The organism is Vibrio glycogenivorans (assembly GCF_051660965.1).
GTDB lineage: Bacteria > Pseudomonadota > Gammaproteobacteria > Enterobacterales > Vibrionaceae > Vibrio.
Genome location: NZ_JBPVIS010000011.1, coordinates 1 through 54,393 on the forward strand (window position 1 = coordinate 1; position 54,393 = coordinate 54,393).

General features: G+C 50.3%; 60 protein-coding genes and 12 tRNA genes (1 of these 72 only partly in view). 21 read left to right on the forward strand and 51 right to left on the reverse strand.

Translation table 11 applies throughout. From position 1 onward, the window contains the following. The 3 genes from ACSTTG_RS18780 to ACSTTG_RS18790 form a co-directional block, all read right to left on the reverse strand. Positions 1-419 (reverse strand): ZrgA family zinc uptake protein (locus tag ACSTTG_RS18780; RefSeq protein ID WP_438475818.1); only part of this gene is annotated, 419 nt, incomplete at its 3' end. A 34-nt stretch (positions 420-453) separates the two neighbouring features. Continuing rightward, the gene (locus tag ACSTTG_RS18785) at positions 454-882 is read right to left on the reverse strand and encodes a hypothetical protein (protein ID WP_438475819.1); all 429 of its coding nucleotides are present in this window, start codon (positions 880-882) and stop codon (positions 454-456) included. A gap of 111 nt (positions 883-993) precedes the next feature. After that, positions 994-1,551 (reverse strand): YtfJ family protein, encoded by a 558-nt coding sequence (locus ACSTTG_RS18790; protein ID WP_438460506.1) that lies wholly within the window; start codon positions 1,549-1,551, stop codon positions 994-996. Between the two features lie 236 nt (positions 1,552-1,787). On the opposite strand from ACSTTG_RS18790, the gene ACSTTG_RS18795 reads away from it, so the two are divergent. Beyond that, positions 1,788-1,982: a DUF1107 domain-containing protein gene (locus ACSTTG_RS18795; protein WP_438460505.1), complete on the forward strand. Its 195-nt coding sequence runs from the start codon at positions 1,788-1,790 to the stop codon at positions 1,980-1,982. Positions 1,983-2,000: 18 nt separating this feature from the next. Here ACSTTG_RS18795 and msrA read toward each other — a convergent pair whose 3' ends face one another. Then, a complete protein-coding gene (msrA, locus tag ACSTTG_RS18800) occupies positions 2,001-2,639 on the reverse strand; it encodes a peptide-methionine (S)-S-oxide reductase MsrA (protein WP_438460504.1) in 639 nt (212 codons plus the stop codon). Between the two features lie 229 nt (positions 2,640-2,868). Here msrA and tamA point away from each other — a divergent pair, with 229 nt between their 5' ends. The 3 genes from tamA to ACSTTG_RS18815 all read left to right on the forward strand — a co-directional run bounded on the left by tamA (position 2,869) and on the right by ACSTTG_RS18815 (position 8,787). Beyond that, positions 2,869-4,584, forward strand: a complete 1,716-nt coding sequence (gene tamA / locus ACSTTG_RS18805) for an autotransporter assembly complex protein TamA (protein WP_438460503.1) — start codon at positions 2,869-2,871, stop codon at positions 4,582-4,584. Further along, a complete protein-coding gene (tamB, locus tag ACSTTG_RS18810) occupies positions 4,581-8,345 on the forward strand; it encodes an autotransporter assembly complex protein TamB (protein ID WP_438475820.1) in 3,765 nt (1,254 codons plus the stop codon). The genes tamA and tamB overlap by 4 nt, the downstream gene beginning before the upstream one ends. A gap of 94 nt (positions 8,346-8,439) precedes the next feature. Continuing rightward, entirely contained in the window at positions 8,440-8,787 is a 348-nt protein-coding gene (locus ACSTTG_RS18815) for a gamma-glutamylcyclotransferase family protein (protein WP_438460501.1), read from the forward strand. A 21-nt stretch (positions 8,788-8,808) separates the two neighbouring features. Here ACSTTG_RS18815 and ppa read toward each other — a convergent pair whose 3' ends face one another. Together ppa and fbp are read right to left on the reverse strand one after the other, a co-directional pair. After that, positions 8,809-9,339, reverse strand: a complete 531-nt coding sequence (ppa, locus tag ACSTTG_RS18820) for an inorganic diphosphatase (protein WP_438475821.1) — start codon at positions 9,337-9,339, stop codon at positions 8,809-8,811. A gap of 161 nt (positions 9,340-9,500) precedes the next feature. Continuing rightward, a complete protein-coding gene (gene fbp, locus ACSTTG_RS18825; RefSeq protein ID WP_438460499.1) occupies positions 9,501-10,514 on the reverse strand; it encodes a class 1 fructose-bisphosphatase in 1,014 nt (337 codons plus the stop codon). A gap of 307 nt (positions 10,515-10,821) precedes the next feature. Here fbp and mpl point away from each other — a divergent pair, with 307 nt between their 5' ends. Next, entirely contained in the window at positions 10,822-12,180 is a 1,359-nt protein-coding gene (gene mpl / locus ACSTTG_RS18830; RefSeq protein ID WP_438475822.1) for a UDP-N-acetylmuramate:L-alanyl-gamma-D-glutamyl-meso-diaminopimelate ligase, read from the forward strand. Positions 12,181-12,183: 3 nt separating this feature from the next. After that, the gene (locus ACSTTG_RS18835; RefSeq protein WP_438460497.1) at positions 12,184-12,819 is read left to right on the forward strand and encodes a flavin prenyltransferase UbiX; all 636 of its coding nucleotides are present in this window, start codon (positions 12,184-12,186) and stop codon (positions 12,817-12,819) included. 207 nt (positions 12,820-13,026) lie between these two features. On the opposite strand, the gene yjgA is transcribed toward ACSTTG_RS18835, so the two are convergent. Further along, on the reverse strand, positions 13,027-13,554 hold the full coding sequence (yjgA, locus tag ACSTTG_RS18840) for a ribosome biogenesis factor YjgA (RefSeq protein ID WP_438460496.1): 528 nt from the start codon (positions 13,552-13,554) through the stop codon (positions 13,027-13,029). A 107-nt stretch (positions 13,555-13,661) separates the two neighbouring features. On the opposite strand from yjgA, the gene pmbA reads away from it, so the two are divergent. After that, a complete protein-coding gene (pmbA, locus tag ACSTTG_RS18845; protein ID WP_438475823.1) occupies positions 13,662-15,005 on the forward strand; it encodes a metalloprotease PmbA in 1,344 nt (447 codons plus the stop codon). A 79-nt stretch (positions 15,006-15,084) separates the two neighbouring features. On the opposite strand, the gene mgtE is transcribed toward pmbA, so the two are convergent. The 12 genes from mgtE to ACSTTG_RS18905 form a co-directional block, all read right to left on the reverse strand. Further along, positions 15,085-16,440, reverse strand: coding sequence for a magnesium transporter (gene mgtE / locus ACSTTG_RS18850; protein WP_438460494.1), 1,356 nt, complete (start codon positions 16,438-16,440; stop codon positions 15,085-15,087). A gap of 61 nt (positions 16,441-16,501) precedes the next feature. Beyond that, positions 16,502-16,777 carry an HPr family phosphocarrier protein gene (locus tag ACSTTG_RS18855; protein ID WP_438460493.1) on the reverse strand — a complete coding sequence of 92 codons (276 nt, stop codon included), beginning with the start codon at positions 16,775-16,777 and terminating at the stop codon, positions 16,502-16,504. Positions 16,778-16,780: 3 nt separating this feature from the next. Then, positions 16,781-17,641, reverse strand: a complete 861-nt coding sequence (gene rapZ, locus ACSTTG_RS18860) for an RNase adapter RapZ (protein WP_438460492.1) — start codon at positions 17,639-17,641, stop codon at positions 16,781-16,783. Positions 17,642-17,650: 9 nt separating this feature from the next. Then, positions 17,651-18,097, reverse strand: coding sequence for a PTS IIA-like nitrogen regulatory protein PtsN (gene ptsN, locus ACSTTG_RS18865; protein WP_438460491.1), 447 nt, complete (start codon positions 18,095-18,097; stop codon positions 17,651-17,653). 2 nt (positions 18,098-18,099) lie between these two features. Next, positions 18,100-18,387, reverse strand: a complete 288-nt coding sequence (gene hpf, locus ACSTTG_RS18870; protein ID WP_438460490.1) for a ribosome hibernation promoting factor — start codon at positions 18,385-18,387, stop codon at positions 18,100-18,102. Positions 18,388-18,410: 23 nt separating this feature from the next. Further along, positions 18,411-19,904, reverse strand: coding sequence for an RNA polymerase factor sigma-54 (locus ACSTTG_RS18875; protein WP_438475824.1), 1,494 nt, complete (start codon positions 19,902-19,904; stop codon positions 18,411-18,413). A gap of 46 nt (positions 19,905-19,950) precedes the next feature. Beyond that, the gene (gene lptB, locus ACSTTG_RS18880; protein ID WP_438460489.1) at positions 19,951-20,676 is read right to left on the reverse strand and encodes an LPS export ABC transporter ATP-binding protein; all 726 of its coding nucleotides are present in this window, start codon (positions 20,674-20,676) and stop codon (positions 19,951-19,953) included. Between the two features lie 3 nt (positions 20,677-20,679). Next, positions 20,680-21,189: a lipopolysaccharide transport periplasmic protein LptA gene (gene lptA / locus ACSTTG_RS18885; RefSeq protein ID WP_438460488.1), complete on the reverse strand. Its 510-nt coding sequence runs from the start codon at positions 21,187-21,189 to the stop codon at positions 20,680-20,682. After that, positions 21,170-21,733 (reverse strand): LPS export ABC transporter periplasmic protein LptC, encoded by a 564-nt coding sequence (gene lptC / locus ACSTTG_RS18890; RefSeq protein ID WP_438460487.1) that lies wholly within the window; start codon positions 21,731-21,733, stop codon positions 21,170-21,172. The genes lptA and lptC overlap by 20 nt, the downstream gene beginning before the upstream one ends. Beyond that, entirely contained in the window at positions 21,730-22,287 is a 558-nt protein-coding gene (gene kdsC, locus ACSTTG_RS18895; protein ID WP_438460486.1) for a 3-deoxy-manno-octulosonate-8-phosphatase KdsC, read from the reverse strand. The genes lptC and kdsC overlap by 4 nt, the downstream gene beginning before the upstream one ends. Continuing rightward, complete coding sequence (kdsD, locus tag ACSTTG_RS18900) at positions 22,287-23,258, reverse strand: arabinose-5-phosphate isomerase KdsD (RefSeq protein WP_438460485.1); 972 nt, start codon at positions 23,256-23,258, stop codon at positions 22,287-22,289. Before kdsD ends, kdsC begins: the two co-directional genes overlap by 1 nt. 16 nt (positions 23,259-23,274) lie before the next feature. Then, positions 23,275-24,240, reverse strand: a complete 966-nt coding sequence (locus tag ACSTTG_RS18905; RefSeq protein ID WP_438460484.1) for a calcium/sodium antiporter — start codon at positions 24,238-24,240, stop codon at positions 23,275-23,277. Between the two features lie 189 nt (positions 24,241-24,429). On the opposite strand from ACSTTG_RS18905, the gene ACSTTG_RS18910 reads away from it, so the two are divergent. The 8 genes from ACSTTG_RS18910 to ACSTTG_RS18945 all read left to right on the forward strand — a co-directional run bounded on the left by ACSTTG_RS18910 (position 24,430) and on the right by ACSTTG_RS18945 (position 29,796). Continuing rightward, the gene (locus tag ACSTTG_RS18910; RefSeq protein ID WP_438460619.1) at positions 24,430-25,230 is read left to right on the forward strand and encodes an ATP-binding cassette domain-containing protein; all 801 of its coding nucleotides are present in this window, start codon (positions 24,430-24,432) and stop codon (positions 25,228-25,230) included. After that, positions 25,223-26,014, forward strand: coding sequence for a lipid asymmetry maintenance ABC transporter permease subunit MlaE (mlaE, locus tag ACSTTG_RS18915; RefSeq protein WP_438475825.1), 792 nt, complete (start codon positions 25,223-25,225; stop codon positions 26,012-26,014). Before ACSTTG_RS18910 ends, mlaE begins: the two co-directional genes overlap by 8 nt. Positions 26,015-26,018: 4 nt before the next feature. Further along, positions 26,019-26,492 carry an outer membrane lipid asymmetry maintenance protein MlaD gene (mlaD, locus tag ACSTTG_RS18920; RefSeq protein WP_438460482.1) on the forward strand — a complete coding sequence of 158 codons (474 nt, stop codon included), beginning with the start codon at positions 26,019-26,021 and terminating at the stop codon, positions 26,490-26,492. A 12-nt stretch (positions 26,493-26,504) separates the two neighbouring features. Next, positions 26,505-27,137 carry an ABC transporter substrate-binding protein gene (locus tag ACSTTG_RS18925; RefSeq protein ID WP_438460481.1) on the forward strand — a complete coding sequence of 211 codons (633 nt, stop codon included), beginning with the start codon at positions 26,505-26,507 and terminating at the stop codon, positions 27,135-27,137. Next, a complete protein-coding gene (locus tag ACSTTG_RS18930; protein ID WP_438475826.1) occupies positions 27,137-27,436 on the forward strand; it encodes an STAS domain-containing protein in 300 nt (99 codons plus the stop codon). Before ACSTTG_RS18925 ends, ACSTTG_RS18930 begins: the two co-directional genes overlap by 1 nt. Positions 27,437-27,452: 16 nt before the next feature. Continuing rightward, positions 27,453-27,707 carry a BolA family iron metabolism protein IbaG gene (ibaG, locus tag ACSTTG_RS18935; RefSeq protein WP_438460479.1) on the forward strand — a complete coding sequence of 85 codons (255 nt, stop codon included), beginning with the start codon at positions 27,453-27,455 and terminating at the stop codon, positions 27,705-27,707. 8 nt (positions 27,708-27,715) lie between these two features. Beyond that, positions 27,716-28,987, forward strand: coding sequence for a UDP-N-acetylglucosamine 1-carboxyvinyltransferase (murA, locus tag ACSTTG_RS18940; RefSeq protein WP_438460478.1), 1,272 nt, complete (start codon positions 27,716-27,718; stop codon positions 28,985-28,987). A gap of 62 nt (positions 28,988-29,049) precedes the next feature. Then, a complete protein-coding gene (locus ACSTTG_RS18945; RefSeq protein ID WP_438460477.1) occupies positions 29,050-29,796 on the forward strand; it encodes a 1-acylglycerol-3-phosphate O-acyltransferase in 747 nt (248 codons plus the stop codon). A gap of 270 nt (positions 29,797-30,066) precedes the next feature. On the opposite strand, the gene ACSTTG_RS18950 is transcribed toward ACSTTG_RS18945, so the two are convergent. The 15 genes from ACSTTG_RS18950 to mutY all read right to left on the reverse strand — a co-directional run bounded on the left by ACSTTG_RS18950 (position 30,067) and on the right by mutY (position 34,652). After that, positions 30,067-30,142 (reverse strand) — tRNA-Asn (locus tag ACSTTG_RS18950). Between the two features lie 5 nt (positions 30,143-30,147). After that, a tRNA-Thr gene (locus ACSTTG_RS18955) sits at positions 30,148-30,223 on the reverse strand. A gap of 194 nt (positions 30,224-30,417) precedes the next feature. Next, a tRNA-Asn gene (locus tag ACSTTG_RS18960) sits at positions 30,418-30,493 on the reverse strand. A gap of 8 nt (positions 30,494-30,501) precedes the next feature. Then, a tRNA-Thr gene (locus ACSTTG_RS18965) sits at positions 30,502-30,577 on the reverse strand. 54 nt (positions 30,578-30,631) lie between these two features. Continuing rightward, positions 30,632-30,707 (reverse strand) — tRNA-Phe (locus ACSTTG_RS18970). 515 nt (positions 30,708-31,222) lie between these two features. Then, positions 31,223-31,298, reverse strand: a tRNA-Asn gene (locus tag ACSTTG_RS18975). A 54-nt stretch (positions 31,299-31,352) separates the two neighbouring features. After that, a tRNA-Phe gene (locus tag ACSTTG_RS18980) sits at positions 31,353-31,428 on the reverse strand. Positions 31,429-31,436: 8 nt separating this feature from the next. Further along, positions 31,437-31,512: transfer RNA gene (locus tag ACSTTG_RS18985), tRNA-Thr, on the reverse strand. 72 nt (positions 31,513-31,584) lie between these two features. Further along, positions 31,585-31,660, reverse strand: a tRNA-Asn gene (locus ACSTTG_RS18990). 54 nt (positions 31,661-31,714) lie between these two features. Next, positions 31,715-31,790 (reverse strand) — tRNA-Phe (locus ACSTTG_RS18995). Between the two features lie 7 nt (positions 31,791-31,797). Beyond that, positions 31,798-31,873, reverse strand: a tRNA-Thr gene (locus tag ACSTTG_RS19000). A 56-nt stretch (positions 31,874-31,929) separates the two neighbouring features. Then, a tRNA-Phe gene (locus tag ACSTTG_RS19005) sits at positions 31,930-32,005 on the reverse strand. Positions 32,006-32,106: 101 nt separating this feature from the next. Continuing rightward, entirely contained in the window at positions 32,107-33,246 is a 1,140-nt protein-coding gene (mltC, locus tag ACSTTG_RS19010) for a membrane-bound lytic murein transglycosylase MltC (protein WP_438475827.1), read from the reverse strand. Positions 33,247-33,315: 69 nt separating this feature from the next. Then, positions 33,316-33,588, reverse strand: a complete 273-nt coding sequence (locus ACSTTG_RS19015; RefSeq protein WP_438460475.1) for an oxidative damage protection protein — start codon at positions 33,586-33,588, stop codon at positions 33,316-33,318. Next, a complete protein-coding gene (gene mutY, locus ACSTTG_RS19020) occupies positions 33,585-34,652 on the reverse strand; it encodes an A/G-specific adenine glycosylase (protein WP_438460474.1) in 1,068 nt (355 codons plus the stop codon). The genes ACSTTG_RS19015 and mutY overlap by 4 nt, the downstream gene beginning before the upstream one ends. A gap of 196 nt (positions 34,653-34,848) precedes the next feature. Between mutY and trmB the strand changes: the two genes are divergently transcribed. From trmB to glsB, 3 genes are all read left to right on the forward strand, one after another. Continuing rightward, a complete protein-coding gene (gene trmB, locus ACSTTG_RS19025; RefSeq protein ID WP_438475828.1) occupies positions 34,849-35,568 on the forward strand; it encodes a tRNA (guanosine(46)-N7)-methyltransferase TrmB in 720 nt (239 codons plus the stop codon). An 11-nt stretch (positions 35,569-35,579) separates the two neighbouring features. Beyond that, a complete protein-coding gene (locus ACSTTG_RS19030) occupies positions 35,580-36,608 on the forward strand; it encodes a TRM11 family SAM-dependent methyltransferase (protein WP_438475829.1) in 1,029 nt (342 codons plus the stop codon). A gap of 67 nt (positions 36,609-36,675) precedes the next feature. Next, complete coding sequence (gene glsB / locus ACSTTG_RS19035; protein WP_438475830.1) at positions 36,676-37,593, forward strand: glutaminase B; 918 nt, start codon at positions 36,676-36,678, stop codon at positions 37,591-37,593. 226 nt (positions 37,594-37,819) lie between these two features. On the opposite strand, the gene hemW is transcribed toward glsB, so the two are convergent. The 7 genes from hemW to ACSTTG_RS19070 form a co-directional block, all read right to left on the reverse strand. Further along, entirely contained in the window at positions 37,820-38,995 is a 1,176-nt protein-coding gene (gene hemW, locus ACSTTG_RS19040; protein ID WP_438475831.1) for a radical SAM family heme chaperone HemW, read from the reverse strand. Between the two features lie 6 nt (positions 38,996-39,001). Continuing rightward, a complete protein-coding gene (locus ACSTTG_RS19045; RefSeq protein ID WP_438460469.1) occupies positions 39,002-39,592 on the reverse strand; it encodes an XTP/dITP diphosphatase in 591 nt (196 codons plus the stop codon). Positions 39,593-39,610: 18 nt separating this feature from the next. Next, positions 39,611-40,042 (reverse strand): DUF4426 domain-containing protein, encoded by a 432-nt coding sequence (locus tag ACSTTG_RS19050; protein ID WP_438475832.1) that lies wholly within the window; start codon positions 40,040-40,042, stop codon positions 39,611-39,613. A gap of 165 nt (positions 40,043-40,207) precedes the next feature. After that, positions 40,208-40,498, reverse strand: a complete 291-nt coding sequence (gene yggU, locus ACSTTG_RS19055; RefSeq protein ID WP_438475833.1) for a DUF167 family protein YggU — start codon at positions 40,496-40,498, stop codon at positions 40,208-40,210. Continuing rightward, positions 40,498-41,055, reverse strand: a complete 558-nt coding sequence (locus tag ACSTTG_RS19060; RefSeq protein WP_438475834.1) for a YggT family protein — start codon at positions 41,053-41,055, stop codon at positions 40,498-40,500. Before ACSTTG_RS19060 ends, yggU begins: the two co-directional genes overlap by 1 nt. Before the next feature lie 20 nt (positions 41,056-41,075). Then, the gene (gene proC / locus ACSTTG_RS19065) at positions 41,076-41,894 is read right to left on the reverse strand and encodes a pyrroline-5-carboxylate reductase (protein WP_438475835.1); all 819 of its coding nucleotides are present in this window, start codon (positions 41,892-41,894) and stop codon (positions 41,076-41,078) included. A gap of 8 nt (positions 41,895-41,902) precedes the next feature. Then, complete coding sequence (locus ACSTTG_RS19070; protein ID WP_438475836.1) at positions 41,903-42,613, reverse strand: YggS family pyridoxal phosphate-dependent enzyme; 711 nt, start codon at positions 42,611-42,613, stop codon at positions 41,903-41,905. A gap of 24 nt (positions 42,614-42,637) precedes the next feature. Between ACSTTG_RS19070 and ACSTTG_RS19075 the strand changes: the two genes are divergently transcribed. Beyond that, positions 42,638-43,684: a type IV pilus twitching motility protein PilT gene (locus tag ACSTTG_RS19075; RefSeq protein WP_438475837.1), complete on the forward strand. Its 1,047-nt coding sequence runs from the start codon at positions 42,638-42,640 to the stop codon at positions 43,682-43,684. Here the strand turns inward: ACSTTG_RS19075 and ruvX are convergent. The 7 genes from ruvX to metK form a co-directional block, all read right to left on the reverse strand. Continuing rightward, a complete protein-coding gene (gene ruvX / locus ACSTTG_RS19080) occupies positions 43,681-44,103 on the reverse strand; it encodes a Holliday junction resolvase RuvX (protein WP_438460462.1) in 423 nt (140 codons plus the stop codon). The genes ACSTTG_RS19075 and ruvX overlap by 4 nt on opposite strands. 61 nt (positions 44,104-44,164) lie before the next feature. Continuing rightward, complete coding sequence (locus ACSTTG_RS19085; protein ID WP_438475838.1) at positions 44,165-44,728, reverse strand: YqgE/AlgH family protein; 564 nt, start codon at positions 44,726-44,728, stop codon at positions 44,165-44,167. A gap of 114 nt (positions 44,729-44,842) precedes the next feature. Further along, complete coding sequence (gshB, locus tag ACSTTG_RS19090; protein WP_438460460.1) at positions 44,843-45,793, reverse strand: glutathione synthase; 951 nt, start codon at positions 45,791-45,793, stop codon at positions 44,843-44,845. Between the two features lie 12 nt (positions 45,794-45,805). After that, the gene (gene rsmE / locus ACSTTG_RS19095) at positions 45,806-46,537 is read right to left on the reverse strand and encodes a 16S rRNA (uracil(1498)-N(3))-methyltransferase (RefSeq protein WP_438475839.1); all 732 of its coding nucleotides are present in this window, start codon (positions 46,535-46,537) and stop codon (positions 45,806-45,808) included. Positions 46,538-46,629: 92 nt separating this feature from the next. Then, complete coding sequence (locus ACSTTG_RS19100; protein ID WP_438475840.1) at positions 46,630-47,130, reverse strand: SprT family zinc-dependent metalloprotease; 501 nt, start codon at positions 47,128-47,130, stop codon at positions 46,630-46,632. A gap of 63 nt (positions 47,131-47,193) precedes the next feature. Further along, positions 47,194-47,988 (reverse strand): DUF2189 domain-containing protein, encoded by a 795-nt coding sequence (locus ACSTTG_RS19105; protein WP_438460457.1) that lies wholly within the window; start codon positions 47,986-47,988, stop codon positions 47,194-47,196. A gap of 521 nt (positions 47,989-48,509) precedes the next feature. Then, entirely contained in the window at positions 48,510-49,664 is a 1,155-nt protein-coding gene (metK, locus tag ACSTTG_RS19110; protein ID WP_438460456.1) for a methionine adenosyltransferase, read from the reverse strand. Positions 49,665-49,990: 326 nt separating this feature from the next. Between metK and tkt the strand changes: the two genes are divergently transcribed. Further along, positions 49,991-51,985 (forward strand): transketolase, encoded by a 1,995-nt coding sequence (gene tkt, locus ACSTTG_RS19115; RefSeq protein ID WP_438460455.1) that lies wholly within the window; start codon positions 49,991-49,993, stop codon positions 51,983-51,985. Between the two features lie 245 nt (positions 51,986-52,230). Then, entirely contained in the window at positions 52,231-53,010 is a 780-nt protein-coding gene (locus ACSTTG_RS19120; RefSeq protein WP_438475841.1) for a glycosyl hydrolase 2 galactose-binding domain-containing protein, read from the forward strand. Between the two features lie 121 nt (positions 53,011-53,131). On the opposite strand, the gene ACSTTG_RS19125 is transcribed toward ACSTTG_RS19120, so the two are convergent. The 3 genes from ACSTTG_RS19125 to ACSTTG_RS19135 all read right to left on the reverse strand — a co-directional run. Then, positions 53,132-53,497 carry a DUF2061 domain-containing protein gene (locus ACSTTG_RS19125; RefSeq protein ID WP_438460453.1) on the reverse strand — a complete coding sequence of 122 codons (366 nt, stop codon included), beginning with the start codon at positions 53,495-53,497 and terminating at the stop codon, positions 53,132-53,134. Positions 53,498-53,623: 126 nt separating this feature from the next. Next, positions 53,624-54,061 (reverse strand): universal stress protein, encoded by a 438-nt coding sequence (locus tag ACSTTG_RS19130; protein ID WP_438460452.1) that lies wholly within the window; start codon positions 54,059-54,061, stop codon positions 53,624-53,626. A gap of 51 nt (positions 54,062-54,112) precedes the next feature. Next, positions 54,113-54,393, reverse strand: partial view of a TRAP transporter permease gene (locus tag ACSTTG_RS19135; RefSeq protein WP_438475842.1) — the end only. It continues 2,299 nt past the right edge of the window; only the last 281 of its 2,580 coding nucleotides appear in the window; its start codon lies beyond the right edge, outside the window; it ends in the stop codon at positions 54,113-54,115.

Here is a 54,393-nt window from a genome sequence, read left to right on the forward strand (position 1 = left end):
TCGTGCTTGTGCTCGTCATGATCGTGGTCATCGTGCTTGTGCTCGTCGTGGCCGTGATCATGATGATCAAGGCTATCCTCACCAAGCGTGTGAGTGACAGATACATGCTCAACACTACAGTTAGCATTCGCCGTCAGTGTAAATAGCGAAGTCGGTTGCTCAAGCTTAGCGATAGCTTGTTTCAGCGCCGCTTCTTCTTGTTCTGTTTTCGGAGCATGCTCAAAGCCCACAACATCTGCACCTGGTGCAACAATCTCGATCAGTAGTTCATTAGCGTCTTGTGCGACGTTCAGCTCAACTTCACCGTGCACGTGAGAGCCGTGCTGGCGAAACTCTGAGTCAGCCAAGACAGGAGTTGCTGTAAGGCCAAATGCTGTTAGCGTTGAAAGAGCAAGTGTATCTAGTTTTAGTTTTTTCATGTGAATTAAATTCCAAAGTGTTACTTACAAAATATTAATGAGTTAGGTTGTTTGAAATAAACCGAACTGCCGGTGGGGCACGCGCCACAAACTCAGGGAGTGAGGGAATAATGCTCGGTTTAATCATTGCCTGGAACGCAGAAGTAAAGGTCTGCAAACTCAATGTTGGCATGCAAGTAGAGACGATATTCTTCACACAATTGACCAACTCGCAGTTGTGGTGGTCGTGGAAGTCGTCATATTGGATTGGGTGGTTATGACCGTCACAGCCCATATCAACCCGCTTCAGGTAATACTGAAGGTATTTGTGCTCGCCAGCCTGATGCTCATGGGCATGAGCGTTCTGGTGAGGGTGCTCATGAGTCAGGTGATCTATATAGACAGCATTCAGCCCTAAGATGAGCGAGATGCACAGCGCGACAAGCAGCTTTGTATGCAAAGTGCCAAAATGTGGGTGCAACATAGTCGATCATCTCAAACCTAGAATTGGTAACGTTATATTATAACGCTACCAATTTTTCAATAAGATGACGTAGGCAGGAATTTTAGTATTTTTATTGGTTTAGCTGGTTATTTAACCATTGATGTTATCTTGAACTAGGCTCAATACTTGGTTGATTTCCGCCTCGCTCAACGCGCCTTCTTTGACAAAGAGGATCTTGCCTTGCTTGTCTTGAACAATGATCGCAGAAGATTTTTCTGCTAATTGCCATGTATCGAAAGCGACTCCATCAGAGTCGAGCACCATTGAAGACCATGGAAACTCTTTTTTGCTATCCTCTGCGGAGGATTTTACAAAGGACCCAGTGCCCCATAAGGCATCATCTTGATTGATGATAGTTGTGGTCTGGTAGTCCTGTTGCGGGAAATCCGCAGCGGTAATCGCCGCCATCAGTGGAGCGTTCATTTCTTTCGCCGCGCCGCGTCCCGCGATTGCCTGAATCACTCGAACCTTGCCAAGCATTTGCTCTGAGTTCCAGCTTTGGTAATTGATCTTATCTTGAACTAGAGTGAGTTCACCAACTTTACTGATAGTGACTTGAGGTAGGCTTGTCTCAAGTTGAAGGTTGTGAGCAGAAGCCATCAGTGGGGCGGTAAGCATAAGAGCAGAGAGCAAAAATTTGATTTTCATTATATGTTTCCTTAACTAATAAAATGCTGAGTATCGACAAACCAAAGTGGCGTTTTCACCATTGCCAACGTAAAACTTAGTAGAAATACGAAAGCTGGCATCATTAATGCAGCAATTTAGGGCTAGTTTGACACTTCCCCTCGGGGAAGTCTTTAGGAGTTTCAATGGTCGGATCATCTGCACAGGGAAAGTGCAGTGGTAACCAGTGCAATGGTAAAGGGAGATTGGGAGTAGTCATGTTGCGCGAATTTGCAAAGTATCGACCACTACAGGTCGCAAAGTTCGTCAAGACCTTGTTTAAAGGGAATTTTACTATTAAAGGGATTGGGTGTTTTGAGTTCGACAACGGCAAGATACTGCTACCCGATGTCAGTGACCCTAATAAGCTCGCTGTCTACAAGGAAATTAACGGGATGATCGCGAATATGTAATCATCCCATGGGTGGACGTCAAGCTTGTAAGCTTGGTGGGAAGCAAACGCCTGTGCCACCTAGACCACAATAGCCATTAGGGTTTTTGGCTAGATATTGTTGGTGGTAGCTTTCTGCAAGGTAGTAATCACCAGCAGGCAGTATTTCCGTCGTAATCCGTTTTTCAATACTACCACCCAGAAGCGCTTGATACTGTTCTTTGCTATCACATGCCGTGTTCATCTGCTGCTGATCAAAGACGAACAGAGCGCTGCGATATTGAGTGCCAATATCATTACCTTGGCGCATGCCCTGTGTTGGGTCATGCTTTTCCCAAAAGTGGGCAAGGAGACTTGCGAGTGGGAGTTTTTCAGGCTGATAGATAACCCTAACCACCTCTGCATGCCCAGTTTGAGCGCTGCAGACCTCTTCATAAGTCGGGTTGGGTGTATACCCGCCACTGTATCCAACCGAGGTGGATACGACGCCCTCTAGGCCCCAGAATAGGCGCTCTGCACCCCAGAAACAGCCCATGCCGATCAATATCTCAGCTTGGTCGGAGGCAAGGGGAGCCGTTAGACTGGTCTGGTTGACGTAATGGGTGTCTTCGACAACCAGAGGGGTTGAGCGACCAGGCAGGGCCTTCTCCGGGCTAATCATGGTTTGTTTGTCAGACATTAAGCGCTCCTTTGTCAAATTATCCGCTCGGCTTGCTACAGACTTTATTAGATATAGACGATACTATACCATGCACTTTGTGCAACTCGTGGCGCGAATCTTGGGTTCAATTGTTGTTACGAGTATTACGCCCGTGAGTTTCAAATATAAGTACAATATGCGGGTTGTGTCTTGCTGGGCTCCCCAGTCGTTTTTTTGTGTGGTTTCTTCGCTTTCAAGGCTAAACAGGATGTTATCGCCCAGATTATTGTTGTGTTTTTTTGTCCTGCAATTTGCTTCACTTTCCACTTGGGCCGTCGATCTGTCAATAGAGGGGCTTGAGGGGGAGTCACTTGCTAATGTTGAGGTCTACCTCAGCTCGATTGAGCCGGATGACTATTCTCTCGACCTGCGCTTTCAGGCGCGCGTTGAGGGCATGATATCAGAAGCGCTTAGCGCTCTCGGGTACTACAATCCTTTGATAGAAACGCAGGCTTTGGTAGATGAGGATGAGTTAGTTATCACCATCGACAAGGGTGCGCCCGTGCGCATTCAAGAAGTGGATATTCAGATCCAGGGTGAAGCCAATCAAGACAAAGACTTTTTAACTACTATCCAAGAATCACCACTGCGAGTCGGGGCGAGGCTCAACCATGGTGATTACGATGCACTCAAATCCGCCTTGCGTAATCTTGCGTTGCAAAAGGGTTATTTTGACGGTGACTACACACTCAGTCGACTTGAGGTGGCACCGAGTCAAAATATTGCTTTTGTTCGCCTGCACTTCGACAGCGGGATACGTTATCACTTTGGCCCCACCAGTGTATGGGGTAGCCAAATCAAGCTTGAGCGCGTGCTCTCTCTGCAACCTTATGAGGAAAACAAGCCCTACCTTGCCTCGCAAGTTGGTGCTTTCAACCAGAATTTATCCAATACCGATTGGTTTTCGTCTGTGCTAGTCGAGCCCGACCTGACCAAACTTGGCCAGCAGCGTGAACTGCCGATGAAGGTGACACTCGCCCCGCAGGCAAGACATCAGCTTGAAACTGGTCTTGGCTACTCCACTGATGTGGGTGTCAGGGGATCACTCAAGTGGAAACGCCCCTGGGTGAACTCGCGTGGTAACAGTTTTGATTCCAGTATCTCCTTATCGCTGCCGGAGCAAACCGTCACTGCAGGTTATAACATCCCGCTCGAGGATGTACTCAATGATTACTATCGGATCCAATTTGGGATGAAGATCCTGGATAATCGTGATACTCGCAGCGTTGAGACCAACCTAGCGGTGGAGCGTCACTGGCTACTCGACGGGGGCTGGCACCGCACAGCCTATCTGCGTTACTTGTATGAGAATTTTGAACAGGGCGTGCAGAGTGACATTAGTCAGTTTTTACTGCCCGGTGTGACTTACAGCCGCACGCGTGCCCGAGGCGGCACAATGCCTCGCTGGGGAGACCGTCAGTCGATCACGGTAGAATACGGCGATCCTGCGCTGCTCTCAGAAACCCGAGTTGTGCGATTACTGGCAAGCACCGCTTGGATACGCAGTGCAGAGAGTAACAATCACCGCTGGCTGCTGCGCGTCGATGGCGGGGCGAACTTCCCCGATGATTTTGAGAGCTTACCGCCATCACTGCGTTTTTTCGCGGGTGGTGATAACAGTATCCGTGGCTACGGTTATGAATCGATCTCTCCAAGAGACGAGAGTGGCGCTCTAACCGGTGCTCAATACCTTCTCACGAGTTCACTGGAGTACCACTATCGTGTTAAAGGCAACTGGTGGGCAGCGGTGTTCTACGATATTGGTGATGCATTTAATGATGAGCCGCGTTGGCGAGACAGTACCGGTGTCGGGGTTCGCTGGGCCTCTCCGGTTGGGCCGATCCGTTTCGATGTTGCCTGGGGGCTTGATGAGCCTGCGAGTGATAATTTCCGCATTCATTTCACTTTGGGGCCTGAGCTATGATCCGTTATGCGCTGGGCTTCACTAAATGGTTGACCTTGTCACTGTTTACCTTGGTGGCCTTAATTGCTGCGACATTGAGTTGGACGATTTTCACCAACTCTGGACTCAATCTGGTGCTTTGGGGGGCGGAGAAGGCTTTGCCACAGCTGCAGGTTGGACGCACTGAAGGCGCACTCTTTCCCAAGTTCACTCTGTATGATGTCGCCTTCAATGCGCCAGAGCTTGGTGTTGACCTTGATGCCAAACAGGTGACGCTGGCGATTAATCACCGTTGCTTTTTTACCCCTAAGGTGTGTGTTGATGAGATCAGTGTCAATGAACTGAGTCTTATGTTGATGCCTGTTGAGAGCACGGATGTCTCTGATGATGAACAAACCCCACCCGTTCGCTCTATTGCAACACCTGTCCCGATTGAACTGAGTAAGTTAGCACTCACCAACATTAAGCTGGATGTCTACGGAACCCAAATCGGCTGGCAGGAACTGACCACTGCAGCGAGCTTTATCGACGACACCTTGACGCTGAGTCCAACCGCATTGCGTGACTCTTACCTGCAGCTAGCTCCAGTGGATAGTGAGTCAACCGTGCCAGAGCCCTCGGCTGCTGGCCCTTCTCAGAGTGAGCCAATTACCTTACCAGAAGTGTGGATTCCGTTAGATGTCGTGATAGAACAAATCGACATCGAGAACTTCACCTTACGTCAAGAGACGCCATTTGTGCTGCATCACCTTGGTCTAGCGGGCCGAGCCGGTGGGCATAGGGTGGGCATTGACCGTTTGGCAATAGATATTGATGACGTGAATGCAGCTTTGGCTGCAAAAGTCGATTTAACGGGCGACTATCCGCTTGAGGCAAGGCTGACTGCAGAGATTAAGCATGCCATCGCTAAAGGTGAGCAGTTAAGTTTAGATCTCTCTGGTAGTGTGGCGAATCTCGCGCTCCAGCTCTCCGTCGAGGGCGTCAATAAACTTGACCTTACTGGTCAATTACAGCCGCTCCAGGCGAGCTTACCTTTTAGTGTCAAGCTCAGCGACTCTTCAGTGCAGTGGCCACTGGTCGGTGAAAAAGACTACGGCGTAGTGGTCACTCACTTACAAGGAGAAGGTTCTCTTGATGGCTACCAAGTAGATTTGACCGGCAGTGTCGTAGGGGCTGGAATACCAGACCTTGATGTTGAGTTAGAGGGGCAAGGGGATCTCGAACAGATCAGTCTCAGTCAGCTTAAGATTGGTGCCTTGGGAGGGCACTTGCAGGGCCAGGTTGCGAGTCGTTGGAGTCAGCAGGTGACCTGGCAAGCGGATGTGACTCTGGACTCGGTTCAGCCTGGTCTGTATTGGCCACAGGCCGAGGGAAATCTATCGGGTCGTATAGTCACAAGCGGTGGCTTAACCGAGCCCGGAGGCTGGTACGTTGAACTGCCGACGCTCGATGTTCGCGGTATCTTCAGAGACTATCCACTTGATCTGGCTGGAAACCTCAGTGCATCAGACAGACAGGGCAGCGGAGAGTATCAACTCGAAACCGACGGTATCTTGCTCGCACACGGACCCAATGAGGTGGCTATCGAGGGACGAGTGGACGAAACCTGGCAGATGGACTTGACGGTGCAACTGCCAGATTTTGCGCAATCACTGCCAGAGCTGTCGGGCTCAGCCAACGGTAAAGTGCGTCTGCGTGGCGACTTGGAGCAGCCAGAGGTGCGACTTAACCTCCGTGCCCGTGATGTTCAATGGCAGCAGCAAGCTCAGCTTGAGCGTTTGAACGTGCGAGGGAGTGTGGTTCCTGCCAAAGATCCAAGGGTATCGCTTAGTGTGGCCGCCAATCGACTTCGCTTTGAGGATTACAATGCCGCGGCACTTGCCGTTGAGCTGGATGGCAGCCTGACGGATCACGTGTTGGATGTGAATCTAGACTCTGACCTTGTCGACTTAAGCCTGTCGTTGGCAGGAGACTATCGTCAGCAAGCCAACACTTGGCAGGGGGCGCTGAACACCGTCAAGGTCACGACCGAGCAAGGGATATGGCGCACTCAGCAGGCAATCGAGATTGATGTCGATATCGATGCGAGTCAAGCGCAAGTGGGCGCGCACTGCTGGCAACAAGCACAGGCGAGTGTCTGCCTTGATCAAGATGCTCAGGTCTCGCCGCAGCAAGGGGGCTTAGCTCTGAGCATCAATCAGTTTGATTTTGAGCAGATCAAACAATTTGTACCGGAGCAAACGCAAGTTGAGGGGCTTATCGATGCCAACCTTAATGCCGAGTGGCAAGGCAGTGAGACATTGCCTCAGGTCAGGCTCAATGTGGTGCTGGCACCGGGTGCGGTGACTCAACAGTTAGACCAACCACTTAAAGTTGCCTGGAATCAGTCTACATTGGCCGCGACCTTCGCCGACAACCGGGTTGAGGGTCAGTGGCGATTCGATTTTAAGGACAATGGTGAGTTGACCGGCGAGTTGGTGATCCCTGATGTCACAGTCGAAGATCGACAAATCGATGCCCAGTTGCGCCTTTCTCCCTTTAACCTTGACTTTATGGCGCCCTTGGTCGGTGCTTACAGCGAGTTGGACGGGCGTATCTCTGCCGATATTGCGCTGAGTGGTCCACTGATGCAACCCAGAGCGCAGGGCTTTGTGACTATTGAGCAACTGTTATTACGTGGTGAAATCACCCCACTGGATATTGATCAAGGCAAGATATCCTTGGATCTCAATGGTTATCAAGCCGACCTTAACGCTCTGATCAAGACCCCGGAGGGAGACTTAAACATCAAAGGTGATGCCGACTGGCAAGACTTGGCAGACTGGCGCGGTGATGTACGCGTGTTTGCCGATGGCTTGCTGGTGGATATCCCGCCGATGGTTAAGGTCAGGGTTGTGCCGGACATGACCATTTCCATGTCACCAAAGCAGGCGAAAGTCACCGGTGATATCCGTCTGCCCTGGGCTCGAATTGATGTTCAAAGCCTGCCGGAGTCAGCAATAGGTATCTCTAAGGATCAAGTGATACTTGGCGATGATTTACAGCCGATTGAAGAAGATGATCCGATTCCGTTTGCGTTAGAGACTGACGTTAAGATCCATATCGGCAATGACTTTAGGCTCTCTGCATTTGGTCTGGATGGTAGTTTAGTCGGCAGCCTGAACGTTGCTCAGAGAGATCGCGGACCGATCGTGAGTGGTGAGGTCAATATCCTTAACGGTCAGTATCGCTCATTTGGCCAAGATCTATTGATCGATGAGGGCAAGATCCTGATGAATGGACCGGTTGATCAGCCCTATATTGTGATCACCGCGATCCGTAATCCAGACAACACCCAAGATGATGTAGTCGCGGGTATTCGAGTGACAGGTCCTGCGGATGAGCCTGAGGTAGAGATCTTCTCCGAGCCAGCCATGCCTCAGGCGAATGCATTGTCTTACCTGCTTAGAGGGCAGGATATTGATGCGGAGTCGGGGGGCAATGCCATTACGACGACCCTGATTGGCCTCAGTTTAGCGCGCAGCGGTAAAGTCGTGGGAGAGATTGGAGAAGCCTTTGGGGTACAGGATCTCCAGTTGGACACTGCCGGCAGTGGCGATGACTCGCAGGTGACGGTCAGTGGCTATATCTTGCCCGGTCTGCAGGTGAAATATGGCGTCGGGATCTTCGACTCGGTGGGCGAGTTTACCGTGCGCTATCGCTTGATGAAGGATCTGTATCTTGAGGTTGTCTCTGGCTTGGATAGCGCGGTTGATCTGCTTTATCAGTTTGAGTTTGATTAGTTGGCTTGGCTTAAATTAGGTTTCTTGGGCATGGAGGCGCGTTTATGAACTACAGTTTGATTAGAACAAGTCGTTGGCAAATAGGTTCGATACTATGCAGCAGTTAGTCTTTGTTTATGGCACCCTGCGTCAAGGCGAGTGCTATCATCATTACCTGAAAGATAGTGAACTACTAGGCACGTGCGAGACTGCGCCAGAGTTCGCGCTGTTCGACCTTGGCCCATACCCAGCGGTGATCCCTGGGCAAAAAAGTATTCAAGGTGAGGTCTATTGGGTCAGTGATGAGACCTTGGCACAACTGGATATCCTTGAAGATGTGCCAGTTGAATATCGCCGTGAAACCACGCCGACCCCATTTGGGTTAGCGTGGATCTATCTTTATCAGCAAACCGCAGAGCTCGATGTCGAGATTGCCTCTGGAGATTGGTTACAGCGCGTCTGAACGCTAGTTATAGCGTTGCCTTTAACTGCTTTTTGCTCGTTCAAATGAGGTGAGGATCTCTTGCTTTGCGGCTTCTACATCAGCCCATCCGTCGACTTTGACCCACTTACCCTCCTCCAACTCTTTGTAGCGCTCGAAGAAATGGGTGATTTGCGCCTTAAGTAGCTCAGGAATGTCATCGACATCATGGATATGCTGATACTCTTTCGAGAGCTTACTGTGCGGCACCGCGAGCACCTTGGCATCCTCCCCAGACTCATCGGTCATCTTCAACACGCCGACAGGACGACAACGGATTACGGCACCCGGCATTAGTGGGAAGGGGGTGGGGACGAGTACATCAACCGGATCACCATCGAGTGACAGCGTTTCATTGATGTAGCCGTAATTGCAGGGATAAAACATCGGTGCCGACATAAAACGGTCGACAAATACCGCCCCAGAGTCTTTATCGACCTCATACTTAATCGGGTCGGCATTGGCAGGAATTTCGATAACGACATAGATATCATCGGGAAGAGATTTACCGGCAGGCACGTGATTGAGACTCATAGAAAGGATCCTTTTTCTTCGTTTGATTAGACACTTAGATAGTTTTAGCCACTTAATTAGTTATAGGTGATCTTCTTCTCAAACAGCAAACTTCGAGGTTACTCTCTGGCAAATAAAAAAGAGCACTCTAGTGAGTGCTCTTTTTAGCAATAACTCGGTGATTATTGTTCAGGGAATTCCTCAAGAAACTCCTCGACTTTGTCGACCATTTTTTTCGAACCACAGAAGAAAGGAACGCGCTCGTGTAGCTCTTTTGGCTCGATATCCATAATGCGAGTATAGCCATCGGATGCCGTACCACCCGCTTGCTCTACTAGGAATGCCATTGGATTGCACTCGTAAAGCAGGCGTAGTTTGCCATTTGGATGGCTGTGGGTGCTTGGGTACATGTAGATACCACCATGCAGCAGATTACGGTGGAAGTCTGAAACCAGAGAGCCGATGTAGCGAGAGGTGTACGGGCGACCATCCTCAGGCACATTCTCTTGGCAGTATTTGATGTACTTCTTCACGCCTTGAGGGAAGCGGATGTAGTTGCCTTCGTTGATCGAGTAGATCTTACCCTCTTGTGGGATCATCATGTTTTCATGTGATAGGCAGAAGGTACCCAGTGATGGATCGTAGGTAAAGCCATTCACGCCAGCGCCTGTGGTGTAAACCAGCATGGTTGACGATCCGTAGATTACATAGCCAGCAGCGACTTGCTTGTGACCAGGTTGAAGGAAGTCTTCCATCGTTGGCGGAGTACCCACCGGTGAAACACGACGGTAGATAGAGAAGATGGTGCCAACCGATACGTTAACATCGATGTTTGATGAGCCATCGAGTGGGTCCATCAATACCACGTACTTAGCGTGTTGATTTTTATCACGGTCAAAGCTAACTGCTTCATCTTCCTCTTCGCTCGCTACACCACAAACTTGGTCACGAGCTTCTAGAGCCGCTTTGAATTTTTCGTTCGCGTACAGGTCGAGTTTTTGCTGAGCTTCACCTTGAACGTTCTCAGTACCGACTGCACCAGTGATATCAACCAGACCGGCTTTGTTGATTTCACGGTTAACAATTTTTGCAGCAAGACGGATCGACGATAGAAGAGACGATAGATCACCGCTGGCATGGGGAAAGTCTGCCTGTTTCTCAACTATGAATTCGCCTAATGTGCGTAATCCTGACATGTTAAGTCCTTAACTCTATAAATTTTGGGGGGAGATGGGTGAGCTTGTATCGCCTCTTTATGGGGAATCTTGCTCACCGACCTATAATAAAGTTTAAACTTTATTACGTGAATTGAATAAATTGCTCAAACCGCTTATTTGTATGATTATTGCGGCTAAGCGCTCAAATTTTATACATTTAATCGTTTGTCTCGTACAAATTGTAGCTTTGATTCCCGCGTTTTGCGGTAAAAAATCACCGCAATGCATCTTGAGATGAGTTAGGTATAATTGGCGTTAACTGATTAATTCGACAGGGATGGCGATCATGCACATTCATATTTTGGGGATTTGTGGCACCTTTATGGGCGGGGCGGCGATGCTAGCACGTCAGCTCGGCCATAAAGTGACGGGCTCAGATGCCAACGTTTACCCGCCGATGAGCACCATGCTCGAACAGCACGGGATTGAGATCATTGAGGGCTACGACCCAGCCCAGCTTGATCCCGCGCCGGATTTGGTGGTGATCGGCAATGCCATGAGCCGAGGAAACCCTTGCGTAGAGTATGTGCTCAATCGCAATCTGCGCTACACCTCTGGGCCACAATGGTTGCAAGAGTTCCTTCTCCATGAGCGTTGGGTAATCGCGGTATCAGGCACTCATGGTAAGACTACGACTGCCAGTATGCTGGCCTGGATTTTAGAAGAGTGTGGTTATCAGCCGGGCTTTTTGGTTGGCGGTGTTTTGGGCAACTTTGGCCTGTCTGCACGCTTGGGCGAGAGCATGTTTTTTGTCGTTGAGGCGGATGAGTATGATAGTGCGTTCTTTGATAAACGTGCGAAATTTGTCCATTACCACCCACGCACTTTGATCATTAATAATCTTGAGTTTGATCATGCGGATATATTTGATGATCTTGAGGCGATCAAAAGGCAGTTTCACCACTTGATCCGAACCGTGCCAGGAAACGGCCGGATCCTCTCACCGCAGGGTGAGCCTGCGATTGAGGACACCTTGGCGCGTGGCTGCTGGAGTGAGACCGAGTTTTCCGGTCAAGGCGGCGAATGGCAGTCTCAGCTTGTGAGCCGTGATGGCAGCTGCTTTGATGTGCTGCATCAAGGTAAGGTGGTTGGTCAGGTCCGCTGGGATCTCGTTGGCGATCATAACGTCAATAATGCGCTGATGGCGATTGCCGCTGCGCGTCATGTCGGGGTTGAACCAAAGCATGCGTGTGAGGCGCTAGCGCGGTTTATTAACACCAAACGTCGCCTAGAGCTCAAAGGCGAGGTCGCTTCGGTTAAGGTCTATGATGACTTTGCTCACCATCCAACCGCGATCAAACTGACCCTAGAGGGGCTGCGTAACAAGGTTGGCGATGACAAGATTATTGCCGTGCTTGAGCCGCGCTCTGCGACGATGAAGCGAGGAGTGCATAAAAATACCCTAGCGGAGTCATTAGATGCCGCAGACAGTGTCTTTCTCTATCAACCAGCTAACATTGACTGGCAAGTTTCTGATGTGATTGGTCAATGCCGTCAGCAAGAGGCCTATGCCATCGCTGATATCGACAAGTTGGTTGCAGAGATCGCTGCGCAAGCGCAGCCTAGCGATCATATTTTAGTGATGAGCAATGGCGGGTTTGAGGGCATTCACAATAAACTGATGCAAGCGCTGGAAGCCAAGTAACCGATGAAGCAGAATACAACGAATCAGAAAGCGATTACCCTAGCTTTTACCGGTGCGTCTGGCGCGCCTTATGGTCTGCGTTTACTTGAGTGCTTGCTAGCAGCAGATTATCAAGTGTATCTCTTGATTTCGTCTGCCGCGAGAGTGGTACTAGCGACCGAAGAGGGATTAAAGCTGCCCAGCGGCCCTGAGGCGATGCACAAAGCGTTGGTCGAGTATCTGGGTTGCCAGGCCGATAAGTTGATTGTCTGCGGTAAAGAGGACTGGTTTTCACCGGTTGCCTCTGGGTCAGCTGCGCCTAAGCAAATGGTGGTCTGTCCGTGCTCAGCCGGCAGTATCGCAGCGATAGCGCATGGCATGTCAGATAATCTGATTGAACGGGCCGCCGATGTGGTGCTCAAGGAGCGTGGCCAGTTGATGTTGGTGGTCAGAGAGACCCCGTTTTCAACCCTCCACCTTGAGAACATGCATAAGCTATCGCAGATGGGCGTAACGATCATGCCTGCTTCACCGGGCTTCTACCACCAACCCCAAAGCATTGATGATTTGGTCGACTTTATTGTCGCGCGAGTCCTCGATCACCTAGGTGTCGAGCAAGGACTAGTTCCACGCTGGGGATACGATTCGCGGAAAAAATAGGCACAGCTTAAGGGGCGAGGTTCGAGTTACACTTCGTTCCGGGTATCGAGGGGTAAGTTGGGTGTGTTAAACCCCTCGCTCCTCGTAGGGCAAAGCCCGTCCCCGAACCTCGCCCCCTGTTTTTAGGTTTAAATAGCTTTTGGATCATGGCAACCCAAAAGGGTGAGAAGCTAAAAAAATCCCCGCAGTTTAGGTGCGGGGATTGGATTAGATTTCTTCGTCGTTGAGCTCTTTGAGCACTTGGAAGATCTCGCGGAAGGCCTTAGCTGGCTTACCGGCTTTTTTCTCTTTTGCGGCTTGGCGGGCAAGCTGGCGCAGACGTTGACGATCCGCATCCGGGAACATTGTCATCACGTCAGCGATGGCGCTATCGCCCTCTTCCACTACGCGATCACGCAGCTGTTCAAGCTTGTGCAGTTCTGCCGTTGCTTGAGAGTGCTTGTTACGCACCTTATCCAGTGCTGCTTGCAATGGTTCCGTGTCTTCATTACGCATGATCTTGCCAATGTACTGAAGCTGACGACGGCGTGCTTCTTTAGTAAAACGCTGTGCATCTTTGATTGCGTCGCGTAGGTCATCGCTAAGTGGAAACTTTTCTAAAACGGATGGTTTTAGACTCACCAGCTCTTCACCGAGTTTTTGTAACTCTTCCATGTCACGCTTCAACTCGGTTTTACTTACCCAGATGATCTCTTCTTCCGGTTCCCAGGGCGCTTTTTGATTCTTACGAGCCATGTTTTTGCCTTTTTTATCGATCTATAGGCTTATTTTAACAACAATCATGGGGAGAAAGCGAAATTCTTGTTATTCTTGATCAATAACCCTAAACCGATGAAATGAAGATGGATGTAAAACAGCAAGTTGCTGAGCAACGAAAAGAATTGGAACACGCGGTTGCCAAGGCGCTCGAGTTGGCTGCCAAGCAGTCGGATGCTGCTGAAGTTGCGATCAGTAAGTCGACCGGTCTCAGTGTCTCTACTCGAGGCTGTGAGGTTGAGAATGTCGAGTTTAACAGCGATGGCGCACTTGGGATCACGGTTTATCGTGGCCAGCGCAAGGGCAGCGCATCCACTTCAGATCTGAGTGAGCAGGCTATTCAGCAGACGGTGCTGGCGGCGCTTGATATCGCTCAGTATACCTCGGAAGATCCTTGTGCAGGTCCTGCTAACAAGGAGCTGATGGTGAAAGATATTCCAGATTTGGATCTTTTCCATCCAGAAACCCCGGATCCAGACTACGCGGCCAAGATTGCGATTGAGGCTGAGCAGGCTGCGCTGTCGTTTGATAGTAAGATCAAGCAAAGCGATGGTGCCAGCTATGACAGCCACTATGGCATTAAGGTTTATGGTAATAGCCACGGCTTACTGGCCAGCTACCCGAGCAGTCGTCACAGCATCAGCTGTTGCGTGATCGGTCAGAGCGATGATGGAGATATGGAGCGCGATTACAGCTACACGGTTGCGCGTCATAAAGACGATTTGTGGAGCGCAGAAAAGGTCGGTCGCCTTGCTGCAGAGCAGACGGTCAGTCGCCTAGACCCACGTCGCGTGCCAACGGGAGAGTACCCTGTGATGTTTGCCGCCGATGTTGCGACCGGGCTGATGGGCCACCTTACCATGGCGATCAGTGGTGGTAACCTGTACCGTAAAGCCTCGTTCTTGCTCGATCACCTCGGTGAAAAGATCCTTCCAGATTGGTTCAATATTGAAGAGAAGCCTCACGTACTGCGTGGCCTAGCATCGAGCCCATTTGACAGTGAGGGGGTGGTGACGCAAGACCGCGAGATCATTACCGATGGTGTCCTAGCGACCTATTTGCTGACCAGCTACGCGGCGCGCAAGATGAACATGCAGCCAACCGGTCATGCTGGTGGTATCCACAACTGGTATGTGAAATCCACAGGCCAAGATTATCAGCAGATGCTCAACGAGCTGGGGACAGGTCTATTGGTCACAGAAGTGATGGGGCAGGGCGTTAATACCGTGACGGGTGATTACTCTCGTGGTGCGGCTGGCTTTTGGGTTGAGAATGGTCAAATCCAGTATCCGGTTTCGGAGATCACGATTGCGGGTAACCTCAAAGAGATGTTCCAGCGCATCGTGGCTGTCGGCACGGATGTTGAAACTCGCTCACAGATCCAGACGGGCTCAATGTTGATTGAGTCGATGAAAGTCGCGGGCGATTAATCCTTAGCAAGCGTTGTCATGGTTAACAACGAGAAAGCCCCTGCACTGCAGGGGCTTTCTTATTACTCAGTGGCTATCATCAGATAAAGATAGTCGCTAGGCCGAGGAACACGGACAAGCCGATCACATCGGTTACCGTGGTCAGTGCCATACCGCCAGCAAGTGCAGGGTCGATATTGATCTTCTTGAGCAAGATCGGAATACTTACCCCAGCAACCCCAGCGACGAACAGGTTGGTCAGCATGGCTGCGGAGATGATCCCTCCGAGCATCCAGTCACCTTTCCATACTACGACAATCACACCAATGATCAGCGCCCACAAGACGCCATTGAGCAGGCCAATCAAGGCCTCTTTGATCAACAGCTCACGCTTGTTGGCATCACCGATATGACCGAGAGCAAGTCCGCGGATCACTAGAGCAACGGTTTGGTTACCAGCTACCCCGCCCATTGATGGCACAATTGTCATCAGAACCGCAATCGCCGCCATTTGCTCCAGCGTTGCCTCAAAGACATTGGATACCGAGGCTGCAGCCAGCGCTGCGAGCACATTGACCCCAAGCCAAACGCTGCGTCGACGTGCTGATTTCACCACGGGTGCGAAGGTGTCCTCATCATCATCCAGGCCCGCCAAACTCATCATTGAGTGCTCGGCGTCTTCACGGATCACATCGACCACATCATCAATGGTGATACGTCCAACCAGATGAAGATTTTCATCAATCACCGGCGCAGATACCCAGTCGCGACGCTCAAACAAGCTGGCGACATCTGTGGCGCTGGTGTTGACTGAAATCGCCTCATCGGCGTCATCCATCACCTCAGTAACCGGGGTATCTGGTTGAGTGGTAAGTAGGCTGGTGAGGGCAAGGTTACCAATCAACTGACTGTCTTCATCGATAACGTAAAGCGTATCGGTCGCCTCTGGCAGCTCGCCTTTCATGCGCAGGTAGCGCAGCACAACATCGACATCCACATCGCCTCGGATGGTGATAAAGTCGGTGTTCATCAGCCCGCCAGCGGTGTCCTCTGGATAGGAGAGAGCGGTCTCGACCCGTAGCCTATCTGCAGTGTCCATCTGATCGAGGACTTCCCGCGAGATATTTTGTGGCAAGCTACGCAAGACATACGCAACATCATCGGTGTCCATCCCCTCGGTGGCTTCCGCGAGCTTTTCGGGTGCCATCTTTGACACCAAGGCATCCTTGACGTCTTCACTCAGCTCGTCAAGGATTTCACCGTAGTCTTCTGGGTCGGTCAACTGCCACAAAACGTCGCGGCTTTTGCGTGGAGAGGCCTCAAGAAGATGGGCAATATCTTCTGGCTCCATATCCTGGAGTTGGCGTCTTACATGGACAAAGCGGCCAGATTCTAATGCGTCGGAAATTTCTTGGAGGGTTTGATGAGCTTGGTCGAATTCTATTTGTTCGCTCATAGATTCCCCCTAACTAATGAATTGATAATTTGTTGAATATTAGCTTAAATTTGTGACAGAGTTAATCGTCTTCTTCAAACTTATCTTGGATCAGGTGGCAGACGGCGGCGAGTGCCTCTTGGCTTTGCTCCCCTTCGGCTAGGACAGTAATTTCTTGGCCCTGGGCTGACTCGAGCATCAACAATCCCATGACGCTGTCGGCCATCGCTTCTTTACCTTCGGGGTTACGCACAGTAATTGTAGCGGCATAGGACTGCGCCAATTCAACCAGTTTCATTGCTGCGCGCGCGTGTAGCCCCAGACGATTTTCTATAACAACAGTTTGTGAGTGGGTCATAGCCTAATCTTTATTCTTCTCTAATGATGTATGACGGATCTGGACGGTTTTGCCCAGTTGCTGAAAGTATTCGCCGATTTGTTGAGTCAGGTACACAGAGCGGTGTTTTCCTCCGGTACAACCTATCGCTACAGTGACATAGCTGCGGTTGTTGAGCTCAAGGGCAGGCAGCCATCGCTCGACAAAGCTTTGGATTTGCTGCTTTAACTCAAGCACATCTTGGTGCTGCTCGAGAAAGGAGCGGATCGGCGAGTCGAGACCGGTCATGGGTCTGAGCTCGGGTACCCAGTGTGGGTTGGGTAAGAAGCGTACGTCAAATACGTAGTCGGCATCCGAGGGTAGACCATACTTAAAGCCAAATGACTCAAATACCATCACTAACTCTTTATGCTCGCGCCCTTCGATACGCAGGCGTACCGTTTCACTCAGCTCGTGCAGCGACTTCTCACTGCTATCGATAACCAAATCGGCCATTTCTTTAAGTGGCGTGAGAATGGTTTTTTCCTGCTCTATCGCTTGATCAAGTGACAGGCCGCTATCGCGTTGAGAAAGTGGGTGCAGGCGGCGGGTTTCGCTGTAGCGCTTGAGTAGGGTACTCTTTGCTGCATCGAGGAATAGGATACTTAGATCGCTATTGCCTTTAAATTGGCTAATCTGCATCTCCAGATCGGCCGTATTCTCGGGTAAATTGCGGATATCGATGCTCACCGCGACGTTCTGCTTACTACCACGAACAGACTCAACGAATGAGGCTAATAAATCAACGGGCAGGTTGTCGACACAGTAGTATCCGATGTCCTCTAGAACCCGCAAAGTGATACTTTTACCGGCTCCAGAGTAGCCACTTACGATAATCAGTCTCATTGTGTCTGCTTAACCGCCGATCATTATGTTGTAAAGCTCTTGGTCGTTGCGAGCGTTACGGAGTTGTTTTAGTACCTGTTTATCATTTAAACGCTCCGCCATGGATGACAATGTCTTTAAATGTTCTTTACATTGTGCGTCCGGGACAAGCAGAGCGAAGAGAATATCCACGGGTCTGTTGTCGATGGCATCGAACTCGATCGGGTCTTGGCATTGGAGTAACACCGCCACGGCATGTTCGCTCGATTTCATACGAGCATGGGGAATGGCGATCCCATTTCCAATGCCAGTACTGCCCATTTTTTCTCGGCTCAACATATTCTCAAACAGTTCGGTTGAGCTGATGCCAGTCTGATTCGCCACCAGTTCACTGATGATTTCAAGTGCACGTTTTTTGCTCGTGCAAGGGACTGCACTTTTGGTGCAGTCCACTGTGAGTACTTCGCTTAATTGCATATTTAATGGCTACTTAGCTTTTCTTTATGCTTGTTCAATTGTCTTACTAGTTTATCAACCAAGGCGTCAATGGCCGCATACATACTGTCGTCTTCGGCAGTCGCATGGATATCACCTTGGTTTACGTGAAGGGTAGCTTCTGCGATCTGGCGCATTTTTTCAACACGTAAAACCACATGAACGTTATTTATGTGGTCAAAAAATCGCTCCAGCTTTTCAAACTTAGTGTTCACATAGTCTTGCATTGAATCGGTTAGATCAACGTGATGGCCATTTAGATTGATTTGCATAGACTTTCCTTCTCGGTTAGGGCCTAAAGCAGGCGTTTTCGCTGACTTGAAGGAGCAATACCGAGTGACTCACGGTATTTAGCGATCGTACGTCTTGCGACCTGTATTCCTTGGTCAGCGAGTAGGGCTGCAATCTTACTGTCACTCAGTGGCTTCACTGGGTTCTCGGCAGCAACCAATTTCTTGATCAGTGCACGGATTGCAGTCGATGAGCACTCTCCTCCGTTGTCGGTACTAACGTGACTGGAGAAGAAGTATTTCAATTCAAATATCCCTCTTGGTGTGTGCATGTACTTCTGGGTTGTGACCCGAGAAATTGTCGATTCATGCATATCAACCGCGAGTGCGACGTCATTGAGCACCATAGGTTTCATCGCCTCTTCACCGTACTCAAAGAAATCACGCTGGTGCTCAACAATGCACTTGGCAACTTTGAGTAGGGTCTCATTGCGACTCTCGAGGCTTTTGATTAGCCACTTGGCCTCTTGCAGATTACTGCGAATATACTGACTGTCGGCATTGTTCCCTCTAGCAAGATTAGCATATTGCTGATTCACTTTGAGGCGAGGGGCGCTGTCTGGGTTGATCGTGACCAGCCATTTGCCATGATCTTTAAATACTGAGACATCCGGGATCACATACTCTGCATGGGTCTGAGTGATGCGGCTGCCCGGGCGAGGGTCAAGTCGTTGGATCAGGCCTAGCACCTCGCGCAACTGCGGCTCTTTGAGACGCGTCTCTTTAATGATCAATTTGTAGTCGCGATTGCCTAGTTGATCAACATGATTAGCGAGTACTAACTTTGCTTCTTCCAGCCATGGCGTATCTTCGGGTAGCACGGAGAGTTGCAGCAGCAAACATTCTTGAAGGTTTTGCGAGCCGACACCGAGAGGATCAAAGCGTTGAATACGTTTTCTCACCGCCTCAATTTCGTCGAGCTCAAGCTCTTCGTTATCAAAGCTGTCGAGGATTTCTTGAGGAGAGAGAGTCAGGTAACCATAATCATCGATGGCTTCGATGATCGCGAGTGCGATTGAGCGGTCGTTGTCAGAAAAGGGTGTCAGGTCCAACTGCCACAGCAGGTAATCTTGTAGTGATTCGGTTGTCTCACCTTGATAAATCGGGGCATCATCGTCCAGCGCAATGCCGGTGTTTCCGGTGTTCGCGCTATAGACGTCATCCCAAGTGGTGTCTATCTCTAGATCGTTGCTTAGATCTGACTTTTCAATAAGGTCTGAACTGTCCTTCAGCTCAGGCTCGGCCATATCAATGCTGTCGTGCTCTTCACCATTGGCTTTAACCTCGGAGCTCTCCGTGGTGGTATTTTCGGTCGCACTATTTTCCGTGTTTTCATCGCCAGTGACCTCCTCAACCTCAAGGAGTGGGTTCGAATCGAGTGCTTCTTGAATCTCTTGTTGCAGATCGAGCGTTGACAACTGCAGCAGGCGGATTGCTTGCTGTAGTTGAGGGGTCATGGCTAATTGTTGACCTAGCTTGAGTTGTAATGAAGGTTTCATTCAGTCGTGCTCACCTTATTGTATTTTTTATTTCCCTTCTCCGTAATCATAGACGGAATTGCTCACCAAGATAAACCTGTTTGACCTCGCTGTCATTCAGAACTTGCTCTGGTGTTCCCTCTGCGATTAGGCGTCCTTGGCTCACAATGTAGGCTTTTTCACACACATCAAGCGTCTCTCGCACGTTGTGGTCGGTAATCAAGACTCCCAGGCCACGCTCTTTGAGGTGTTCAATGATTTTTTTGATATCGATAACCGAGATAGGGTCGACCCCAGCAAAGGGTTCATCGAGTAGGATGAACTGCGGGTTGGCAGCGAGTGCACGCGCGATTTCGACGCGGCGGCGCTCACCACCAGACAGAGCCATACCGGCACTCTTGCGAATGTGTTGGATATGAAACTCTTCTAGCAAATCTTCGAGTTTGTCTTGGCGCTCCTCTCGAGAGAGTTCATCACGGGTTTCTAGCACCGCCATGATGTTGTCTTCAACCGACAACTTACGAAAGATAGAGGCCTCTTGCGGCAGGTAGCCGATCCCCATGCGTGAGCGGCTGTGCATTGGCAAGATGCTGATATCTTTATCATCAATTGAGATCTTGCCCTCATCGCGAGCAACCAGGCCAACGATCATGTAAAACGAGGTGGTTTTGCCCGCGCCATTGGGTCCGAGTAGGCCAACGATTTGGCCCGACTCTACCTGCAAACTTACATCAGAAACCACCTTGCGTGCTTTGTAGCTCTTTGCCAGGTGCTCTGCTTTTAATACTGCCATTTACTACTCACTTTTTGCTGGTGGCTGAAGTACAGTCGAGACTCGACCACCAGTCTGTGCGCCATCCGCGATCAGTTTTTGTTCTGAGATCTTATAGCGGATTTTATCGCCGCTAATCTTACTACCATCTTGTGCCAACGTGGCGCGTCTGAGCATCAGTAGCTCGTCGGCGGCCATGTTGTAGTATAACTCCTCCGCTTCACCTGAAAGAGTATTCCCATCGTCGGTGAGCTGAGAGAACGTACTTGGTTGGCCGTAGGCTTCAATCTGTTTGATCGCACCATCTGCAGGGTCACGGGTGACCACGATCTTATCTGCACTAATGTTGATGCTGCCTTGTTTGAGTTTTACATCACCGGCAAAGGTCACCTGATTGCTCTGCATATCCAGTTGCTGGCTGTCAGAGTCAATGTAAATGGGTTGCTCGGTATCAGTAGATAGAGCCAAAACTGGCGCTGAAGCCATCAAGCAGGTCAGTAGGCCCGCCATAGAGCTAAGGTGTGAGAGTTTCATATCTACCCTGTACGTGTTGGTATAGTGTCGCGGTGTTGTCTTTGAAGCTCCCCTTCATCGCTTGACCTCGGGTTACAAACTGAGGCCCATTGAGTCTGACGGTTTGATCAGCCCAAAACTCCCGCTTATCTAACTGAATGTTCAATTGTTCTGTCATCATAGTGTCAAAGCTAGAGGTTGGTAGCAAGTTCTTTGCAATCACCTTGTCATACAGAACCAAAACTTGCTTATCATCGAGTCTTGCCTTGCGTGCACTGATCTCCCACTCGAGCAGGTTGCCATCTTTATAGATGCGCAGGATCGGCTGCTCAAACACGGTATCACCACTCTCGGCGTAGTACTCGAGATGACTTGACGTGATCTCATAGCTACGTATGCCTTGACGATCATATGAGACGTTTGACATGTTGGTGCCGCTAAAGAGAGGCAACTCCTGATCAGGGCTTACTTGGATGTCGTAGCTATCGTCACTTTGCAGTAGGTAATAGCCGCAAAAAAGGCAGACAGCAATTAGAAACCCGTGACCGAGGCGCGACAGGGTCATATGCTCAGCCCTTTGTGCATCTCAAGCTCACCCTTTGCTTGTAAGATCAGGTCACTGACCTCACGCACTGCGCCGTGACCACCTTTGATCTTGGTGACGTAGTTGGCACGCTGCACCAGTAATGGGTGGCCATCAGCAACACAGACCTTAAGCGCCACTTGCTCCATAACGGGCCAGTCGATAAGGTCATCGCCAATATAGCCAGTATGCTCAGGGGCGATGTCGAGCTGACGGCAGATGTCTTGATAAGCTTTTACTTTGTCGTCTTGCCCTTGGTAAATCAGCTTGATCCCAAGCGCAGACATGCGGTTTTCAACGATTTTTGACTGGCGACCAGTAATAATCGCAATCTCAACCCCGGCACTCATCAGCGCCTTGACGCCATAGCCATCACGGGTGTGAAAGGTCTTAAGCTCTTCTCCATCATTGCCCATGTACACTAGGCCATCCGAGAACACGCCATCGACATCACAGATGAGTAGTTTGATTTGACGAGCAATGTCAAACAGTTGACCGTCTACTGCGCCATAAAGAGTTTCTACTTGGTGGGTCATTACATTACTCCAGCTCGCAACATATCGAGCATGTTAAGCGCACCTACCAGCTCACCATCATCGTTACATAATAGCAAACCATTAATTGATTTCGCTTGCATGATATTCACCCCCTCTGCGGCCAGCATATCTGGCGAGACGGAGGTTGGGTTAGGGATCATCACTTGGCCTATCGCGGTGTGATGGATATCGACGCGCTTATCAAGGATACGGCGCAGATCGCCATCGGTGAAAATACCGGTTAGCTTGTTGTCGGTATCGACAATCGCCGTCATACCTAAGCCTTTCTGGCTGATCTCAAGCAGGGCATCGCGGATCATGGTGTCGGCATAAACGCGCGGGAGCTTTTCACCGGTGTGCATGATATCAGACATCTTTAATAACAGTTTTCTCCCCAAAGCACCGCCTGGGTGAGATAGGGCAAAGTCTTGGGCGGTAAAACCGCGCGCTTCAAGCAGCGCCACTGCCAGAGCATCGCCAAGGACCAGGGTTGCCGTCGTGCTTGAGGTCGGGGCAAGACCTAGCGGACAGGCCTCCTTTGGCACGGTGATCTGCAGGTGAATGTCGGCCAGTGTTGCCATGGTTGAACTTGGCTTGCCCGTCATGGAGATGATCTGGTTGCCCAAGCGTTTGAGTACCGGGAAGAGGGCCAAGATCTCACTTGACTCTCCCGAGTTGGAGATGGCGAGAACCACATCTCCAGGCTCAATCATACCCAGGTCGCCGTGCGCGGCTTCACCTGGGTGAACAAAAAAAGCGGAGGTGCCAGTACTGGCAAAGCTTGCGGCAATCTTGTTGCCGATATGGCCCGATTTGCCCATGCCCATGACAACAACCTTGCCTGTGCAGGCAAGTATCATCTCGCAAGCGGCACTAAAATCATCGTTTATGTATTGTTTCAGATGCTCAATCGCATCGAGCTCAATATCAATGACCTGCTTGGCCACTGATTGGTAATCAAATTGAGACATAGAGTCAATCACCAAATTATGCGGTTATATTCATTACGAGGTAGGCTTGATAGCCAACAAAAAATAGGAACAGCAACGCGCCCTCGAAGCGATTGATGCTGCGAGATTTGCCTAGGGCCATAACTACGAGGACAAGGCTAATAAACAGCATGACCCAGTAGTCACGCTCCATGACTAACTCGCTCACTAGTGAAGGATTAAGCAGGCCGGGTATGCCCATGACCGCAAGGATGTTAAACACGTTCGAGCCGATGATGTTACCAACGGCCATATCATCTTCGCCTTTCATTACACCAGCCAGTGAAGCGGCCAGCTCAGGTAAGCTCGTACCAACGGCAATGATGGTCAAGCCAATGACGAGATCGCTCATGCCAAAGTAGGTGGCAATGATCACGGCGTTATTCACTAGGGTGTCGGCTGCAAATGGCAGGATCAGCAAGCCGACAACAACCCACATTGCGGCTTTGCCATTGCTTACGCCCTGAGGTATCTCAGACTCCTGCTCTTCGAGAAACACATCCCCCTTGGCCTGCTCTTTGCGGCTGATATACAGCATGGTAAGAATAAACAAGGCAAACAAAACCACCAACAGGGTGCCCTCATAAAAGCCCAGATAGCCATCCCATACCAAGGCTCCACAGATCAGGGTCACGACGATCATCAACGGTAGCTCACGTTTGAGCACCCCTGAGCTGATGGAGAGTGGTTTGACTAAGGCGGTGATACCCAAGATAAGGGCGATGTTAGCTATGTTTGAGCCGATGACATTACCCACAGCCGTATCTGAGCGCCCCTCTAGGGCCGCTGTAGCAGAGACCATCATCTCTGGTGCTGATGAGCCCATTGCCAAGATGGTCATACCGATGACTAAGGGCGAAATACCAAAGTTTCGTGCTAACGCAGCCGCGCCGAAGACCAGCTTATCCGCACTCCAAACCAAAAAAATCAGTCCTAGGATAAGGAAAGCAATCGCTTCAATCATGGGGTTCCCTAATTTTGTTACAGTTATGGCGCATAATTTTGAACGTTTGTCGGGCAAAAGTGAAGCAGCCATGCGAATTAATTTGCACTGTCTTTAGCATAGGTAAATCATTGAATAATAGATGAGCCAAAGCTGAGAAATCAGTATAAGATAAGTTATCAGAATGTTAGCCAAGGAGAGCAGGTGACCATGATGGGTGAGTCCTATGTCTCGATAGCGGATTTATACTTTACCCGAGCAGATCGAGTGATCTTTGATAGCCTCGATCTTGAGATTGAAACGGGTCGGGTGACCGCCATCTTGGGGCCGTCAGGGATTGGCAAAACCACCTTACTCAAGTTGATCGGTGGACAGCTACAGCCGGATGCGGGAACGATCATGGTTGCTGGTAGCGATATTAATCGCTTAAGACGATCTGAGCTGTATCAACTGCGCTCGAGGATGGGGATGTTGTTTCAGTCTGGTGCGCTATTTACTGACCTATCGGTCTTCGATAATGTCGCCTTTCCAATTCGCGAGCACACTCAGCTTGATGAGTCCCTGATACGTAGCTTGGTGCTACTCAAGCTTGAGGCTGTTGGGCTGCGCGGCGCAGCGCACTTGATGCCAAGTGAGCTGTCTGGTGGTATGGCACGGCGAGTTGCGCTAGCGCGGGCGATTGCCCTCGACCCTGAGCTAGTGATGTACGATGAGCCCTTTGTTGGTCAAGACCCCATGACCAAAGGGGTACTGGTTGAGCTGATTGGTAAGCTCAATCGCACGCTTGGCCTGACCTCAATCATTGTCTCTCACGACGTTCCTGAGGTATTTGCTATCGCCGATTATGCCTACATCCTGGCTGACGGTAAGGTGATAGCTAAGGGGACGCCAGAGGCCTTATCTAGCAGCCAAGATCCCAAGGTGCGCCAATTTCTCGATGGCGCGGCGGACGGCCCAGTGCCCTTTGCTTATCCAGCCCCTGCCCTGAGCGAGGATCTTCGCTATGAGTAGCCGAATAAAAGCATCAATCACCCAGCTTGGGCGTGCCACCTTAGATAGCCTTATCACATTGGGTCGCAGTGCAGTCATGCTGATGCAGGTGCTACTGGCTAAGCCACAGCCGGCTAAGAACTTTCCTTTGTTGGTTAAACAGATCTACAACCTTGGCGTTCAGTCGATGGCCATTATCGTCGTTTCTGGGCTTTTCATCGGCATGGTATTGAGCCTACAAGGCTATGTTGTGCTGGTGGACTATGGCGCAGAAACAAACTTAGGGCAAATGGTCGCTTTGTCTTTAATGCGTGAGCTCGGGCCTGTGGTGACAGCACTGCTGTTTGCTGGTCGAGCTGGCTCGGCGCTGACCGCTGAAATCGGTTTAATGAAAGCCACTGAGCAGCTATCGAGCATGGAGATGATGGCCGTGGATCCGCTGCGGCGCGTGATCGCACCGCGCTTCTGGGCCGGCGTGATCGTCATGCCGATGCTGGCGACCATTTTTATCGTGGTTGGCATATGGGGCGGCGAAGTGGTTGGCGTCGATTGGAAAGGCATTGATCGTGGCAGTTTTTGGGCGGCGATGCAGTCGTCGGTGCAACTTGGTTACGATATTGGCAATGGGCTGATCAAGTCGTTGGTGTTTGCGTTTGCGGTGACTTGGATTGCGCTATTCAATGGTTTTGATGCGGTTCCAACTTCAGAGGGGATCAGTCAAGCGACGACCAAAACCGTGGTCAATGCGTCGCTGGTGGTGCTGGGACTAGACTTTGTGTTAACGGCTTTGATGTTTGGTGGTTGATGATATGCGAAATACAAAAAAAGTAGAGCTGACGGTAGGATGTTTTGTGTTGGCTGCGATTGCAGCAATTTTGGTGTTAATCTTTCAAATCGCTGACGTAAAAAGCTTGGGACAAGGCGATACTTATGTTCTCAAGGCGAAGTTTGACAACATTGGTAGCCTAAAGGTGCGCGCACCCGTCAAGGTCGGGGGCGTCTCCATTGGCCGGATCACTGCGATTGACTTGGATCCAGCGAGCTTGATACCGGTAGTCACTATGAGTATTGATGGTCGATACAACCAATTTCCGGAGACCTCGAGCATTCAGGTGCTAACTTCGGGCTTGATTGGTGAGCAGTACTTGAGTCTGACACCCGGTTTTGTCTTTGAGGATGAAGAGATGCTAGGCGATGGTGATGTGGTTGAGGATACCAAATCGGCGTTGGTGCTTGAGGATCTTATCGGTCAGATGATCTACCGTGTAGGCGATGAGTCGTAGGGGAGTTGAACAATGAGATTATTGTTGGTTTTTTTGACGAGCTTGGTATGCAGTTTTGGCCTTATGGCTGAGGAGATCGATCGCAGTGATCCTTATGAGATGGCGGTCAGTGTTGCGGAAATCTCCTTTGAGCGCCTCAAGCGCGATAAGGATCAGATCAATCAAGATCCCAATCACTTGAAAACTGTGGTCGAGCAAGAGCTACTGCCTTATACCAATTACCGCTATGCGGCGCTTAAGGTGCTTGGTCCTGAAGCGAAGAGCAACCCGCGCGCAGATGTGTTAGCTTTTATTGATGCCTTTCGAGATTATCTAGTTGCCTCTTACGCTCAGGTATTGACGCAATATGATGAGCAGCAGATACAGTTTGGTCCGGCGCCAAGGCTTGGAGAAAGCGATAGAATTGCTGGTGTGAGCGTCACTATTATCGATACCCCAAATCCAAATATTCGCCTAGAGTTTAAACTACGTAAAGAGAAAGATGGCAGTTGGGCTGCCTTTGATATCATTGCCGAAGGGGTCAGCTTATTGTCAAGTAAGCAGTCTGAGTGGCGAGGTGAGATCCGGCGTAAAGGGTTGAGCTCAGTGACACAAGAGCTTCAGCGTCTTGCGCAGTTACCGATTAAAAAAACGGATGGCAAATAATGAGCGCCATAAAGCTCAATGGGCAAGATATCCACCTATCTGGGCCGCTTGACCGCGACACAGTTCCAGCATTGTGGCAGCAGTTATCAACCTGGAAACCGGCTTTTGAGCAGCATCGGCTCGATCTTAGCGAGATTGAACGCATAGATTCGGCCGGGATGGTGATGTTAATCCACTTAATAGAGCATGCAAAAAGCGAAAATTGCCATATAATGCTGTGTTTCGTGCCTGAGGAGTTGGGCACGCTTTTCCGCTTGAGCAATGTCGAGTCACTGCTCGCGGAACACATAAAGAATTAGATTTAGAGGTGAGTTTGTGGATAGTGCAAAGGTACAACAGCTATTAGAAAACGCGTTGCAACTAGAGGAAGTGCATGTAAAAGGTGAGGGGAGTCACTACGAAGTTATTGCTGTTGACGCCTGCTTCGACGGTATGAGTCGAGTTAAGAAGCAGCAGCTTATCTACGGACCTCTGATGGAATATATCCAACGCAATGACATTCATGCGGTCTCTATCAAGGCGTACACTCCAGCTGAGTGGGCGCGTGATAAGAAGTTGATGTCACTATAAGGTTTAGAATGGAAAAGTTTCGAGTTGTAGGGTCCGAGCAACCACTCAGTGGTGACGTGACCATTTCTGGCGCAAAGAATGCTGCGCTGCCTATTTTATTTGCCTCTATCCTCGCGGAAGAGCCTGTCGAGGTTGCAAACGTACCTAAGCTGCGTGATATCGATACCACGATGGAGTTGCTATCACGCCTTGGCGCGAAAGTACGTCGTAATGGCTCTGTTCATGTTGATGCGAGTGGTATCAATGAATACTGCGCACCATACGATTTGGTTAAGACAATGCGTGCATCCATCTGGGCTCTGGGTCCACTGGTAGCGCGTTTTGGTCAAGGTCAGGTCTCTCTACCTGGTGGCTGTGCAATCGGTGCACGTCCTGTCGACTTACACATCCATGGTCTTGAGCAGCTGGGGGCAAAAATTGTCCTTGAGGATGGCTACGTCAAGGCGAGTGTTGATGGGCGTCTGAAAGGTGCTCACGTTGTGATGGATAAGGTGAGTGTTGGTGCGACCATTACTGTGATGTGCGCAGCTACGCTGGCTGAGGGCACAACCGTGCTGGATAATGCCGCTCGCGAGCCAGAAATTGTTGATACCGCTGACTTCCTCAATGCACTGGGAGCAAAAGTGAGCGGTGCGGGTACTGATACGATCACTATCGAAGGGGTTGAGCGTCTGGCGGGTGGTAAACACTCGGTGGTGCCTGACCGTATCGAGACCGGCACCTTCCTTGTTGCCGCAGCTGTCTCTGGTGGTAAAGTCGTGTGTCATAAAACTCATGCCCATTTGCTTGAGGCAGTGTTGGCCAAACTGGAAGAGGCGGGTGCACTGGTCGAAACTGGTGATGACTGGATCAGTGTCGATATGACGGGTCGTGAGCTTAAAGCCGTAACCGTCCGCACAGCGCCACATCCAGGCTTCCCTACCGATATGCAGGCTCAGTTTACTCTGCTTAATATGATGGCGCAGGGCAGTGGTATTATTACCGAGACGATTTTCGAAAATCGCTTTATGCACGTGCCTGAGCTGATGCGTATGGGGGCTAAGGCTGAGATCGAGGGCAACACGGTTGTCTGCGGTGATACCCCAAGCTTGAGCGGTGCTCAAGTGATGGCGACAGACTTACGCGCCTCAGCAAGCCTGGTTATCGCGGGCTGTATCGCGAACGGCGAGACGCTGGTGGATCGCATTTACCATATCGATCGCGGCTATGAAAAGATCGAAGACAAGCTATCGGCACTTGGTGCAAATATTACCCGCGTAGCGAGCAGCGCTAGCGCATAAACTGTTGGACGATGAAGCCGAAACTGTGTTTCGGCTTCTTTGTGTTGTGCCTGGAGAGAAAAATGGTCGCACTATTTCGGATTATCGCCGTGTTTGTTTTCGCGGTGGTTATGTTTATTTTTGGTTGTGGCTACTGCCTACTTAGTCCACGTAATCCAAAAAACGTATTTAAGGTTGGGCGTCTGTTCCATAAGATGGCGCCAGTTTTTGGTATCAAATTAGAGTTGCGTTTACCCGCTGATGCGTATGAGCGAGGTCAGCATATCTACATTGCTAACCACCAGAATAACTGGGATATGTTTACGGTATCTTCAGCGGTAACGCCTAAGGTTGTGACGGTTGGTAAGAAGAGCATCGCGTGGATGCCGCTATTTGGTCAGCTTTACTGGCTAAGTGGTAATATCCTGATTGACCGCTTTAACCGCTCGAAGGCGATGAGCACAATCGATCAAGTGATCGAGAAAATGAAGGGCAGTGATGTCTCAGTTTGGATGTTCCCAGAGGGGACGCGTTCACGCGGTCGTGGTTTGCTGCCGTTTAAGACTGGCGCGTTTCACGCGGCGATCGGCGCCAAGCTGCCAATTATCCCTATCGTGTGTAGCTCAACACAGGGCATCAAGCTTAATCGCTGGAACAATGGCCATGTGATTGTCGAGATGCTTGACCCGATCAGCACCGAGGCTTACGGCAAAGAGTCAATTCGCCAGCTCGCAACCGTGTGTCGCGATGAGATGGAAGCCAAGCTTGAAGCGCTGAATGCAGAAGTTGCTCAGCGTAACAAGGCAGACGGGGTTAAAGCTAGCGCTTAAGCCAATCAGCTCAGTCAGCAGCAAAAAGCAGAAGTGAAGACTTCTGCTTTTTTTGTGTCTAATCAAAGTTATGAGGCGCGTTGTGCGCTCTGTACAGGCGTGTTAGCCAAACTATGTGGGGAAGTTCTATGATGGCTCGTTTGACGCCTCGTAGGTGGTTATAGAGCGCAGAGAGTCATTGTTGAAAAGCTTTGGACTGGACGTTGATTGAGTTGGGGTTGTGTTTAGATACGAAAAAGCCGCGTCCAAGGACACGGCTTTCTCTGAAAGTGGCTCCCCCTGCGGGACTCGAACCTGCGACATACGGATTAACAGTCCGCCGTTCTACCAACTGAACTAAGGGGGAATAAATGGTGCCGACTACCGGAGTCGAACTGGTGACCTACTGATTACAAGTCAGTTGCTCTACCTACTGAGCTAAGTCGGCGCCTTGTTATAAGCAGTTACGCTTATGATGTTGAAACAAGATTACGTCTTATCTCATTAAAGAATGATGTTTAATCACTCTTCTATAAAGTGGCTCCCCCTGCGGGACTTGTAACGGGCCGGCCAACCGGCTGTGACATATCACCGTTCACGGAGGAACAATAAAGAATGATTCAATATCACTCTTCTATAAAGTGGCTCCCCCTGCGGGACTCGAACCTGCGACATACGGATTAACAGTCCGCCGTTCTACCAACTGAACTAAGGGGGAACAAAGAATGGTGCCGACTACCGGAATCGAACTGGTGACCTACTGATTACAAGTCAGTTGCTCTACCTACTGAGCTAAGTCGGCACGCTTTATTCTTTAATAAATTGTCTGTGCTAGGCACCAACAATTATAAAACTGTGGTGCCCGGAGGCGGAGTCGAACCACCGACACGCGGATTTTCAATCCGCTGCTCTACCAACTGAGCTATCCGGGCGACGGGGTGTATTAAACGAATTTTAGCGCATCAGGTCAACAACAAAATGCAAAAAAAGTCTCGTTTGATGAATAAGTGTACGTAGAGGGTCATTTTTAGTCATTTTGTACCTAAAAGTGCCGAATGGTCGGTTTGTTGGTAAGGGGTGAAGCTACATGTTAGGTAAGAAAAAGTGCATTTTACCTTGGTATGATGTGGTCTTTTTCTTATGTAGATGTGAAATTTATTCCAGTTTAGAGGCGAGGGTTACGCTAGGGATATTTTGCTTTTCAGCTAGCCAGAGATTGAGCCTGGAGGAAAGTACGGTGAGCAGTGAAGAACAGATACGAAAAAGCCGCGTCCAAGGACACGGCTTTTTCTAAAAGTGGCTCAGCTCGCCGCCCGCCCCCTGCGGGACTCGTAACGGGCCGGCCATCCGGCTGTGACATATTCACCGTTCACGGAGCTAGAAGGAAGTCAGTATTATTAGTCAGATACGAAAAAGCCGCGTCTTACGACACGGCTTTCTCTAAAAGTGGCTCCCCCTGCGGGACTCGAACCTGCGACATACGGATTAACAGTCCGCCGTTCTACCAACTGAACTAAGGGGGAATTATTTGTGTTAACAACTGGTCTTAACGACCATTATTTGTAAACACCAAATAATGGTGCCTCGAGGCGGAGTCGAACCACCGACACGCGGATTTTCAATCCGCTGCTCTACCAACTGAGCTATCGAGGCAAAAAGAATGGTGCCGACTACCGGAATCGAACTGGTGACCTACTGATTACAAGTCAGTTGCTCTACCTACTGAGCTAAGTCGGCACACTATATCTTTTAACTGAAGATTTTACTCTTCAAATATATGAAATGATATCAATCACTTCAATTGTAAAGTGGCTCCCCCTGCGGGACTCGAACCTGCGACATACGGATTAACAGTCCGCCGTTCTACCAACTGAACTAAGGGGGAATTATTTGTGTCAACAACTGGTCTTAACGACCATTATTTGCAAACACTAAATAATGGTGCCTCGAGGCGGAGTCGAACCACCGACACGCGGATTTTCAATCCGCTGCTCTACCAACTGAGCTATCGAGGCAAAAGAATGGTGCCGACTACCGGAATCGAACTGGTGACCTACTGATTACAAGTCAGTTGCTCTACCTACTGAGCTAAGTCGGCACACTATATCTTTTTAACTAAATTATCCGTGCTGAGCACCAACAATTAATAAACTGTGGTGCCCGGAGGCGGAGTCGAACCACCGACACGCGGATTTTCAATCCGCTGCTCTACCAACTGAGCTATCCGGGCAACGGAGCGCTATTAAACGGATTTTGCTGCTTTGCGTCAACCACTTTTTTCAATAAATCTGAAAAAAGTGCGCTTTTGGATAAAAAAACACCGGTGTGTGACTAAATGTTTTTACCCGCGTTAAATTCCTTTTTGAAATTTGTCACTTTTTCTAGATATCGACGTGCTTCTGCATTGGAGTGGTTATTGGTTAATGCCCAATAAACCTGATTGGGTTGCAGCGAGTTGAGTTGTCTCATCGCATTGGAGCGACTGTTCCGGTCAAAGGTGTTCAAAACACCACCAGTGCCACCGTTGTAAGCCGAGATCATGCTGTATTCGAGCGATAGTGGGTGCTTAACATCCTTTAGGTAGCGGTTTTTCAATAGATAGAAATAAGCGGTGCCGGTATCGATGTTCTTCTCAGGGTCAAATAGATACTCCGGGCTTGGGTCGCCGGGTTTCTTTTTCACTAGGTTAAACACATCTCGCCCGGCCGTTTTGGGAACCACCTGCATCAGACCATAGGCATTAGCCCAGCTGACCGCGTATGGGTTAAAGCTGCTTTCCGTCTTGATAATGGCATAGATCAGGTCTTCCGGTATGTCGTACTTGTTCGAGGCGCGACGGACAATATCGGCATACTTGTAGCTGCGGATCTCAACCTGATTCTCTACCATCGGGATTTCAACGTAGTGGGCTTTCTTAAAGTCTACCTGCTTGGTTTTCATCTGATTGGCGATCAAGTAATCGGCAAAGCGATTGGCTCGCCAGTTCCACTGGATTGCCTGACCCTCGTGGTCAAGCACCTGACGGTAAAGAAAGGGCTGGCCCTCGAGTTTGATCTCTCGTGATGAGAATAGGTCGACACTAGCGGGATCATCCGGGGTTAGCAGGGTGGTAATGATCGCGTTTTTTAGGTGTTGCTCGGGCTCTTTGGGTGACACCGTCTCGATAATAATTGTGCCGCGGTCAAAGTTGACTTCAGCTCGACTGAGGTAGTTGTCGATGTATTTGACGTAGTTACTCTTACCGGCGTATTTGACCTCGTTGCGCCCCCAGCGCTTTTCGATATTTCCGGAAAAGCTCGAAATCAGCACATCGAGTGCGCGGGTGTCTTTTTCAAACTGACCCGGCAGCTCGGCCAAATTGATGGCAAAGCGATTAGTTGGCTCGTAGTTAACCTCATACAGGCTCTCGATAAACTCACGACTACAGCCAGTCGATAGCAGGACAAGCAGGAAAACAGCGGTTTTTTTCATAGTTCTCTAAACAACAATGACATCAGTCTCGCAACATGATGTCATTGAAAACAATCAATTAAAATTGATTTATTCTGATGGCGGGGTATAACCCTCAATATGCACGTCCTTACCCTCAAACAAGAAGTTGACCATCTCTGTTTCGAGCAGTTTGCGATGTTCAGGATCCATCATGTTGAGTTTTTTCTCGTTGATCAGCATGGTCTGCTTGCTCTGCCACTCGCCCCACGCTTGCTTAGAAATATTGTCAAAGATGCGCTTTCCAAGCTCTCCTGGATAGAGTTGAAAGTCCATTCCTTCCAGTTCTTGCTTTAGTCGAGCACAAAAAACGGTGCGGCTCATAGTGACTCCTTGTTAGTCAGTTCATATGGCAGGCTCTCAAGTAACTGCTTTACTGGCGCGGCCAAACCAATTTGTGGTGGTTGAGATAAGTTATACCAAAGACCAAGCTCGGCTTCCATGATCATACTCGGTGGCTGATCGATCTCTATTAGTACTGGGGTGATATCGAGGTGATAATGGCTAAAGGTGTGACGAAAAGCGATCAGGGTTTGTTGTGACACGATCTGTTTTGATCTTACCGTGAGGCGGTCAAGCGTTGCCTCTATCTCAGCAGTCTCTGATTGGGGGAAGCAAAACAGCCCGCCCCAAATACCACTTTGCGGGCGCTGCTCAAGCCAGATTTGGTTTTTATAATGGATCATCACAAACCAAGTCTCTTTGACGGGCTTGTCTTTTTTCGGTTTTTTACCCGGATAATCGAGTGGGTTGCCCTGAGCGTTGGCCTTACAGAGCTCAGCAATCGGACACAGGCCACATTTTGGTTTTGAGCGAGTACAAACCATCGCCCCCATATCCATCATGGCTTGGTTGTACTTGTCCACTTCAACGTCAGGGGTGTGGGTTTCCGCTTGTTGCCACAGCTGATTTTCAACACTTTTTTTCCCGGGCCAGCCGTCGATGGCGAAAGCGCGCGCAAGGGTGCGTTTGACATTGCCATCTAAGATCGCATGTGGTTGCTGATAGACGGATGACAAGATTGCGGCAGCCGTTGAGCGCCCAATTCCGGGGAGCGCATTGAGTTGGTCGATTTGAGTTGGAAACTCGCCATTGTACTCACTGGCGACAATTTGCGCCGCCTTGTGCAGATTGCGCGCTCTAGCGTAGTAGCCAAGGCCCGTCCATAGGTGCAAAACCTCATCTTGTTCAGCACTGGCGAGAGCCTTTACAGTTGGAAAGCGCTCTAAAAAACGCTCAAAGTATGGGATCACGGTTGCTACTTGGGTTTGCTGCAACATGATCTCAGAAAGCCAGACACGGTAAGCGGTTTTATTTTGCTGCCAAGGCAGGTGTTTTCGGCCAAACTGTTCGTACCAAGTTAGGATGGCCTTTGCAAATGGGGTCACGAGATCAAGCCCTAAGAAATAAGTCTATAATTAGCGCAAAATTGAATCATGTTGAGCGTAAGAAGTAAATCGGACATTTTTTGTGGTTTATCGGGCGATATCCATATCGATTGGGTCGATATTACTTGCACCGTTGGCGATTCTTTGGATAATCACAATCCCTTTGATTTGAGCGCATTTTGAACAGGCATTAACCATGAGTGAAGTGACCACTAACGAATATAATGAAGATGGCAAACTGATCCGCAAAGTACGTAGCTTTGTGCGTCGCGAGGGCCGTCTAACCAAGGGCCAAGAGTCAGCAATGAATGAGTGCTGGCCAACCATGGGTCTTGATTACCAAGAGCAGCTGGTGGATTGGACAGAGGTGTTCGGTAACGACAACCCAGTTGTGCTAGAGATTGGCTTTGGTATGGGTGCGTCACTGGTTGAGATGGCAAAGAATGCGCCAGAGAAGAACTTTATCGGTATCGAGGTTCACCGCCCAGGTGTTGGTGCCTGTCTGGCGGATGCTCGTGATGCGGGTATCACTAACCTGCGCGTGATGTGCCACGATGCAGTAGAGGTATTTGCCAACATGATCCCTGACGGCAGCCTAAGCACTCTGCAGTTATTCTTCCCTGACCCGTGGCATAAAAAGCGTCACCACAAGCGCCGTATCGTGCAGCTAGATTTCGCTGAGATGGTGCGCCAAAAGCTGATCCCTGAGCAGGGTATCTTCCACATGGCAACCGACTGGGAAAACTACGCTGAGCACATGATTGAGATCATGAATAAAGCGCCTGGCTACGCCAACATTGCGATTGACGGTGATTTTATCCCGCGTCCAGACGAGCGCCCATTGACTAAGTTTGAAGCTCGTGGTCACCGCCTAGGTCACGGCGTGTGGGATATCAAGTTCAAGCGCACGGTATAAGGAAGCAGTTTATGGCGTTGTACGCTATTTTGGCAAACCCAGGCCATAACCGAATCTACTTTGACACGGCACTTGAGATTGCACGCTCAGAGCTTCAGGCGATGCTTGAGGCTGAGGGTGTCGAGCAGTTCTGCATTGAGGAGCGTGAGACGGGATTACCTGGTGCGATCGTTTTCTCTTGTGAGCAGGCACTGAGCGCCGCTCAAATGCAGAAAATTGCGGCGTCGTCGATCTACTACGCCCTGTTTGAGGTGGTGGATAATGGGCTGCTCAAGCCTTTGACGCCACCGGCTTATAACACCTTCCCAGAAAGCATGAGCCAGATCCTGCGCTACACGGGCAAAACCAATGAGCAGTTCACTCGCTTGATGGTTAACCTCGGTGTCAGTGCGGCGAAGACAGATAGCGAGACCATCACTCTGATGGACCCTATGTGTGGCAAAGGCACCACTTTATATGAGGGCCTGATCCAGGGCATGCACGTGGTTGGGGTTGAGATCAACGCCAAATGGGTGCAAGAGATCCAGACCTTTATCGTTAAGTTTATGAAAAACGGTCGCTTTAAACATAAGGCGGGCAAAGATAAGCGTAGTCATGAAGGCAAAAAGGTCGCTGATGGCTTTATCCTTGATGCGGCAGCAAGCAAAGAGGCGTTTAGCGCAGGCCAAAGTCAGTCGATGAAGCTTTATGCTGCTGATACGCGCCAAGCTGATCTTGTCGTGCGCAAGAGCTCTGTCGACGTGATGGTTTCAGACTTGCCGTACGGCGTACAGCATGGCAGTAAGAATGCCAAAGACAGTAAGCTTAACCGCAGCCCAAATGAGCTGTTGGCTGAGGCACTGCCGGCGTGGAAGAAGGTGCTGAAGAAAAATGGTGCGGTCGTGCTATCTTTTAATGAGTTTACACTCAAGTGGCGCGACCTTGCTAAGCTGTTTGAATCACAAGGCTGGAAAGTCATGGCTGAGGCGCCATACACAGGTTATCTGCACCGTGTTGACCAGTCGATAAACCGAAATATTATTGTGGCTGTAAAGCCGTAAGCTTCGTTTTATCCCTTTTGAAGAGTCAGCCTAGCGCTGGCTCTTTTTCGTTTTGGATGGAAGAAAAATGCCAACACAAGCAATCCTCGACTCTGTTATTGATGAAGTGAAACCCTTGATAGGCCAGGGTAAGGTCGCCGACTATATTCCAGCACTGGCTAAGGTGCCCGCCAGCAAGCTGGGCATCGCCGTGTTTACCAACCAGGGGGAGCTGCTCACCGCCGGTGATGCTCACGAGGGCTTCTCAATTCAATCTATCTCTAAGGCGCTGAGCCTGACGTTGGCTCTTGAGATGTATACGCCGGATGAGATCTGGTCACGAGTGGGTAAAGAGCCGTCAGGGCAAGCATTTAACTCGCTGATCCAGCTTGAGATGGAGCAGGGTATTCCACGCAATCCCTTTATTAATGCTGGGGCGATTGTTGTGGCTGATCTATTGCAATCTCGTTTATCCGCACCACGGCAAAGGCTGCTAGAGTTCGTCCGTCAACTGTCGGGTGATAGCCATATCATCTATGACAAGATCGTGGCCGCCTCAGAGATGCTCCACAGTGATCGCAATGCTGCAATCGCTTATCTGATGCGATCGTTTGGTAACTTCGATAACGAGGTGATCCCGGTACTAAATAATTACTTTCACGCCTGCTCTATCAAGATGAGTTGCGCCGACCTTGCCAAGACTTTTAGCTACCTCGCCAATAAAGGGGTATCCGTGCTCACCCAAGATCCAGTGATCTCCCCAACCCAAACCAAACAGCTCAATGCGCTTTTAGCCACCTGTGGCCTTTATGATGGCGCGGGCGAGTTCGCTTATCGGGTCGGCATGCCAGGCAAATCGGGCGTAGGCGGCGGCATCATCGCCATCGTCCCAGGCGAGATGACGATAGCCGTCTGGTCGCCAGAGCTGGATAAGTCAGGCAATTCACTCGCTGGGACGCGAGCGTTGGAGTTGCTTTCGGAGCGGATTGGGCGATCAATCTTTTAGGCGCGAGGCGCGAGGTGCGAGGCGCGAGGTGCGAGTTTCACTTCGTTCCGAGGAGCGAGGAATTCATCGCGTGCACTAAACTCCTCGCTCCTCGAAGGGCAACGCCCGTCCCCGCTCCCCGCCCCTTAAAAAAGAGTCGAGAGGCGAGAGCGTTTCACTGCGAGTACGCTGCGCTCGAGGTGGTGAAAAACGAGACAGCGGTGGGGCTTTTTCTCGCTTCTCGCCTCTACTCTTCACTCATAAAAGCTTCCAACAAATCATTCAAAAACAGTTTCCCCTTGTCGGTGATCTGCCAGTGAGTGTCGGTTTGGTTTAGGTAGCCGAGGTTGATGGCCCAGTTGATGGTGTCTTCGATGGCGGTGAAGGCCAGGCCTGTGGTGTCAATGAAGTCCTGTTTTGGGCAGGGCTCCATCAGCCTAAAGCGGTTCATAAAGAACTCGAATGGGCGATCTTCATTGGCGACCAGTTGCTCGTCACTCAGATAGGGTTTGGTGAGGTTTTGGTAGGCGCTCAGGTAACCGCGCGGGTGCTTGACTTTAGTGGTGCGCACGATACGGCCATCGCTAAAGCTCAGCTTGCCAGCAGCGCCGCAGCCAATACCAAGGTAGTCGCCAAATCGCCAGTAGTTGAGGTTGTGCTGACACTGATAGCCGGGCTTACTGTAGCCAGAAATCTCATACTGCACATAGCCTGCTTGCTTGAGTTTCTCATGCCCAAGCTCGAAGATATCCCACAGGTCATCGTCGTCTGGCAACTCTGGAGTGCGGTAGTAGAACATGGTATTGGGCTCTATGGTGAGCTGATACCAAGACAGGTGCGGCGGCGCGAGCTCGATGGCCTGCTCAAGATCGTTTAGTGCCTGTTCAACGCTTTGCTCGGGCAGTCCATGCATTAAGTCGAGGTTGAAGCTATTAAGCCCAATCTTATGGGCAAGCTTAGCGGCATTGATAGCCTCATCCTGGCCATGAATGCGACCCAAATCGGCCAGCTTCTGCTGCTCAAAGCTCTGCACACCAATAGAAATGCGCGTGATCCCTGCCTGGCGATAGCCGGCAAAACGCTCAGCCTCAACCGTGCCTGGGTTCGCCTCCATAGTGATCTCAATATCAGGCTTAAACGCGATACGCTGCTCGATACCGTCTAGCAGGTTTTTGATCCCTTGTGGTGAGATCAAGCTCGGCGTACCACCACCGATGAAGATTGAGTGTAGCGGGCGCGGCGCTTGAGCGAGCTGATATTTGTCGATATCGCGATCAAGGTCTTCAAGCAGCGCCTGAATATACTCATCCTCTGGGATCTCTCCCTTAAGAGCATGAGAGTTGAAATCGCAATAAGGACACTTTTGTACGCACCAGGGGATATGGACATACAAACTCAGCGCAGGAGGAACTAACTGGCTCATATTCGTTTACTTAGACAACTGGGCAAACAGCGCCTTAAGTGCCTTGCCGCGATGAGAGAGCTGCTTTTTGCGCGCTGGCTCAAGCTGCGCTGACGCGCAGTTATCTTCTGGTACAAAGAACACTGGGTCATAGCCAAAGCCGTTCTCACCCTCAGCCTGCTCTAGGATGCGGCCTTCCCACTTGCCGTGGCAGACGATAGGGGTTGGATCGTGCTCGTGCTTCATCAATACCAATACACAGTGAAAGCGTGCCGTGCGCTGCTCCTCTGGCACGCCTTGCATTGCCTCAAGCAGTTTGTTCAGGTTGTCCTTGTCAGAGGCGTTCTCACCGGCATAGCGAGCTGAGTAGATACCAGGAGCACCCTTAAGAAAATCAACCTCGAGACCTGAGTCATCGGCGATGGCAGGAAGGCCAGTCTCTTTGGCGGCATGGCGCGCCTTGATAATCGCATTCTCGATAAAGGTGGTGCCAGTTTCAGCAACCTCAGAGACGTTGAACTCACTTTGGGCAACAACCTCAAAACCAAAGTCTGCTAAAAGGTCTGCCATCTCACGAACCTTGCCCTGATTACCGGTTGCTAATACGATTTTCTTCATTGTTTGCTCTTACTGTGATTAGTTATCGACATAAAACTTTTGTGTAAAGGTCAGCCGACCTGAGCCTTTACTGCCACTATCAACATCAATATTGAAGGTGAGGGTTTCCTCATTGGTGATAGGGAACTCCGCCAGATAGTATATCGCATCTCCCTCACGAACTTCTCGAAAAGTCAGGGTACGGCTATTACCAATGAGGTTTTTGCTGCTACCCGATAGTTGAGCTGTGGTGGCTGGTTTGCCAAGTGAGCCTTTATCGAGAACGCTAATATTTAGAATAGCCGAGTAGCCATTACGTTTCAGGTCATAGCTGCGAGCGATAGCCGGAGTCAAAAAGGTGGAGTTAAACGCAGAGTAGTGCACCTCAACGTCCTTAAAGGTTTTAAATTGCCCAGCCCAAGTAGGCATCGCAAATAGAGCGCTAAGGCATAGGAGTAATGCGTATTTCATAGGGTGTCCTTACTTTTGCGTAGTCCTTTTAATTATACTAAAAAAGGTTCGAGGAGCGGGGACGGGCAAGGCCCTACGAGGAGCGAGGAGTTTGAAGCGCGTGTGAGAATCCTCGCACCTCGGAACGAAGTGTAACCCGCGCCTCGCCCCTAAAAAGCGAAGCCATCATAAGATGGCTTCAATTTCTTTCGGTAACTGGCGAGGGGAGGATACTCGGACTTGCTTGTGGCGTCCTAGCTCACCTTTCTCAATCTGAATCGCACCTTTAGCGACCTTGAAAGACTTTGCAAGGTACTTGGTCAGGTGGCTGTTTGCCTTGCCATCGACTGGCGGGGCAGTGATGGCAATTTTTAGCTCATCGCCATGTACGCCCATCAGAGCGTCACGGCTTGCTTTAGGCTGGATGTAAAGCCTAAGGACTAGGTCATCACCATCCAGCCTTACTGGCTTTTGCATTAGAGTCTAAACCAGATCGGGCCGATGATGTCACCCATCAGGAAGTTAGCAAACTGAAGGCCAATAAACAGCACAAGTACACTGAAGTCAAAACCACCCATCGCCGGGATAAAGCGGCGGATTGGCGCTAGCATTGGCTCAGTCAATTGATGGAAGACGTACTCGATTGGGCTGCGACCTTGGCTAACCCAGCTTAGGATTGCGCGGATCAGCAATACCCAGAATAGAAGACCACCGGCTGCTTTGACCAGTGACAGGAAGCCAAGGTAGAGGTAATCAAAGCTGAACGCAGCTGCGCCTTTCGAGGTCAAGAATACCAGAGCAACAAACTTCAGCACACACAGGACGTAGGCAAACAGCAAGGTTGCCAGATCGAGGCTGCCAATCGATGGGATCACTCGACGCAGTGGCCCAACTACCGGTTGTGTCGCCTTGACAATAAACTGAGAAAACGGATTGTAGAAATCTGCACGTGCCGCCTGTAGCCAGATGCGCAGGATCACGACCATGATGTAGAGGTCAAAAAGCGTAGAAATTAAAAAACTCATTGAGTTCATAGTTAGCCCTTAAAGCGGTATTAAATTAGTGATTCCATCTCTTGTGCGCGAGCCACAGCCGCGCGCATTGCTTTAGATACAATATCTGAAAGCTGATGCTGATTAAAGGTGCGTAGCGCCTCGGCAGTCGTGCCGCCCTTTGAGGTGACCTGCTCGCGCAAAGTGGCTAGCTCAAGCTCAGGCTTGGCGACAACTAGCTTGGCTGCGCCGAGTGCGGATTGTTGAACCAGTAGGCGAGCGGTTGGCTTATCAAACCCTTGTGCAATCGCTTCTTTTTCCATCGCTTCCATAAAGAGGAAGAAGTAGGCCGGTGAGCTGCCTGCCGCGGCGATAATGTTATTGATCCCCGACTCTTGCTCAACCCAGCACACCTCACCGACGGCGCGCATCAGTTGCTCGGCAAAGTCTTTATCCGCAGTCTCAACGCTCTGCGGTGAATAAAGGCCGCTCATGCCTTCACCGACTAAAGAAGGGGTGTTTGGCATCACGCGCACCAGATTAAGCTTGCTGCCGAGCATCTCTTCAAGGCGCTGACAGTGAATGCCCGCGGCAATCGAGATCACTAGCTTTTGGCTGAAATCCACTTGCTGCAGTCCTTCGCCGACCAGCGCCATCATTTGTGGTTTAACCGCGAGCACCACCACGTCGGCCTGCTGCGCTGCTAGCTCATTATCAACGCTGGTGACAACGCCATACTGCTGCGCAATCGCTTCACGCGTTGCCAGGCTTGGCGCTGTTGCGGTGATGTGTGACGCCGGGTAGCCACTTGAGACTAGGCCGGCAATAATTGAGCGCGTCATGTTGCCCGCGCCAATAAAGGCAATTTTCTTGTGTTGCATAAGCTTCTCTAGTTTTTATTTGCGTAATCGCGAGCGCCAAAGATGGCGGTACCGATACGGACCATGGTACTACCGGCCTCAATCGCCGCTTGCATATCGCCACTCATGCCCATCGACAGGGTATCGATATTGGCATAGTTGGCTGTTAATTGGTTGTTCAACTCCGCAAGCTGTGAAAATGCGCTTAACTGGGATTGATAATCTGTGACATTGGCTGGGATTGACATCAGCCCGCGTAGCTCCAGGTTCGGTAGTGTGGCAATTAGTTTGGCAAGCTCTGCCACTTGCTCTGGCTCAAGGCCAGATTTAGACGCCTCACCGCTGGTGTTTACTTGCAGCAGCACTTTGAGTGGCGGCAGGTGCTCTGGACGTTGATCGTTAAGTCTTTGTGCGGTTTTAGCGCGATCAATAGTGTGTACCCAGGCAAAGTGCTCGGCGACATGGCGGGTTTTATTCGACTGAATTGGGCCGATAAAGTGCCACTCGATATCCAGCTGTGGGTGATGCTGGCTAAAGTACTGAACCTTATCGACCCCTTCCTGGACATAGTTTTCGCCAAACAGGCGCTGGCCAGCCTGCGCGGCTTCGAGGATTGCTTGGTTGGGTTTGGTCTTGCTGACCGCCAACAATTGGACAGAGTCTCGAGTGCGTCCACAGTTTTTCTCTGCAGAGCGGATTTGTGAGGTGATAAGCTCAATATTGTTCTGAATACTACTCATAGTCTAAGAGGCCAAGGAAATTATATGAATATCGCTGAGTTACTGGAATTTAGTGTAAAGCATAATGCCTCAGATCTACACCTTTCTGCAGGGGTTACGCCGATGGTTCGTGTCGATGGCGAGATGCGCAGTATGGAATTACCGACTCTGACTGACGCCGATATGCACCGGTTGCTTCTTGAAACTATGAGTGAGGAGCAGCAAGACGAGTTTGAGCGGCATCGGGAAGTCGACTTTTCTTGCCAGTTGACGAACATCGGGCGCTTTCGAGTGAATGCGTTTCACCAATCGCGAGGTTGTGCTGCGGTATTTCGAACCATTCCAACCGAGATCCCATCGCTTGAGCAATTGGGCGCGCCGCACGCCATTGAGCGCATCGCCAACCTAAAACAAGGGCTAGTGCTGGTCACGGGGCCAACAGGCTCGGGCAAGTCCACCACGCTGGCGGCGATGATTGATTATATCAATCGTCATCACAGCAAGCATATCCTCACCATCGAGGATCCGATTGAGTATATTCACCACAGCCAGCGCTGTTTGATCAATCAGCGAGAGGTGCATAGAGATACCAATAGTTTTAGCCGTGCACTGCGCAGTGGGCTGCGAGAAGATCCCGATGTGATCTTAGTTGGGGAGCTGCGCGATCATGAAACCATCGCTCTAGCTTTAACGGCAGCCGAAACGGGGCATTTGGTGTTTGCAACCCTGCATACCAGCTCTGCGGCGAAAGCGGTTGATCGGATCATTGATGTGTTTGCGGGTAGCGAGCAAAACCGAGTGCGCTCAATGCTCTCTGAATCACTGCAGGCTGTGATTGCGCAGAAGTTACTCAAAAGGGTGGCTGGTGGTCGGGTTGCGTGCCATGAGGTTATGCTGGCTACACCAGCGATACGTAATCTGATCCGTGAGGATAAGGTCTCGCAGATGCTGTCAATTATCCAGATGGGCGCGGCGCAAGGGATGCAAACTATGCAGCAGTCTGCTCATCTGCTACTCACTCAAGGATTGATAAGCGCAGATGAGCAAGCGAGGTTGTTTGAGGATATAGATGTAACAGCGAGCGGGTATTAGCCCCACTGCGCCTCAAACCAGCTCTCGAGGATCACGACAGCAGACTGGCAGTCGATATTGCCTTTTTCGAGTGCTTTGTAGCCACCCATGCTGAACAGCTCCGCGCGCGCTTCTGCGGTCGACAAGCGTTCATCATGCAGTTCAACAGGCAGGCCAAAACGGCCATGTAGGCGGTTAGCGAATTTTTTCGCGCGTGGTGTGATGGTTTCAAGATCGCGACCGTGCAGGTCAGTCGGCAGTCCGACGACTAATAGGTTAGGCTGCCACTCTTTGATCAGGCGCTCAATGTCGTCCCAGTTAGGAATTCCATCGTTGGCTTTGAAGGCGCGAAGTGGTGATGCGGTGCCGGTGATCTCCTGACCAATAGCACTGCCAATACTTTTGGTACCAAAATCAAAGGCCATAATCGTGCGAGACATACAGTTTTAGATTCCTATTTACTACTTTGTGGCTGACACTGTGTCAGCTTGATTGGGGGATTTAAGCGTGACCGGAAAGGCTTGAGAGCTGAGCCGGATCGATACCCAGCTTTTCCACCGCCTTGCGCCATTTTTCATCATTGGGGGTATCGAAGATCAAGCTGGCGTCCGCTTCGATCGTTAGCCATGAGTTCTCCGCTAATTCACTCTCCAGCTGACCGGCTGTCCAGCCAGAGTAACCGAGCGTGACAAGGTAGTTACTTGGCTCGGCTTCCGTGCCTAGCACAGAGAGAATATCGCGTGAGGTGGTGACGGTTAGGTCGTCGGTCATCTGGATGCTCGACTCGTAGTAGTCTTTGGGTTTGTGCAATACAAACCCGCGATCTTCTGCCACCGGCCCACCATTAAGAACCGGTTGTTGGAGACTCTCGGTGACGACGCGCTCTTGACCTGATGCAATTTCTGCTTGTTCGAGGATATTGCCCACAGTGACATTGATTGGGGCATTGATAATCAGTCCCATCGCCCCCTCTTCATTATGCTCACAAATGTAGACCACACTGTTTTTGAAGTAGGGGTCTTGCATTCCGGGCATTGCAACTAAAAAGTGGTTGGTTAAATTCATAACGACTCCAATCGTTTTGATCTACTCGACAACGCTAGTCGCGCAGTCGAGCAGGTATCACTGAGGCTCAATCTAGATGGCTTGAAGCACTTGCCTTGAAGTACTTACCTTGAACTAACTAGCTTGAACTCGACGCTCAATCGCATCCATTAATTTACCTGTGATTGAGATATCAAAGGCAGCTTCGATCTCGCGAATACAGGTTGGGCTAGTGACGTTGATCTCAGTGAGTTTGTCACCAATCACGTCAAGGCCGACAAAAATCAGGCCCTTTTCTTTCAGCGTTGGTGCAACTGTTTGAGCAATTTTAAGGTCAGTCTCACTTAGCGGACGGGCCTCACCACGACCACCAGCCGCTAGGTTACCACGGGTTTCCCCTTTGGCTGGAATGCGCGCCAGACAGTAAGGCATCGGCTCGCCATCGACGACTAGAATACGCTTGTCACCGTTGCTGATGTCTGGAACAAAGGTCTGCGCCATTGCGTAGTTTTGGCCATGATTGGTCAGAGTCTCGATGATCACTGAGACATTAGGATCGTTTTCTTTAACGCGGAAGATCGAGGCACCACCCATACCGTCAAGTGGCTTCAAGATCACATCGCCGTGCTCTTCGCGAAACGCTTTGATCTTCTCCGCTTTACGCGTCACGATCGTGGTTGGCGTTAGCTCTGGGAACCAAGCGGTGAACAGCTTTTCGTTACAGTCACGCAGGCTTTGTGGCTTGTTGACGATCAGCGCGCCTTGATCCTCAGCGCGCTCAAGGATGTAAGTGGCATAGATGTACTCGGTGTCAAACGGAGGATCTTTACGCATCAGGACCGCATCAAGCTCAGCCAGCTCAATGGTCTGCTCAGATTTAAACTCATACCAGCCGTTAGGATCTTCTTTCAGCTCAACCACCTTGGTGTCAGCGATCGCCACGCCTTGATCAAGGTGAAGATCGTTCATTTCCATGTAGTGGATCTCATAGCCACGACGCTGCGCTTCCAGCATCATGGCAAAGCTTGAGTCTTTCTTAATATTGATGGATGAAATTGGGTCCATCACAATGCCGAGCTTGATCATTCTTATCTCCATTTAGCCAAGATCGCCAAAGCGAACTTGTAGGGCTGTAATTGCTGTTAGGGCGGCAGTTTCGGTTCTTAGTACTCGTGGCCCTAGCAGGGTTTCTTCAAAATTATAATTATGGGTCATCTCGATCTCTTCACCGGTAAGTCCCCCCTCAGGTCCAATCAATAGGCGGACTTTCTCAACTGGGGTTGGTAGGGTGTTGATCGAATACTTGGCGCGTGGGTGTAAGTTTAATTTAAGACCATCAAAGTCCTCATTACACCATGCCTCGAGCTGCATTATCGGGCGAATCTCAGGAACGCGATTTCTGCCGCACTGCTCACAGGCTGCGATGGCGATCTTCTGCCATTGAGCCAGCTTCTTCTCAAATCGCTTTTGATCTAGCTTGACGCCGCAGCGCTCAGACAGCAGTGGCGTGATGGTATTCACCCCAAGCTCAACCGATTTTTGAATGGTAAACTCCATTTTATCACCGCGTGAGATCACCTGACCAAGGTGCAGATCCAGTGGCGACTCGATATCCACTTCGTTGCGCGCAGTGACGTTGACGCTAACCAGTTTCTTGCTGATCGCAGAGATGGTGGCTGGAAACTCGGCACCACTGTTATCAAACAGCAGCACCTCTTGACCCTCTTTCATGCGCAGTACGCGGCCGATATGTCCGCTAGCATCTTCACTGAGGTTAAGCTCACCAAGGGCATGAATGGTTTGTGGGTGAAATAGTCGAGGTACGCGCATAGAGCAGAGTCCAAATTAAAAGCTTATCGAATTCTAATCATTCTAACATGGTTGCTCATGGCCTGAAAAACAAGGGCTTGTGGGGTATTCGATTAAGAAAGCTGCTTGCCAGTATGCTGCAGGGTCTCTTGGCAGCGGCCACAGCGGTAGAGTGCTTGATTACGCTGAACTTTATTGTGTCGACGAATGCTAAGAGCATGCTGACTGCAGCGGCACTGATACTCAAAGGTTTTGCCTTGAACTGAGGTAACATCAAACGAGTGAGTGGTTTTAGGCGCAAGCCCAAACACCTGTGACATGATCATTTGCCACTCTTTACCGTGCGGTCTGACGCGACCAAATAAGCGGTAGCAGAGCAGGTGTGCCAGCTCATGCGGGATCACCTCCTCGATGTAGGCCTGCGGGTTTTCAGCAAATAAAATCGGATTAAGACGGATCTCCCACAGCTGCAGGTAGGCTTTGCCCGCTGCCTTACCGCGCAGTTGGTAGCTCAGTTTTGGCGTTGGAAAGGCGTGTTTAAAATAGCGCTGTGCTTGTTCTAGACAATGTGCCAGCTGGGTACTGGCTTGCTGATGAAGGTGTTGGTCTAACAAAATAAAAGCCTCGAGTTAACTCGAGGCTAGGATACACTGATTTGATCAAGAGCCAAGCTCTGACTAGTCGTGGTGTTTCTTTTTGATCGTGGCGTGGTAGCCGTGCCAGGTGCCGTAACCGAGGATCGGCATGGTAAATAGCATACCGATACCGTAGGTCGCAAAGCCGAGCAGGATCCCACCACCGATGATCCCTGCCCAAACCACCATTGCGCCAATGTTGCTGCGCACGGCATTTACGCTAGTGAACACCGCCGTCATCATATCCACGCGCCGCTCCATCATCAGAGGGATAGAGAAGGCCGAGATACTAAACACCACCGCCGCCAATATCGCGCCAACCACTGAGCCGATAATTAGGAACGGCAAGAAGTCACTCAATGGTGCCCCCTGAACCGAGGGGTAGAGGGCATGCAGCAGCGCCGCAATACGCATCCAGAAAATCATCGCCACAGCTAAAAGAACCGCAAATGCCCACTGTGAGGATGAGTTGCGTCCAATTGCCTTCATTGAGTGCATCAGGCTAGCGCGGCGCCCTTTTTCTCGCTGCCAGCTAGCGTCGTATAAACCGAGTGCCAGAAACGGACCTATCAACATGTAAACGATAAGACTCGGTAGAATAACCAAATGGGTTCCCTGAGCTTGAACCAGCATAACGATGCCGATCGCCGCCGCCATAAAGCACAGGCCGTAAAAGGCGCTGATGATCGGCATGCGAATAAAGTCATGAAGCCCCTGTGCTAGCCAATGAAATGGCGCAGAGGTAGAGAGTTGATTACACGGTATAGTGCGCGCGTACTCTTGGTCAGACGGCTTATTTTTACTATCGAAGTCTGACGATTGGTATGTACGAGGCATGCTTCCTCCTTGATGCGTTTACCCTAACTATTCTATTTATCTAACTAGGTGCTGGGGCCAAGCATTGGCACCCAATGCAACCGATATCCTGTATACGGTGCAAGGCGGCACAAAGGACAACAAACCATCATGTCGATGCAGAGACTGCGTCACACGCAATATCACCAGTGCTAGTAGGTGTTTGTGCGCGCAGTGATATAACTATTGATGGGGATTAGGGAAAATTCAAATCTAACTCACAAAAACTTCATAGATGAAGTTTCAGGGGCGGGGAGCGAGTACGGGCGAAGCCCTACGAGTAGCGAGTAGATTGGTGGGCGTGGGAAGCCAGCTGGGTATTTTGGAGCTGAACACAGAGTGGAAGTTTAGCATAGGGGAGAGCAGTGTGATTGAGATGTGACGATTATTAAACCGCGCACTAGACTCCTCGCCCCTCGGAACGAAGTGAAACCCGCACCTCGCCCCTAAAATAAAGCCCAGCGAGGAGCTGGGCTTTTGGGAAAAAATTATTGGGCTTTATTTTATTTAATGCCAGCAAACTCACGCAGCATTGCTGCCTTGTCTGTTGCTTCCCATGGGAACTCTTCGCGGCCGAAGTGACCGTATGCTGCGGTCTTTTTGTAGATTGGCTGAAGAAGGTTCAGCATCTCTTGTAGGCCGTATGGGCGTAGGTCGAAGTTTTGGCGTACTGCTTCGATGATGATCTCGTGTGGTACTTTTTCAGTGCCGAACGTCTCAACCATGATTGAAGTAGGATCTGCTACACCGATAGCGTAAGACAGTTGGATCTCACAGCGGTCTGCCATGCCAGCGGCAACGATGTTTTTCGCTACGTAGCGTGCTGCGTATGCTGCAGAGCGGTCAACTTTTGATGGATCTTTACCAGAGAAAGCACCACCACCGTGACGCGCCGCGCCACCGTAGGTATCAACGATGATCTTACGACCGGTTAGACCACAGTCACCCATAGGACCGCCGATAACGAAACGACCGGTTGGGTTGATAAAGAAATTGGTCTCTTTGTTGATCCACTCAGAAGGTAGTACTGGCTTGATGATCTCTTCCATTACCGCTTCACGCAGGTCAGGCGTTGAGATTGAATCACAGTGTTGAGTCGATAGAACGACTGCATCGATACCAACGATCTTGCCTTGGTCGTACTGGAACGTTACCTGAGACTTTGCGTCTGGACGTAGCCAAGGTAGGGTGCCGTTCTTACGCACTTCCGCTTGCTTTTGTACTAGGCGGTGTGAGTAGGTGATCGGAGCTGGCATTAGGATGTCAGTTTCGTTGGTCGCGTAACCGAACATGATACCCTGGTCGCCCGCGCCTTGCTCTTTCGGGTCTGACTTATCAACACCTTGGTTGATGTCTGGCGACTGTTTACCTATGGTGTTTAGAACCGCACAAGAGTCTGCGTCAAAGCCCATATCAGAGTGAACATAGCCAATCTCACGCACGGTTTCACGCGTCAGCTCTTCGATATCAACCCATGCAGATGTTGTGATCTCACCACCAACCATAACCATGCCGGTTTTTACGTAAGTTTCACAAGCAACACGTGCTTTCGGATCTTGCTCAAGAATTGCGTCTAGAACGGCATCTGAAATTTGGTCTGCAATTTTATCTGGGTGACCTTCTGAAACTGACTCAGAAGTGAATAGGTGCTTAGCCATGAGAGCTCCACTTTTTAGCGATCGATTATAGCCGTACCTCACTGCCCAAGTTGGCATCGCGGCTATCAAGGAAATTCATTTTGTAGGTGTTTCTACATCTAGACGTCTATTCTAGTTTTCAACATCTGAATTACAAGTGATTTTTGACATTAATTCCAGTTAATCGTTTGCGTAAATTGCTACAAAAAGTAGGGGTATTAACTGGAGCTGGACTCAAATTAGGTAAGTAAACGTTTGCAGAGTCAGGTGCCCTCTGCGACAATACCCCGCGCTGCAATGCAGCTTGGTAAACTCTTTCTCTTTTGCACATGCACTCAGGAGCAGTAATGTCGTCTCGTAAACATCTAGCTAATGCAATCCGTGCCCTAAGCATGGATGGTGTTCAACAAGCAAACTCTGGCCACCCAGGCGCGCCTATGGGTATGGCTGATATCGCTGAAGTTCTTTGGCGTTCTCACCTAAACCACAACCCAGCGAACCCAGAGTGGGCAAACCGCGACCGCTTTATTCTTTCAAATGGTCACGGCTCAATGCTGATCTACTCTCTACTGCACCTCAGCGGCTACGAGCTATCGATTGACGATCTGAAAAACTTCCGTCAACTGCACTCAAAAACTCCGGGTCACCCAGAGTATGGCTATGCACCTGGCGTTGAAACGACAACCGGTCCTCTGGGCCAAGGCATCACCAATGGTGTGGGCATGGCGATCGCTGAAAAAGCGCTGGCGGCTCAGTTCAACAAAGAAGGCCACGATATCGTTGACCACTTCACTTATGTCTTCATGGGTGATGGCTGTCTGATGGAAGGCATCTCGCACGAAGCATGCTCACTGGCGGGTACGCTGGGTCTTGGTAAGCTGATTGCGTTCTGGGATGACAACGGTATCTCTATCGATGGTGAAGTTGAAGGCTGGTTCTCTGACGACACGCCTAAGCGTTTTGAGTCTTACGGCTGGCACGTAATCCCAGCGGTTGATGGTCACGATCCTGAAGCGATCAATGCCGCTATCGAAGCGGCGAAGGCAGACCCTCGTCCAACTATTATCTGTACCAAGACCATCATTGGTTTCGGTTCGCCTAACAAGTCTGGCTCACACGACTGTCACGGTGCGCCACTAGGCCACGAAGAAATTGCCGCGGCACGTGAATTCCTAGGTTGGGAACACGGTCCGTTTGAGATCCCATCAGACGTTTACGCGCAGTGGGATGCAAAAGAAGCCGGTCTTGCTAAGCAAACTGCTTGGGAAGAGAAGCTAGCAGCGTATGAAGCGGCTTACCCAGAGCTAGCGGCTGAGTTCAAGCGTCGTGTTAATGGCGAGCTACCAGCTGAGTGGGAAGAGAAAGCGAACCAAATCATCGCTGATCTACAAGCAAACCCAGCCAACATCGCTTCACGCAAAGCTTCACAGAACGCGCTTGAGGCATTTGGTCAAATGCTGCCAGAGTTTATGGGCGGTTCAGCTGACCTAGCGCCTTCAAACCTGACCATGTGGTCTGGCTCTAAGTCGCTAGAAGCGGACGACTTTGCGGGTAACTACATCCACTACGGTGTGCGTGAGTTCGGCATGACAGCGATCATGAACGGTATCGCTCTGCACGGTGGTTTTGTCCCTTACGGTGCAACCTTCCTGATGTTTATGGAATACGCGCGTAACGCAATGCGTATGGCGGCACTGATGAAAGTGCAAAACATCCAGGTGTACACGCACGACTCTATCGGTCTAGGCGAAGATGGCCCAACTCACCAACCGGTTGAGCAGATGGCTTCACTACGCATGACGCCAAACATGAGCACATGGCGCCCATGTGACCAAGTTGAGTCAGCGGTTGCTTGGAAACTGGCGATTGAGCGCAAAGATGGCCCAACATCGCTAATCTTCTCGCGTCAAAACCTAGCGCAGCAAGAGCGCAGCGCTGAGCAAGTCGCTAACATTGCTAAGGGTGCTTACATCCTGAAAGACTGTGCAGATAAGCCTGAGCTTATCCTAATCGCAACAGGCTCTGAGGTTGAGCTAGCGGTTGAAGCGGCAGCACAACTTACTGCGGAAGGCAAGCAAGTTCGCGTAGTATCAATGCCATCAACGGATGCATTCGATAAGCAAGATGCGGCATACCGCGAAGAAGTTCTGCCATCAGATGTGACTGCTCGCGTCGCAGTAGAAGCGGGTATTGCGGACTTCTGGTACAAGTACGTTGGCTTTGACGGCCGTATCATCGGTATGACGACCTTCGGTGAGTCTGCACCAGCCGGTGAGCTATTTAAGATGTTCGGCTTCACCACAGAGAATGTGGTTGCAACAGCAAAGGAACTATTGGCATAAGCCGCGGATTAGCTTAATCTCGCTCTCGCGCTAATACAGCCTATAATATTGAAAAGGCCAGAGTCGCAATCGTGACTCTGGCTTTTTTTATATACCCAAGTCAGCGCCTTGGCTGCAACCTAAGCAAATCTTGCTGAAACTGCACCTTGAGGCTTATTGGGTATACGCTGCATAACATCGGCCATAAAAAAAGAGCCAAGCAGTTAAATAAGAAAGTAAATAAAGCCAAGAGAGTAAATACAAGGATGAAGCTATCAATAGCGGGTTTGTGGCAGGTCTCGCCACTGACCGATCTAACCATACCTCAGGACGACATCTGTTTTCCTGCCAAGCTAAGTCAGGTGTTGCCCAGCACCCTCACTGAAGAGGTGATCAGCCAGCAAGAGTGGCACCTGATGCATGACATTGAACTCGATCGTGAACTCTCTTCTCCAGCTATCGACTTAGTACTGGATAAAGTCTCACACTACGCCGAGGTGCGAGTGAATGGGGTCGCGGTCTATGACTGCCATGGCGATGAACAAGAGTATCGCAAGGATATTCGCAGCTATCTGCAACCGGGGCGAAATCGTTTTGAGATCCTATTTCTGGCTCACGACGAGGACTGGCTACTCGAGGAAGAGCAGCAAAATAGCCACCACGTCGGCGGGTCAATACAGCCGATAGGTATTCATAGCGAGCCTTATCTGCACTGCATGACCAATGTGCGCCTTAATCAGGTTGAGGTTGAGCAGGTTTGGCATCACGGCGGCGGGTGTGAGGTGCTGGTTCATCTAGATTACCAAGCCCTACAATTTGGCCTAGTTTCTGTTGGAGTGCAGTTTAATGGTGTCACACTTCAGTTGCCGGTCGATATGCGCGCCTCCCGCTTAACCGCACTGTTTCAAGTCGAAGCTCCACGGGTCACTTGTCCCAAAGAGCCCCAAAAGCATCCTTTGTGCGTGTACATTGAGGAACACTGCTACACGTTTTCAGTGGCACTAGCTCCAGACCAAGCTCCTAGACGGTTCAACCTATCTACTTAAATACAGGCTCGAGGAGCGGGTTACACTTCGTTCCGGGGAGCGAGGACAATTCACGTATGATTAATTCCTCGCACCTCGTAGGGCAAAGCCCGTCCCCGAACCTCGAACCTCGCGCCTGTTTTTAAGCCGCCTGATGACGTAACCAGATGCGTTCGTGGAAGTAGTAGGCGATCGTGTTACAGGCGGGTTCAATCGTGGCGATGATGCTGCCTATCAAGATATCGCCGGTTAATAGGTAAGCGACGCTAAAGGCGACGCTGAAATGAACCACGGCGAAGCTGACGGTTTTGATTTTGGCGGATTGAGCTAGGCGGCGTAATGCGTGCAACGTACTCCACACTCGTTCATGAAAGTAGAAAGCCACCGTGTTGACCATGGGCTCAATCATGGCGATCAAGCTGCCTAAGATGATGTCACCAGTAAGTATGTAGCCAACGCTGAAGGCGATAAAAAAGTGGATTGTGGCAAAGCTGATGGTCTTTTTCATGATGATACCTTTACTTTTCTTTCTGACCTGCAATTATTATTGATAATCGTTCTCATTTAGTAAAGTAAAAAAAACCTATCGCTTCGATAGGCTTTTGTCATCACCATGGAGACACCGGGGCTTTGATTAGCCGAACGGTTTGACCACTAGAACGTTAATGTTTGAGTTCTGAACCACCTTACTTGCCACAGAGCCAAGAACGGTATTGTCGAGCTTTGAGCGCTTGTGACTCGGCAGGACGATTAAATCGGCTCCCAATCGCTCGGCATAGTCCAAAATGGTCCGGTAGGTTTTTCCCTCGGCGACATGGGTCTTGTACACCAACTCGTCAGGCACATGCTGGTCAGCAAACTGCTTCAGTTGCTTGCGTACATCGGCCTTCATCTTCGCCGCGGCATCTTTAGGGAAATAGCTCGCGACCATCGAGGTGTGGATGCCAGGTAAAACATTCAGTAGGTGAATTTGTGCGCCAGACTGCTTGGCGTGCCAAATTGCCAAGTGAAGGGCTTTGTCACTAAAGCCCTGATCATTGAGGTCTACAGGTACAAGAATTTGCTTGAACATGATCTCTCTCTTTTTCACTGAGGGCTCACTGGTTTTGTTGAGCCCGTATAATCAGGCGAGGGTCTGTTGACGTCGCGCCCGGCGCAATTGATTCCAACCAAGCAGCATGACGAGCAAGAACGTGGGTACAAATACCCACTCCTTCATAGGACGCTGAGCTTTTTGTACAATCGATTTGATCTCCCAATCAAAATCAATACCCGCAGCCTCTGCTGGGCTGCCAAACTCCACCATATCAACAATCAACTTGCCTTCATCTTCGATGAGCATCAGCCCCATAGAGGAGATGCGATCCTCTGCGCCAACGGCTTTATCATCAAACGGCAGCTTGA

What these genes read in the sequence shown, in the direction of transcription:
- yggU (WP_438475833.1), bottom strand. Translation starts at nt 40,498, where the DNA reads ATGCAAAAGCCAGTAAGGCTGGATGGTGATGACCTAGTCCTTAGGCTT.
- ACSTTG_RS18795 (WP_438460505.1), top strand. Translation starts at nt 1,788, where the DNA reads ATGTTGCGCGAATTTGCAAAGTATCGACCACTACAGGTCGCAAAGTTC.
- mgtE (WP_438460494.1), bottom strand. Translation starts at nt 16,440, where the DNA reads ATGAGCGAACAAATAGAATTCGACCAAGCTCATCAAACCCTCCAAGAA.
- lptB (WP_438460489.1), bottom strand. Translation starts at nt 20,676, where the DNA reads ATGGCAGTATTAAAAGCAGAGCACCTGGCAAAGAGCTACAAAGCACGC.
- ACSTTG_RS19085 (WP_438475838.1), bottom strand. Translation starts at nt 44,728, where the DNA reads ATGAATTTAACCAACCACTTTTTAGTTGCAATGCCCGGAATGCAAGAC.
- ACSTTG_RS18790 (WP_438460506.1), bottom strand. Translation starts at nt 1,551, where the DNA reads ATGAAAATCAAATTTTTGCTCTCTGCTCTTATGCTTACCGCCCCACTG.
- lptC (WP_438460487.1), bottom strand. Translation starts at nt 21,733, where the DNA reads ATGACCCTGTCGCGCCTCGGTCACGGGTTTCTAATTGCTGTCTGCCTT.
- mlaD (WP_438460482.1), top strand. Translation starts at nt 26,019, where the DNA reads ATGCGAAATACAAAAAAAGTAGAGCTGACGGTAGGATGTTTTGTGTTG.
- trmB (WP_438475828.1), top strand. Translation starts at nt 34,849, where the DNA reads ATGAGTGAAGTGACCACTAACGAATATAATGAAGATGGCAAACTGATC.
- ACSTTG_RS18875 (WP_438475824.1), bottom strand. Translation starts at nt 19,904, where the DNA reads ATGAAACCTTCATTACAACTCAAGCTAGGTCAACAATTAGCCATGACC.
- tamA (WP_438460503.1), top strand. Translation starts at nt 2,869, where the DNA reads ATGTTATCGCCCAGATTATTGTTGTGTTTTTTTGTCCTGCAATTTGCT.
- ACSTTG_RS18910 (WP_438460619.1), top strand. Translation starts at nt 24,430, where the DNA reads ATGATGGGTGAGTCCTATGTCTCGATAGCGGATTTATACTTTACCCGA.
- ACSTTG_RS18925 (WP_438460481.1), top strand. Translation starts at nt 26,505, where the DNA reads ATGAGATTATTGTTGGTTTTTTTGACGAGCTTGGTATGCAGTTTTGGC.
- yjgA (WP_438460496.1), bottom strand. Translation starts at nt 13,554, where the DNA reads ATGGCTCGTAAGAATCAAAAAGCGCCCTGGGAACCGGAAGAAGAGATC.
- hemW (WP_438475831.1), bottom strand. Translation starts at nt 38,995, where the DNA reads ATGAGCCAGTTAGTTCCTCCTGCGCTGAGTTTGTATGTCCATATCCCC.
- ACSTTG_RS19105 (WP_438460457.1), bottom strand. Translation starts at nt 47,988, where the DNA reads ATGCCTCGTACATACCAATCGTCAGACTTCGATAGTAAAAATAAGCCG.
- ACSTTG_RS18785 (WP_438475819.1), bottom strand. Translation starts at nt 882, where the DNA reads ATGTTGCACCCACATTTTGGCACTTTGCATACAAAGCTGCTTGTCGCG.
- ACSTTG_RS18905 (WP_438460484.1), bottom strand. Translation starts at nt 24,240, where the DNA reads ATGATTGAAGCGATTGCTTTCCTTATCCTAGGACTGATTTTTTTGGTT.
- lptA (WP_438460488.1), bottom strand. Translation starts at nt 21,189, where the DNA reads ATGAAACTCTCACACCTTAGCTCTATGGCGGGCCTACTGACCTGCTTG.
- mltC (WP_438475827.1), bottom strand. Translation starts at nt 33,246, where the DNA reads ATGAAAAAAACCGCTGTTTTCCTGCTTGTCCTGCTATCGACTGGCTGT.
- ruvX (WP_438460462.1), bottom strand. Translation starts at nt 44,103, where the DNA reads ATGTCTCGCACGATTATGGCCTTTGATTTTGGTACCAAAAGTATTGGC.
- ACSTTG_RS18945 (WP_438460477.1), top strand. Translation starts at nt 29,050, where the DNA reads ATGGTCGCACTATTTCGGATTATCGCCGTGTTTGTTTTCGCGGTGGTT.
- rapZ (WP_438460492.1), bottom strand. Translation starts at nt 17,641, where the DNA reads ATGAGACTGATTATCGTAAGTGGCTACTCTGGAGCCGGTAAAAGTATC.
- metK (WP_438460456.1), bottom strand. Translation starts at nt 49,664, where the DNA reads ATGGCTAAGCACCTATTCACTTCTGAGTCAGTTTCAGAAGGTCACCCA.
- proC (WP_438475835.1), bottom strand. Translation starts at nt 41,894, where the DNA reads ATGCAACACAAGAAAATTGCCTTTATTGGCGCGGGCAACATGACGCGC.
- rsmE (WP_438475839.1), bottom strand. Translation starts at nt 46,537, where the DNA reads ATGCGCGTACCTCGACTATTTCACCCACAAACCATTCATGCCCTTGGT.
- ppa (WP_438475821.1), bottom strand. Translation starts at nt 9,339, where the DNA reads ATGAGTCTCAATCACGTGCCTGCCGGTAAATCTCTTCCCGATGATATC.
- mlaE (WP_438475825.1), top strand. Translation starts at nt 25,223, where the DNA reads ATGAGTAGCCGAATAAAAGCATCAATCACCCAGCTTGGGCGTGCCACC.
- murA (WP_438460478.1), top strand. Translation starts at nt 27,716, where the DNA reads ATGGAAAAGTTTCGAGTTGTAGGGTCCGAGCAACCACTCAGTGGTGAC.
- msrA (WP_438460504.1), bottom strand. Translation starts at nt 2,639, where the DNA reads ATGTCTGACAAACAAACCATGATTAGCCCGGAGAAGGCCCTGCCTGGT.
- tamB (WP_438475820.1), top strand. Translation starts at nt 4,581, where the DNA reads ATGATCCGTTATGCGCTGGGCTTCACTAAATGGTTGACCTTGTCACTG.
- ACSTTG_RS19060 (WP_438475834.1), bottom strand. Translation starts at nt 41,055, where the DNA reads ATGAACTCAATGAGTTTTTTAATTTCTACGCTTTTTGACCTCTACATC.
- pmbA (WP_438475823.1), top strand. Translation starts at nt 13,662, where the DNA reads ATGGATGTAAAACAGCAAGTTGCTGAGCAACGAAAAGAATTGGAACAC.
- ACSTTG_RS19050 (WP_438475832.1), bottom strand. Translation starts at nt 40,042, where the DNA reads ATGAAATACGCATTACTCCTATGCCTTAGCGCTCTATTTGCGATGCCT.
- ACSTTG_RS18930 (WP_438475826.1), top strand. Translation starts at nt 27,137, where the DNA reads ATGAGCGCCATAAAGCTCAATGGGCAAGATATCCACCTATCTGGGCCG.
- ACSTTG_RS19120 (WP_438475841.1), top strand. Translation starts at nt 52,231, where the DNA reads ATGAAGCTATCAATAGCGGGTTTGTGGCAGGTCTCGCCACTGACCGAT.
- ACSTTG_RS18835 (WP_438460497.1), top strand. Translation starts at nt 12,184, where the DNA reads ATGAAGCAGAATACAACGAATCAGAAAGCGATTACCCTAGCTTTTACC.
- ACSTTG_RS18855 (WP_438460493.1), bottom strand. Translation starts at nt 16,777, where the DNA reads ATGACCCACTCACAAACTGTTGTTATAGAAAATCGTCTGGGGCTACAC.
- tkt (WP_438460455.1), top strand. Translation starts at nt 49,991, where the DNA reads ATGTCGTCTCGTAAACATCTAGCTAATGCAATCCGTGCCCTAAGCATG.
- ACSTTG_RS19070 (WP_438475836.1), bottom strand. Translation starts at nt 42,613, where the DNA reads ATGAGTAGTATTCAGAACAATATTGAGCTTATCACCTCACAAATCCGC.
- ACSTTG_RS19045 (WP_438460469.1), bottom strand. Translation starts at nt 39,592, where the DNA reads ATGAAGAAAATCGTATTAGCAACCGGTAATCAGGGCAAGGTTCGTGAG.
- fbp (WP_438460499.1), bottom strand. Translation starts at nt 10,514, where the DNA reads ATGTCAGGATTACGCACATTAGGCGAATTCATAGTTGAGAAACAGGCA.
- kdsD (WP_438460485.1), bottom strand. Translation starts at nt 23,258, where the DNA reads ATGTCTCAATTTGATTACCAATCAGTGGCCAAGCAGGTCATTGATATT.
- gshB (WP_438460460.1), bottom strand. Translation starts at nt 45,793, where the DNA reads ATGATCAAGCTCGGCATTGTGATGGACCCAATTTCATCCATCAATATT.
- ACSTTG_RS19075 (WP_438475837.1), top strand. Translation starts at nt 42,638, where the DNA reads ATGAATATCGCTGAGTTACTGGAATTTAGTGTAAAGCATAATGCCTCA.
- ptsN (WP_438460491.1), bottom strand. Translation starts at nt 18,097, where the DNA reads ATGCAATTAAGCGAAGTACTCACAGTGGACTGCACCAAAAGTGCAGTC.
- kdsC (WP_438460486.1), bottom strand. Translation starts at nt 22,287, where the DNA reads ATGACCCACCAAGTAGAAACTCTTTATGGCGCAGTAGACGGTCAACTG.
- ACSTTG_RS19030 (WP_438475829.1), top strand. Translation starts at nt 35,580, where the DNA reads ATGGCGTTGTACGCTATTTTGGCAAACCCAGGCCATAACCGAATCTAC.
- ACSTTG_RS19130 (WP_438460452.1), bottom strand. Translation starts at nt 54,061, where the DNA reads ATGTTCAAGCAAATTCTTGTACCTGTAGACCTCAATGATCAGGGCTTT.
- ACSTTG_RS19015 (WP_438460475.1), bottom strand. Translation starts at nt 33,588, where the DNA reads ATGAGCCGCACCGTTTTTTGTGCTCGACTAAAGCAAGAACTGGAAGGA.
- glsB (WP_438475830.1), top strand. Translation starts at nt 36,676, where the DNA reads ATGCCAACACAAGCAATCCTCGACTCTGTTATTGATGAAGTGAAACCC.
- hpf (WP_438460490.1), bottom strand. Translation starts at nt 18,387, where the DNA reads ATGCAAATCAATCTAAATGGCCATCACGTTGATCTAACCGATTCAATG.
- ACSTTG_RS18815 (WP_438460501.1), top strand. Translation starts at nt 8,440, where the DNA reads ATGCAGCAGTTAGTCTTTGTTTATGGCACCCTGCGTCAAGGCGAGTGC.
- mpl (WP_438475822.1), top strand. Translation starts at nt 10,822, where the DNA reads ATGCACATTCATATTTTGGGGATTTGTGGCACCTTTATGGGCGGGGCG.
- ACSTTG_RS19125 (WP_438460453.1), bottom strand. Translation starts at nt 53,497, where the DNA reads ATGAAAAAGACCATCAGCTTTGCCACAATCCACTTTTTTATCGCCTTC.